50 protein-coding genes and 1 pseudogene (2 of these 51 cut by a window edge) are annotated in these 57,671 nt (G+C 37.6%); 10 read left to right on the forward strand and 41 right to left on the reverse strand.

The genetic code is table 11. The features are described 5' to 3' along the window. From ACFX4H_RS10360 to ACFX4H_RS10405, 10 genes are all read right to left on the reverse strand, one after another. A protein-coding gene (locus ACFX4H_RS10360; protein ID WP_283867223.1) for a transketolase family protein crosses the window boundary here: on the reverse strand, positions 1 to 190 show its 5' portion. It extends 758 nt beyond the left edge of the window; only the first 190 of its 948 coding nucleotides appear in the window; it begins with the start codon at positions 188 to 190; its stop codon lies off the left edge, out of view. A 1-nt stretch (position 191) separates the two neighbouring features. Continuing rightward, positions 192 to 1,016 (reverse strand): transketolase, encoded by an 825-nt coding sequence (locus ACFX4H_RS10365; protein ID WP_034314956.1) that lies wholly within the window; start codon positions 1,014 to 1,016, stop codon positions 192 to 194. Positions 1,017 to 1,964: 948 nt separating this feature from the next. Beyond that, the gene (locus tag ACFX4H_RS10370; RefSeq protein WP_034314964.1) at positions 1,965 to 2,720 is read right to left on the reverse strand and encodes an IclR family transcriptional regulator; all 756 of its coding nucleotides are present in this window, start codon (positions 2,718 to 2,720) and stop codon (positions 1,965 to 1,967) included. A 167-nt stretch (positions 2,721 to 2,887) separates the two neighbouring features. Further along, on the reverse strand, positions 2,888 to 4,270 hold the full coding sequence (gene allB / locus ACFX4H_RS10375; protein ID WP_034314966.1) for an allantoinase AllB: 1,383 nt from the start codon (positions 4,268 to 4,270) through the stop codon (positions 2,888 to 2,890). 132 nt (positions 4,271 to 4,402) lie between these two features. Then, the gene (locus ACFX4H_RS10380) at positions 4,403 to 5,800 is read right to left on the reverse strand and encodes an NCS1 family transporter (protein ID WP_249596949.1); all 1,398 of its coding nucleotides are present in this window, start codon (positions 5,798 to 5,800) and stop codon (positions 4,403 to 4,405) included. 345 nt (positions 5,801 to 6,145) lie between these two features. After that, positions 6,146 to 6,811 (reverse strand): GntR family transcriptional regulator, encoded by a 666-nt coding sequence (locus ACFX4H_RS10385; RefSeq protein ID WP_237752162.1) that lies wholly within the window; start codon positions 6,809 to 6,811, stop codon positions 6,146 to 6,148. A gap of 573 nt (positions 6,812 to 7,384) precedes the next feature. Next, positions 7,385 to 7,900, reverse strand: coding sequence for a thiol peroxidase (gene tpx / locus ACFX4H_RS10390; RefSeq protein ID WP_377435119.1), 516 nt, complete (start codon positions 7,898 to 7,900; stop codon positions 7,385 to 7,387). Between the two features lie 148 nt (positions 7,901 to 8,048). Next, a complete protein-coding gene (locus ACFX4H_RS10395; RefSeq protein WP_063591938.1) occupies positions 8,049 to 8,966 on the reverse strand; it encodes a class II fructose-bisphosphate aldolase in 918 nt (305 codons plus the stop codon). Between the two features lie 292 nt (positions 8,967 to 9,258). Continuing rightward, positions 9,259 to 10,563: an MFS transporter gene (locus ACFX4H_RS10400; protein ID WP_034314979.1), complete on the reverse strand. Its 1,305-nt coding sequence runs from the start codon at positions 10,561 to 10,563 to the stop codon at positions 9,259 to 9,261. 1,068 nt (positions 10,564 to 11,631) lie between these two features. After that, positions 11,632 to 11,772 (reverse strand): hypothetical protein, encoded by a 141-nt coding sequence (locus ACFX4H_RS10405; RefSeq protein ID WP_153246179.1) that lies wholly within the window; start codon positions 11,770 to 11,772, stop codon positions 11,632 to 11,634. 591 nt (positions 11,773 to 12,363) lie between these two features. On the opposite strand from ACFX4H_RS10405, the gene ACFX4H_RS10410 reads away from it, so the two are divergent. Continuing rightward, on the forward strand, positions 12,364 to 13,587 hold the full coding sequence (locus tag ACFX4H_RS10410) for a chromate transporter (protein WP_245405505.1): 1,224 nt from the start codon (positions 12,364 to 12,366) through the stop codon (positions 13,585 to 13,587). Positions 13,588 to 13,920: 333 nt separating this feature from the next. On the opposite strand, the gene ACFX4H_RS10415 is transcribed toward ACFX4H_RS10410, so the two are convergent. The 4 genes from ACFX4H_RS10415 to ACFX4H_RS10430 all read right to left on the reverse strand — a co-directional run bounded on the left by ACFX4H_RS10415 (position 13,921) and on the right by ACFX4H_RS10430 (position 20,135). After that, positions 13,921 to 15,279, reverse strand: a complete 1,359-nt coding sequence (locus tag ACFX4H_RS10415; protein ID WP_328138416.1) for a glycosyltransferase family 2 protein — start codon at positions 15,277 to 15,279, stop codon at positions 13,921 to 13,923. A 914-nt stretch (positions 15,280 to 16,193) separates the two neighbouring features. Beyond that, a complete protein-coding gene (locus tag ACFX4H_RS10420) occupies positions 16,194 to 17,093 on the reverse strand; it encodes a carbon-nitrogen hydrolase (RefSeq protein WP_377435120.1) in 900 nt (299 codons plus the stop codon). Between the two features lie 33 nt (positions 17,094 to 17,126). Continuing rightward, complete coding sequence (locus tag ACFX4H_RS10425) at positions 17,127 to 18,752, reverse strand: amidohydrolase (RefSeq protein ID WP_377435121.1); 1,626 nt, start codon at positions 18,750 to 18,752, stop codon at positions 17,127 to 17,129. Positions 18,753 to 18,779: 27 nt separating this feature from the next. Continuing rightward, positions 18,780 to 20,135 carry an APC family permease gene (locus ACFX4H_RS10430; protein ID WP_377435123.1) on the reverse strand — a complete coding sequence of 452 codons (1,356 nt, stop codon included), beginning with the start codon at positions 20,133 to 20,135 and terminating at the stop codon, positions 18,780 to 18,782. Positions 20,136 to 21,001: 866 nt separating this feature from the next. On the opposite strand from ACFX4H_RS10430, the gene ACFX4H_RS10435 reads away from it, so the two are divergent. Then, positions 21,002 to 21,790: a carbon-nitrogen family hydrolase gene (locus ACFX4H_RS10435; protein WP_241636913.1), complete on the forward strand. Its 789-nt coding sequence runs from the start codon at positions 21,002 to 21,004 to the stop codon at positions 21,788 to 21,790. A gap of 750 nt (positions 21,791 to 22,540) precedes the next feature. Here the strand turns inward: ACFX4H_RS10435 and ACFX4H_RS10440 are convergent. The 11 genes and pseudogenes from ACFX4H_RS10440 to ACFX4H_RS10490 all read right to left on the reverse strand — a co-directional run bounded on the left by ACFX4H_RS10440 (position 22,541) and on the right by ACFX4H_RS10490 (position 32,518). Then, positions 22,541 to 23,038 (reverse strand): PTS sugar transporter subunit IIA, encoded by a 498-nt coding sequence (locus ACFX4H_RS10440; RefSeq protein WP_034314990.1) that lies wholly within the window; start codon positions 23,036 to 23,038, stop codon positions 22,541 to 22,543. Positions 23,039 to 23,258: 220 nt separating this feature from the next. Then, the gene (locus tag ACFX4H_RS10445; RefSeq protein WP_377435124.1) at positions 23,259 to 24,233 is read right to left on the reverse strand and encodes a carbohydrate kinase family protein; all 975 of its coding nucleotides are present in this window, start codon (positions 24,231 to 24,233) and stop codon (positions 23,259 to 23,261) included. A 16-nt stretch (positions 24,234 to 24,249) separates the two neighbouring features. Next, the gene (locus tag ACFX4H_RS10450; RefSeq protein WP_377435125.1) at positions 24,250 to 25,722 is read right to left on the reverse strand and encodes a sucrose-6-phosphate hydrolase; all 1,473 of its coding nucleotides are present in this window, start codon (positions 25,720 to 25,722) and stop codon (positions 24,250 to 24,252) included. 69 nt (positions 25,723 to 25,791) lie between these two features. Further along, a complete protein-coding gene (locus ACFX4H_RS10455; RefSeq protein ID WP_034314997.1) occupies positions 25,792 to 27,240 on the reverse strand; it encodes a sucrose-specific PTS transporter subunit IIBC in 1,449 nt (482 codons plus the stop codon). Between the two features lie 192 nt (positions 27,241 to 27,432). Beyond that, complete coding sequence (locus ACFX4H_RS10460) at positions 27,433 to 28,428, reverse strand: LacI family DNA-binding transcriptional regulator (protein WP_237752163.1); 996 nt, start codon at positions 28,426 to 28,428, stop codon at positions 27,433 to 27,435. 355 nt (positions 28,429 to 28,783) lie between these two features. Further along, entirely contained in the window at positions 28,784 to 28,975 is a 192-nt protein-coding gene (locus ACFX4H_RS10465; RefSeq protein WP_034315000.1) for a hypothetical protein, read from the reverse strand. Between the two features lie 687 nt (positions 28,976 to 29,662). Beyond that, the gene (locus ACFX4H_RS10470) at positions 29,663 to 30,133 is read right to left on the reverse strand and encodes a UPF0158 family protein (protein ID WP_377435127.1); all 471 of its coding nucleotides are present in this window, start codon (positions 30,131 to 30,133) and stop codon (positions 29,663 to 29,665) included. Positions 30,134 to 30,488: 355 nt separating this feature from the next. Beyond that, positions 30,489 to 30,942: pseudogene (locus ACFX4H_RS10475) on the reverse strand (YoqH family protein). Between the two features lie 233 nt (positions 30,943 to 31,175). Beyond that, positions 31,176 to 31,379, reverse strand: a complete 204-nt coding sequence (locus ACFX4H_RS10480) for an alpha/beta-type small acid-soluble spore protein (RefSeq protein WP_034315006.1) — start codon at positions 31,377 to 31,379, stop codon at positions 31,176 to 31,178. Positions 31,380 to 31,775: 396 nt separating this feature from the next. Continuing rightward, the gene (locus tag ACFX4H_RS10485) at positions 31,776 to 32,036 is read right to left on the reverse strand and encodes a hypothetical protein (RefSeq protein WP_034315008.1); all 261 of its coding nucleotides are present in this window, start codon (positions 32,034 to 32,036) and stop codon (positions 31,776 to 31,778) included. A gap of 119 nt (positions 32,037 to 32,155) precedes the next feature. Continuing rightward, positions 32,156 to 32,518 carry a group I truncated hemoglobin gene (locus ACFX4H_RS10490; RefSeq protein WP_034315009.1) on the reverse strand — a complete coding sequence of 121 codons (363 nt, stop codon included), beginning with the start codon at positions 32,516 to 32,518 and terminating at the stop codon, positions 32,156 to 32,158. Positions 32,519 to 33,188: 670 nt separating this feature from the next. Here ACFX4H_RS10490 and ACFX4H_RS10495 point away from each other — a divergent pair. Both ACFX4H_RS10495 and ACFX4H_RS10500 read left to right on the forward strand, forming a co-directional pair. Next, on the forward strand, positions 33,189 to 33,398 hold the full coding sequence (locus ACFX4H_RS10495; RefSeq protein WP_377435129.1) for a hypothetical protein: 210 nt from the start codon (positions 33,189 to 33,191) through the stop codon (positions 33,396 to 33,398). A gap of 590 nt (positions 33,399 to 33,988) precedes the next feature. Continuing rightward, complete coding sequence (locus ACFX4H_RS10500) at positions 33,989 to 34,861, forward strand: DMT family transporter (protein WP_063591952.1); 873 nt, start codon at positions 33,989 to 33,991, stop codon at positions 34,859 to 34,861. Positions 34,862 to 35,293: 432 nt separating this feature from the next. On the opposite strand, the gene ACFX4H_RS10505 is transcribed toward ACFX4H_RS10500, so the two are convergent. From ACFX4H_RS10505 to ACFX4H_RS10560, 12 genes are all read right to left on the reverse strand, one after another. Further along, complete coding sequence (locus ACFX4H_RS10505; protein WP_377435130.1) at positions 35,294 to 36,616, reverse strand: MmgE/PrpD family protein; 1,323 nt, start codon at positions 36,614 to 36,616, stop codon at positions 35,294 to 35,296. A 1-nt stretch (position 36,617) separates the two neighbouring features. Beyond that, positions 36,618 to 37,538, reverse strand: a complete 921-nt coding sequence (locus ACFX4H_RS10510; protein WP_377435131.1) for a glycine betaine ABC transporter substrate-binding protein — start codon at positions 37,536 to 37,538, stop codon at positions 36,618 to 36,620. A gap of 21 nt (positions 37,539 to 37,559) precedes the next feature. Next, a complete protein-coding gene (locus tag ACFX4H_RS10515) occupies positions 37,560 to 38,300 on the reverse strand; it encodes an ABC transporter permease (RefSeq protein WP_377435133.1) in 741 nt (246 codons plus the stop codon). Positions 38,301 to 38,312: 12 nt separating this feature from the next. Then, complete coding sequence (locus tag ACFX4H_RS10520) at positions 38,313 to 39,317, reverse strand: ABC transporter ATP-binding protein (RefSeq protein WP_377435134.1); 1,005 nt, start codon at positions 39,315 to 39,317, stop codon at positions 38,313 to 38,315. Positions 39,318 to 39,332: 15 nt separating this feature from the next. After that, positions 39,333 to 39,986: an ABC transporter permease gene (locus ACFX4H_RS10525; RefSeq protein ID WP_459564513.1), complete on the reverse strand. Its 654-nt coding sequence runs from the start codon at positions 39,984 to 39,986 to the stop codon at positions 39,333 to 39,335. Positions 39,987 to 40,173: 187 nt separating this feature from the next. Continuing rightward, entirely contained in the window at positions 40,174 to 41,535 is a 1,362-nt protein-coding gene (locus ACFX4H_RS10530; RefSeq protein ID WP_377435136.1) for a (Fe-S)-binding protein, read from the reverse strand. After that, positions 41,532 to 42,935: an FAD-binding oxidoreductase gene (locus ACFX4H_RS10535; protein ID WP_377435138.1), complete on the reverse strand. Its 1,404-nt coding sequence runs from the start codon at positions 42,933 to 42,935 to the stop codon at positions 41,532 to 41,534. Before ACFX4H_RS10535 ends, ACFX4H_RS10530 begins: the two co-directional genes overlap by 4 nt. Positions 42,936 to 42,953: 18 nt before the next feature. Then, on the reverse strand, positions 42,954 to 43,832 hold the full coding sequence (locus ACFX4H_RS10540) for a DUF6282 family protein (RefSeq protein WP_377435140.1): 879 nt from the start codon (positions 43,830 to 43,832) through the stop codon (positions 42,954 to 42,956). Positions 43,833 to 44,006: 174 nt separating this feature from the next. Beyond that, positions 44,007 to 45,422, reverse strand: coding sequence for a sigma-54-dependent transcriptional regulator (locus ACFX4H_RS10545; RefSeq protein ID WP_377435141.1), 1,416 nt, complete (start codon positions 45,420 to 45,422; stop codon positions 44,007 to 44,009). Further along, on the reverse strand, positions 45,419 to 47,524 hold the full coding sequence (locus tag ACFX4H_RS10550) for an ATP-binding protein (RefSeq protein ID WP_377435143.1): 2,106 nt from the start codon (positions 47,522 to 47,524) through the stop codon (positions 45,419 to 45,421). Before ACFX4H_RS10550 ends, ACFX4H_RS10545 begins: the two co-directional genes overlap by 4 nt. A gap of 128 nt (positions 47,525 to 47,652) precedes the next feature. Next, on the reverse strand, positions 47,653 to 49,428 hold the full coding sequence (locus tag ACFX4H_RS10555; RefSeq protein ID WP_377435145.1) for a nitrilase-related carbon-nitrogen hydrolase: 1,776 nt from the start codon (positions 49,426 to 49,428) through the stop codon (positions 47,653 to 47,655). A 76-nt stretch (positions 49,429 to 49,504) separates the two neighbouring features. Beyond that, a complete protein-coding gene (locus ACFX4H_RS10560) occupies positions 49,505 to 50,491 on the reverse strand; it encodes an alpha/beta hydrolase (RefSeq protein WP_377435302.1) in 987 nt (328 codons plus the stop codon). Positions 50,492 to 51,164: 673 nt separating this feature from the next. On the opposite strand from ACFX4H_RS10560, the gene chrB reads away from it, so the two are divergent. Together chrB and chrA are read left to right on the forward strand one after the other, a co-directional pair. Beyond that, positions 51,165 to 51,752, forward strand: coding sequence for a chromate efflux transporter ChrB (gene chrB / locus ACFX4H_RS10565; protein ID WP_034315014.1), 588 nt, complete (start codon positions 51,165 to 51,167; stop codon positions 51,750 to 51,752). Further along, positions 51,752 to 52,303 (forward strand): chromate efflux transporter ChrA, encoded by a 552-nt coding sequence (chrA, locus tag ACFX4H_RS10570; RefSeq protein WP_034315016.1) that lies wholly within the window; start codon positions 51,752 to 51,754, stop codon positions 52,301 to 52,303. Before chrB ends, chrA begins: the two co-directional genes overlap by 1 nt. 34 nt (positions 52,304 to 52,337) lie before the next feature. On the opposite strand, the gene chrS is transcribed toward chrA, so the two are convergent. Further along, positions 52,338 to 52,814 (reverse strand): chromate efflux transcriptional regulator ChrS, encoded by a 477-nt coding sequence (gene chrS / locus ACFX4H_RS10575; RefSeq protein ID WP_034315019.1) that lies wholly within the window; start codon positions 52,812 to 52,814, stop codon positions 52,338 to 52,340. A gap of 1,023 nt (positions 52,815 to 53,837) precedes the next feature. Between chrS and ACFX4H_RS10580 the strand changes: the two genes are divergently transcribed. The 3 genes from ACFX4H_RS10580 to ACFX4H_RS10590 are packed head-to-tail and all read left to right on the forward strand — an operon-like array spanning position 53,838 to position 56,374. After that, positions 53,838 to 55,163, forward strand: a complete 1,326-nt coding sequence (locus ACFX4H_RS10580) for a HAMP domain-containing sensor histidine kinase (protein ID WP_377435147.1) — start codon at positions 53,838 to 53,840, stop codon at positions 55,161 to 55,163. Further along, positions 55,141 to 55,818, forward strand: a complete 678-nt coding sequence (locus ACFX4H_RS10585) for a response regulator transcription factor (protein ID WP_377435149.1) — start codon at positions 55,141 to 55,143, stop codon at positions 55,816 to 55,818. Before ACFX4H_RS10580 ends, ACFX4H_RS10585 begins: the two co-directional genes overlap by 23 nt. A gap of 1 nt (position 55,819) precedes the next feature. After that, on the forward strand, positions 55,820 to 56,374 hold the full coding sequence (locus ACFX4H_RS10590; protein ID WP_323602128.1) for a TVP38/TMEM64 family protein: 555 nt from the start codon (positions 55,820 to 55,822) through the stop codon (positions 56,372 to 56,374). Positions 56,375 to 56,511: 137 nt separating this feature from the next. Here the strand turns inward: ACFX4H_RS10590 and ACFX4H_RS10595 are convergent, their stop codons facing one another. From ACFX4H_RS10595 to ACFX4H_RS10605, 3 genes are all read right to left on the reverse strand, one after another. Next, a complete protein-coding gene (locus ACFX4H_RS10595) occupies positions 56,512 to 56,799 on the reverse strand; it encodes an HD-GYP domain-containing protein (protein ID WP_328138509.1) in 288 nt (95 codons plus the stop codon). Continuing rightward, a complete protein-coding gene (locus ACFX4H_RS10600; RefSeq protein WP_377435150.1) occupies positions 56,745 to 56,876 on the reverse strand; it encodes a hypothetical protein in 132 nt (43 codons plus the stop codon). Before ACFX4H_RS10600 ends, ACFX4H_RS10595 begins: the two co-directional genes overlap by 55 nt. 133 nt (positions 56,877 to 57,009) lie before the next feature. Then, the gene (locus tag ACFX4H_RS10605) at positions 57,010 to 57,192 is read right to left on the reverse strand and encodes a hypothetical protein (RefSeq protein ID WP_377435152.1); all 183 of its coding nucleotides are present in this window, start codon (positions 57,190 to 57,192) and stop codon (positions 57,010 to 57,012) included. Between the two features lie 387 nt (positions 57,193 to 57,579). On the opposite strand from ACFX4H_RS10605, the gene ACFX4H_RS10610 reads away from it, so the two are divergent. Continuing rightward, positions 57,580 to 57,671, forward strand: partial view of a SurA N-terminal domain-containing protein gene (locus tag ACFX4H_RS10610; RefSeq protein WP_034315033.1) — the beginning only. 685 nt of this gene lie beyond the right edge of the window; 92 of the gene's 777 nt are visible here — the first part of the coding sequence; the start codon lies at positions 57,580 to 57,582; the stop codon falls past the right edge of the window.

The raw sequence follows: 57,671 nt of genomic DNA on the forward strand, positions 1-57,671 counted from the left end.
CTGCGGTACCTACTAAATCACATTCAGAAATACCGATGTTGAAAAAGCGTTCTGGAAATCTATTTTTATATAGATTTGTCATATTCGATTTTGCGCAGTCCGCGTCAAGTACCACTAAATTGTCATGTTTTTCTCCAAGTCTAATTAGTGCATCAGCAAAACCTTTACGTGGTGCTTCTTGATTTGCCATCTTAAGCCAACTCCTTTAAAGCGATTTCTAATTGCTCATCATTCGGAGCCATTCCATGCCAATCATGGGTATCTTCCATAAATGAAACTCCCTTGCCTTTAACCGTATGAGCTAGAATTGCAGTAGGTCTGCCTTTAGTACGTTTAGCTTCTTTATACGCTTCATTAACTGCATGAATATCATGACCATCAATTTCAACAACGTGCCAACCGAAAGCTCTAAATTTATCACCAAGATTTTTTACACCTTTTACATTTTCAACAAAATCATCAAGTTGAATTTTGTTCCAGTCGATAATCGCACAAACGTTATCAAGATTGTAATGTGCAGTTGTCATTGCCGCTTCCCAAACTTGACCTTCTTGTAATTCTCCATCACCTATCATGCAATATGATCTTCTATTGCTGCCATCCAGTTTTGCAATTAATCCAACACCATTAGCTACCGATAATCCTTGACCAAGTGATCCTGAAGATATGTCTACACCTGGAATATGCTCTCCACATGGATGTCCATGTAACCTACCGTCAACATCCCTGAATGTCATTAATTCTTCAACCGGGAAGAAACCTTTTTCAGCTAATACTGAATAAAATACAGGTGTACAATGCCCCTTAGATAAGAAGAAACAATCTCGGTCTTGCCAATCTGGGTTGTCAGGATCAACATTCATGTGTTCAAAAAATAGGACGGACATTAATTCAGTTGCCGATAAAGAACCACCAGGATGACCACTTCCAGCATGGTTCGTCATTTTGACTATGTGCCGGCGAATCGTTTTCGTTAGATTATTATAAAATTCGCCTTTCTCTTTTGAAAAATCCACTATTTACTCCTCCTTATAGTCGCACAATAAGCAACGTCGTTTCATTAAATGATTAAAAAAATAAAAATAAGTAATTTGTTGCTTATTAACTAACCTTGTTTCTTATTTTGATATTATCACCGTTTTTTGAATATTTCAAGTATTTTACCATTAAATTTTTTATAAAAATTTTCGTAGGACAAAACACCAAAGTTCCTATTCAAGGATAAACTTGATTCAATAAATTTCCACAAAAAAAGAATTGGTCTTATACATTCTTTCAGACTGTAGACAATTTGAACGTTATCCTCTCCGGGCACTCGCTTTTCCAGCAGAAGTATCGCACCCTCCGTTCCAGAACCCCTTTTGTCTAAAAAAAAAGAATTGGTCTTAAACCAATTCTTTCAGACTGTAGACAAACTCGATGAAAATTGAGTTTGTCTATTTTTTTGGCTTGTACAATTTGACGTTTATTGGAACGTAAGGCTCGCTTTCCGCGGGCGGTCGGCCCTCGGCTTTCGCCTGCGGGGTCTCCCCTAGACGCGCTTTTCCCGCAGGAGTCTCGTACACCCGCTCCAATCAACTTTGTCTTACCTTTTAGATAGAACACTTTTGCCTAGAGTCATATTTGTTTTAAAATAGAAGTATTAATACTTGAGGTGATGAGGATGCTTTCCAAACATGATTCTATTCAGCGAGATCAACTTGAAATGATTATTTAGATCAACTGGTGCCACCGAACCATTAGTCGTAAAATGGAGGCTGCCATTGATTTCACTTTCATTTATGACTTGGTGAAAGGTTTGTATTAAGAGGTAGGATGCCTTCAAATGAATTAAATCAAGGATTGGACAAACCATGGAAAGAAGCCTTTTCCACCTGATAAATTTGATAAGGAAGGAAAAAATCCCGAACCCCTTTTGTTCACAAAAAAAGAATTGGCATTATACCAATTCTTTTTCACATTATTTAATTATCTGTGTAACCAAGCCTCTTGGAAATCTTTTTACCAATATCCATTATAATTGGTTTAATTTCAGTTAATCTTTCTTCAGTCATTCGGATGCTTGGTCCTGATATACTAACAGCAGCTGTAATTTTCTTACGATTATCAAAAATTGGCGCTGCAATACAGGTGATTCCTTGTTCATTTTCTTCAATTTCCCTACCAATACCTTCGTTCCTTATTTTCCCCAATTCTTTAAAAAAGGATTCTTTATCGGTAATCGTTTGTTCAGTATGTTTTGGTAAACCATGCTTGTCAATTATATCTACGATCTCATTTAATGGCAGATGGGCCAAGATTACCTTCCCAACTGCCGTACAATGCATTGGGGCACGTCTCCCTACTTGTGAATGTGTTCTAAGGGTTTCACTTCCCTCAAGTTTTTCAATATAGACTACCTCTCCTTGATCATATACGGTCAAGTGGATCACTTCATTAATATGTGATTCTAACTCTTCCAGAAATGGTTTAGCTTGAGTTCTCAAGTCAATAGATTCAAGCAGCATCGAACTTAATTCTAAATATTTATAGCCTAATCTATATTTTTTAGTTTCAGGATTTTGTTCGATGAATCCATGATCTACAAGAGTACTTAATAGTCTGAATATAGAGCTTTTATTTAAATCTAGGTTGGAGGCCAGCTCAGTAACCCCAATACCTTCTTTACGCTTGCTCACTAATGAAATAATTGTTAATGCCCTATCTACTGACTTAACCATTTATATTAACCTCCGATTAAATCCTATATTACTGATCCTGTTTCTTTATCTTACCACAAGAGCAATACCCAGACATAATACCAGTCAAAAAATAAACCAAAAAAGAAGGTATGACGCCATTAAGGGCAACTAAAGTGCCCTTTTGGGTCAACCTTCTTTACATAACTTTATGCTTGTACGAAACTATTTTTTGCCGAAATGAACTTCCCAATTGGATGACTTACAATCCCTTTCTCAAAATCAAATACTAGTTGTCCTCTTACAAACGTTTTCGTCACTCGACAGTTAATCTTTCTTCCAACATAAGGGCTTTGTTGGTGACGGTAATACAAATCTTCTGGCTGAATGGTGTATGATTTATTTGGATCAAGAAGAATGATATCAGCGTCATAGGAAACTTTAATGCTTCCTTTATTTCTTAAGTTAAATATTTCTGCAGGTTTAGTCGCAATCATCTTTGAAAAATCACTTACAGAAACCCCACGTTTCTTAACAGCCTCGTCAAACATTAAATCAACATTATTTTGGCAGCCACTAATCCCTCCCCACACATCAAACATATTATTGGTGTTGCTCTGCTTCATTTCTGGAGGACATGGGGAATGGTCTGAGGTCAGGATATCAATTTTCCCTTCCTTAAGAGCTTCCCATAATTTATCTTGTTCTGCTTTAGTACGAAGCGGCGGGGCGCATTTCGCAACAGGTCCTATCCTTTCAAAGGTTTCCATATCCAACGTGAAATAGTGAGGACACGATTCTATCGTAACCTCTTGGCCTAGTTTACGTGCTTTAAGAATTTCTTCAACAGCCTCTTCACTGCTAATATGAACAAAATGCAATTTGCATCCAGTCTCTTTCCCCAATAACAAAGCACGTTTTACAGCATCAACCTCAGTAAAAATGGGGCGGGACTCTACATAATCTCTTGCTGTTGTTTTCCCTTGTTTTTTCTTTTCAATTGCCAGTTTATCAGTAAGCTCTGCATTCTCAGCATGTATAGATAAAATATGCCCCAATTCCGATAGTTTTTTCATTCCTTGATATAAAGTAAAATCATCAACATTTTTAAAATCTCCAATTTCCTCACTGCCACATGTTGCCATAAAACATTTGAAAGCCACAACGCCTTCGTTAGAAAGGTCCTCTAAATCTTGGAGATTATCAGGAACTAATCCACCATACAAAGCATAATCAACATACGCCTTATTTTCAGCAGATCTTAATTTTAAATGCAGTGAACTCTTTGTAGTCGTTGCCGGCAAAGCGTTTAATGGCATATCTACAAATGATGTTGTTCCTCCTGCAGCCAGTGCTTGAGTTCCTGTTACAAACCCTTCCCACTCCGTTCTGCCTGGCTCGCAAATATGGACATGGGCATCTATCATCCCAGGCATGACATATTGATGAGCAGCATCTATGATTTCAGCAGATTCTCCGGTTATTTCTTTTGAAATTTCTGCAATCTTACCGTGAAGTATACCGATATCTAGTTGTTCCACTGTATTTTCAATTACTACATTTCCGTTCTTTATAACTAAATCAAACTTCATTCTCCCAACCCCTTTTTGCAATTTTCAGTATATTGACATTGTTCAATTGCCTTGTTTATTTCATCCTCAGATTGCATCGATCCATTATAAATAGACAGAGAGAATAACCCCCGGAAACATAGAAATACAGGTTTACTTTTCAAAAATAGTACCCTTTTTGAATTTTGAATCTTTAAATGCAAATTTCATCAAAAGCAAATATGCACTGCCTCCCACAACAACGCCGATAATCCATGCCAGCTCCACTTTCAAACAGGCTGCACCTGCGCCGATTAGCAATGCAAGCACCGCTGCTGGATTATACCCGGCAAATGGACCGTTTTCCTTATACAAATCTGCAACATTCACCTTTTGCTTTCTTAATATATAATATTCGACTAATAATATAGAAACAATCGGTCCTAAAAATGCGGAATATATAAGAATGAAGATTCCAAGCCCCTTTGCCGAAGAATCCTGCACAAGAACCCAAGGGAATGAACAAAATGCAAGCAGTCCGGTTATGGTAACTGCAGGTTTATATTTCATTTTTGTAAGCAATGTAATAACATAGGTTGGCGGAATGATATTGGCAACCATGTTTACTGCCACCGCACCCAAAACAATAAATGCGGATACAAAAAGGGTAATATACGAGTTATCCACCACGACCGCAAATGCTTTCACAGGATTGTTGATGCCGGTTGCGGAAGCAAGCATTCCACCGATTGTAAGTGTCAAGCCGTACGCTGTTAAAATAGGAAGAAAGTACAAAAACCCGCGTTTTTTGTCGCTAATACCGGTTTTTAGCTCTCTTGAATAGTCCGCTGCACTTAAAAAGATAGCCGCATAATTCCCCATAAACATCATGATCAATGCAAAGAAAGGTAAGCCCCATGATCCTTCTGCATGAACCCACTTTTCTGCAATAACATCGCTATAGGAGGTTAGTAGAACGCCAAATACATAGAGAAGCGCAAGTACAATAACAATGGACGCAAGCGTTTCCACCCATTTAATGGCATGGAATCCATACAGCGAAAGCCCAATTTGCACCAACTGCAGCACGATAAAGCAAATGGCAACATTATCAAAGGCGCCGCCCGTCATAATCTTCGCAATTTCATTTAAGGCAGTACCGCCAATCCAACTTTGAAAACCGTACCAAACGATGGCGGGAATACCACGCATCAGTGATGATATTACGGAACCTTTCAGGCCAAAGGACATTCTAAGCTGTACAACATATGGGATACCCGTTCTGTATCCGAGCCTATCATTTAAAGCAAAAACAGTTGAAATGATACCAATTGCCATGATAGCTGCGGCAAATGTCTGAAAGATGTTTAACGTAGCGATTCCCGCTACAATCATACTGGCTCCAAGCGTCATATTACCTAGATTAACACCGTCACCAACCCACATGAAAATATAGTCTACCGGACTTACCGTCCTACCTTCCTCGGTTTTCGGATTAAGTGATTCATCCACACCCGTATCATGTTGGATCTGCGTTTCTTGTGGAACGTAACTTTCTAAATTTGTAGACATGATACATCCAACCCCTTTTTTTATTGTTTGCCGCATTTTAATGCATTGGTTAACAAGTTAGGTCTTAGATGTTTGCCAAGGCTATGATATGTTACAAACTACCTTCTAAGTGGTCTTTTCCGTTCATCATTCACAGGAATTAAAATGCGAATTTGTTTTGTTAAAAGTACTATTTACCATCGATCACCCGATGTCTCGTCGCGCATTAAGCAACAGCGTTTCATTGAAATTGCAAAAAAAACCACATGACAACACTTTAAATTTGAAAATGCTTTCGAAGGACTGTATCACCTCCTTAAAAACCCTAATGGTAAGCGCTTTCAATAATTGTATATCAAATTACATTTAAAGAAATATATCTGACAAGGAAGAAGAAATCTGTAATTCCTCATTAAAATGCAGATTCGACTCAATTTCACTAAGATGAATGAGAGATAAGCGTTCTGCAAGATCACCGTCCCTTTGCTTAATGGCATTAAAAATTTGCAAATGATCGTGAGAACCACATGTTTCCATTTTACCTCTTCCATAGATTGCTATAATCACATAAGTTAGGGAAATCAAGTCTTCCAGATATTGATAAAAATACGAATTCCCTGCGATTTCAGCTATTTTCAAATGAAAATCCCCAGAGACTTTTAAAGATTCATAAAAATCCAGACTACCATAAATATGTCGTTCTTCTTCTACCAGAGTCTCTAGTTCTTTTAATTGTTCCTCATTATGGAGTCTGCATGCTCTTCGCACTGCTTCCCCTTCTAAGATTCTCCTCATTTCAAATACTTCTTTTGCTTCTTCAATTGTTGAACAGGAGACAAAGGTACCTTTATGCTCTTTAATTTTCACTAATTTTTCATATTCCAATCTGCGCAGAACATTTCGAACAGGGGTACGGCTTACGCCAAACGATTCAGCAAGATCCTTTTCTATGAGTTGCATATTTGGCCGAAGCTTTTGCTGGATAATAGCTTGCTTGATTTTTTTATAGATATCTATTTCTAAACTATTCAACACTTTATACCTCCCCTCAATGAAGAATTCAAAATTGAATGCAGTATTGTATACAATACTGGGTAAAAAAATTTAAACTGAATGATTGTACTAAATTTTATAAACCTGATCATTTAAATTAAGTTGTTTAAAATGCTTCAATCTGTCTGTTTTCAAAGAACATTGCCAAATCTCAAAAGATCTAGCCGCCCTCCCTGTCCCTCAATAAGCAACATTGTTTCAATAAGTGAGTAAAATATAACATTTTATTCTATATTTCGCATTTTTTATACTATCACCACTAATTTAATTTTTCAACAAAAAAATGCAAAATTCAGAATATTGCCATCTCCTTATTAACATAAAATAAATACTATTCTAGCAGGATGCAATTTTTTAACTTAAGCCTATTCCTTTAAGATAATAACAACTTTTGCACCTTACCACCCCATTATTAATAACCATATAGGAGAAGAGGCTGACCTTTTGAAAGGCAGCCTATCTACTGAGAAAAAAAGATTTTAATGCAGTAACATTTTACTTCTTAGGATCTTTAAACATGGTATATTGCTTACTTAAATCACTTTTTAACTTTTATAATGATTTAATTGCTTTTATAGCTGCTTCATAGTTCGGATGTTCCGTAATTTCCGGAACGTATTCAACATACTGTACGATATCATTTTCATCTACAACGAATACTGCACGGCATTCTAAACGATGTTCCTTTATATATGTGCCATAAGCTGTTCCAAATGACATCTTAAAATGATCTGAAAGGGTTTGGGCTTGTTCTATTCCTGCTGCTCCACACCATCTTTTTTGTGCAAATGGAAGATCTACACTAATTGTTAACACTTCTACATCATTTCCTAGATTGCTTACTGATTGGTTAAATTGCCGCGTTTGTGCGTCGCATACTCCTGTATCAAGAGAGGGAACACATGAGATAAGGCGGACTTTCCCTTTTGAATCTTCAAGTGTAACTTTTGATAGATCGTTTGCTAACACTTCAAAATTTGGCGCTTTATCCCCAACGCGAATTTCACTCCCAATCAGCGTAACTGGATTGCCAGCAAATGTTACTATACTTGATCTTTCTATAGACATATTATTTTTCCTCCTATTACCTTAGCAATTCTTCTAAAAAAGTTATCTTCAACGATAAGCAGTATAGCCATAAATTATGTGGTTAAAGGGTTTATCCATGTGTCTAAAAATATGGGGTACTGTTCAAAGGTTCGTATCATATTACTCCTTAAACATAGTAAGAAGCACTATCACTACTTATTAAAAAGTTTTCAATTTTTTCTTTTACTACGTTCTGAACTGCGTTTTGGACTAAAGTCAATGTTTCAGTCGGTAGTTCCGACCACTCTTTTTCTGTAACATGAATTTCTCGATTAAGGGTTTTTATCATCATATGTTCTAAATCTGTTGCAATATTCACTTTACTGATTCCACCATTAGGAATTTGAATTGCATTCTTTATCATCTCTGAAGGAGTGCCTGAACCGCCATGTAACACTAAAGGTACAGATGTTAATGCACGAATTTCCATTAAACGATCAATATCAATTTTTGGATCTTTAACGAGATAAACCCCATGTGAAGTTCCGACAGAAATCGCTAATGCATCAATACAGGTCTCTTCAACAAACTGTTTTGCTTCTTCAGGCTCTGTAAATAGTTCTTCATCAACGTCGGTTTCAATAAAGTCGGTTGTCCCTATCTTGCCTAATTCAGCTTCTACAGTTACGCCTTTTGAATGTGCATACTCAACAACCTTTTTTGTTATCTCAATATTTTTATTGAATGGTTGCTCTGATGCATCAATCATAACGGATGTAAAACCAACTTCGATGGCTTCTGCAATTACATTGAAATCCTTCGTATGGTCTAAATGTAACACAGCAGGGATCGTAATATTCTCCTCTTGGATCACACGATAAAACTCTCGGCTAAATTCCGCTAAATTAATTCCATATCGTTCCTGCTCCCTCTCAGAAGTTTGAACAATAACCGCAGATTTCTTTTCTTGGGCAGCTCTAAGTATAGGAGCTACCATCTTTGTAGCTCTAGGAGTAAACGAACCGACAGCAAATTGATTTTGCGTAGCTACTGCAAGTACCTTTGTTAATGAACTAACATTGTTTGGTTTTAAATTTACTTTCATTCATTCAAACTCCCTTAAAGATGATTTAACTTATTTCGTTCATTCGCGCCCTTTATGTTACCTAATAAGCAACAGTGTTCCCTTTTAATTTTAAATACTTTTCTGAAAGCCAACATTTCCCCCTCTTTCTTACCCACTATCTGAAAAAAAGCGTCTGTATTTCAATGTACAGGATTCGGCATCTGACAGCCTCTTTTCAACAAGGGTATTCTAAATATAATGCTATTACCACGTAAAAAAACATTTAACAAAGATAAATGAATTCATTTACTTACTAAATTGAAAATTCAAATTAGGCTTCCACTATTGTTTCTGACTTTAATGAATTTTCTTTTTCGGTATTATTGCCAATCGTAAGGGCAATAATTGCTGCTACAATGATGGCTGCAATCATTAATATGAAAGTTGAATTGTACGAACCACCGCTGCTTTCAATCATATAACCCATTAATAACGGGGAGATAAATCCTGCAATTGATCCGAAACAGTTAACAGTAGATGAACCTGCAGCCATTATTTTCGCAGGAAGCGTGTCAACAACCAGTCCCCAGAATGCTCCTTGAGCTAAGAACATGAAGAATGCAGCAACACATTGATACGTAATGACCACTGCAGTGGAAGTAGATTGAAGCATTAATAATAATGCCAGCCCACTAATTACAGCATTAGGGATAAACACCCATTTCCTCTTTCCTTTTACTTTATCTGACAAGTACCCACCAAGAATAATGGAGACTGTACCTACTAAATACGGTAAGGCACTGAAAATGCCAGTATCCATTAAAGAAAGCCCTCTAACATTTATCAGATAAGATGGAAGCCAAGAAGTGAAGCCCCAGAAAGTAATATCAAAGAAGAACCAAATGAACGCCATTTGCCATAAAATCGGTTTTTTAAATAGTTCCTTAAAGGAAACTCCTGAGTTTTTTTCTTCATTCGATTTTTCATTCTCAATGTCTTCCTCTAATTCTGCAAGCTCTTCTTTCGTCATTTTAGGATGATCTTTCGGATTATCTTTGAATTTAAACCAGATATACAGACCGAGTATAATGCCCGGAATACCCATTACGATAAAAACGGTACGCCATCCAAATGCCCCAATAATTGCTGCAGCAGCAATAGCAGCAATAGCCGGTCCTAAAGTATTAACTGTTGACTGAATTCCAGTAGCTGTTCCTCGTTGTTTACTGGGAAAGTAATTAGCTATTCCTTTATAAGCAGCACCTGGTAAACATGCCTCACCTAAACCGAAAACGAATCGAATAAGTAACATAAGTGGATAAGAAAAAATAAAACCAGTCAATGATGTGAAAATTGACCACCAAACAATCGCAATGCTCATCACACGACGAAAGCCAAATTTATCTGATAACATCCCGCCCGGAATTTGGAACAGTGCATACCCCGCAAAGAAAATACTTAACAGTAACCCTTGAGCTGTTGCCGTAAGATTAAGATCTTCACCAATATATGGCAATGCAATAGTGATTACCATTCGGTCCAGAAAAGAAAACAGCCAACATAACCATAATACGAATAAGACAGTATAACGAACTTTCCATTTAGATTTCTTTTTCAGCTGCAGTTGTTTGTTCATTAAACAAAAACCTCCTGAATGATTTCATTTCCATCATGTAAAGTTGTGCCTTTTCTAAACTAGTTACGGTGTTACAGTAAAAACACGGTACATTACCAACTGATAACCTTTATACAAGCGCTTACATTTCTTCCATTCCACAAAATAAATCATTAACATACATCGCCATAACTTTTATCGGTGCTGTAAACTAATTTTATTACCTATTATTTCCTGTCCAATGAAGCACTTCAAATCATCTTTCTCCCCCCTTATAAATAGATTTGAAGAATATTAAAACTGAAGATGTTTAATCAACACTTCTAGTTTCCTAATAAGCAACACTGTTCCTTTCTATAACCAAAAAATTTTGTATAAAAAGAATGATTAGTTATGTCGAACTGTATAACAATCATTGTACTGATTTTTTGTTTTAAGGTACTAGGCAAGAAGGCGTCGCCATAGACTTTATTTCCTAGATAGATTCTTTAGTCCCTTCATTATCGGTTTTCGTTGCTTATTAAGAAACCTAGTTTCAACGAGAAATCAAAATCATCTTATTTATAATATTCCTATCTGAAATGAATTCTAACATGTGCATGAATCACTTTCAAGAAAATTCTGAATTTTACATCCTTCCCCCCCTAAAGTTTATGACACAGCCTTTCTCTTTTACTAGTAATGTAATAGTAATTGATATTTTATTGCTTTGATTTTTATAAGATCAGATGAACTAATAAAACACCAGCAATTGCAAGCTACCTATTAATCATACCGGCTTTACCCTATACACGTCCTCGAACAATAGAAGGTTCTTTCGCAAACATGACCATGAATACGATGAACATATTGATAGTTACCTTTGTCATCGGGCGAGCCATTAAAGTGCTCAACAACAAATAAAGAGGGCCATCGTGAGTATAAATTGCCAACAACATCTGTGTAACATGCCGAGTTATCCTATTAAAAATAAGATCTTAAAACATATGACAAAACCCCACCTGTTCCCATAGCAACTGGTGGGGTTTCTAACTGGCTTCTACATCTACATCAACCGGGAGGTCCATCTTTGCAATCACTTCCTTTCGTTTAAACGGCTAATTTACTGTATTCATCCAACTGATCTTTAGTTAAATTTTTGATGAAATGGTCAATGTTTATCGACTCGATTTCATACCTTTCACAAATCTTTAAATAACTTTCATAAGCTTTATCATAAATGTTCATCATCTAGATTCCTCCTTCTGTTATATAACAATAAATTTAACTTATTAATAATATATAACAACCTTAATTTCCCGTCAATGTATTTTTCTGAAAATTCGGTAAGAATTTCATTCTCTTAGTATTTCCCATATTGATCTTAGCTAACCGTCTCACTTAAAAAAAGTAGTACGCTAAGTGTTAAATACCTCATCTTTTTAAATACTGCTTTTTTTCTCCAAAAGAAAAGAAGCTGCTGATCAGCTTCCGGTAATGAACTTCATTATGGATTTACCTAAACATTAAGGTCGATAAATGTTTCCATTTTTTGATAAATAATGTTAGGTTGAGCAAATATTAAGTGTGTGTAAATTAATTGTTGGAATTAGAAACTAAATATTTATAAATAGTATACTTCATTATAGATAATCGATTTTGGTCTTTGGATGTTCTAAGAACTGAAATGACATGGATAAACCGTCAATTCAGGTACTTTATACACAATGGAACCTGATGGACTTTTAATAAATGAGGAACGAAACGTCGATGGGAAAATAAGAAAATTATTTATTCGACCACTGAAAAAGGAAATATTTATGGAAGCCGGAAAGAAAGCTTATGAACTTAAATAATAGGAGGAATACTTTAGTGGATCAAAACAAAACAAACAGAAGTTTAAAGTCACTGATTGAAATACTATTAGTTTCTACAAGGCTTGGTTTAACATCATTTGGTGGGCCAATAGCACATTTAGGTTACTTTCATGATGAGTATGTTAAACGACGAAAATGGATGGATGAAAAAAGCTATGCTGATTTAGTTGCTTTGTGTCAATTCTTGCCTGGTCCAGCTAGCAGTCAGGTTGGAATTGGAGTCGGAGTTATGCGGGGAGGTTTCTTCGGTGGAATTTTAGCTTTCCTTGGTTTTACACTGCCTTCGGTGATAGCGTTAGTAATATTAGCATCATTTTTCAAAGGAATGGAAGTTTCAAATGCAGGCTGGATCCACGGATTAAAAATAGTAGCTGTAGCAGTAGTTGCACACGCCATTTTGGGGATGTCAAAAAATTTAACTCCAGATATAAAGAGAAAGACAATTGCATTAATAGCCTTGGTTGGGACCTTGATTTGGCAGACTGCCTATGTGCAAGTTGGTATTATAATACTGGCCGCATTTATTGGTTTTCTTATTTATAAACGACACGACGAAAGTTATGAATCTAACGTTCATTTTCCGATTTCGCGTGGTGTCGGTTTTGTTAGTTTAGTTTTATTTTTCGGATTACTGTTTCTACTTCCAATTTTACGAGAGGTTACTTCATCAAATTGGATTGCTCTGTTTGATGGCTTTTATCGGTCTGGTTCTTTAGTGTTTGGTGGTGGACATGTAGTCTTGCCATTGCTTGAACGTGAATTTGTCCCTACTGGATGGCTAGACAAAGAGGCATTTCTTGCTGGATATGGTGCAACACAAGCTGTACCGGGACCATTATTTACGTTTGCAGCGTACATAGGTGCCGTGATAAATGGATGGCAAGGTGGCTTATTAGCAACAATTGCTATTTTCTTACCTGCATTTCTTCTTATTTTAGGGACATTGCCATTTTGGGACACATTACGCCGTAATCCTAAAGTAAAAGGGGCATTAATGGGAGTAAATGCAGCAGTTGTAGGCATCTTGATTGCGGCTTTTTATAATCCCATTTGGACCAGCTCCATCTCAGCTCCTATAGACTTTGCTTTTGCTGCCATCTTATTTAGTATGCTTGTGTACTGGAAATTGCCTGCTTGGTTTATAGTGATAATCGGTGCTACTGGAGGCTCACTTATGACGTTAATATGAATCTATATTCATTTATCGTTTCACCTTTTCACCTTGTTCATTCTATATTTCCTATGGAACTAACCTGCACCGTTAGTTCCAAGGCTCCCCTAGTACAACCCTATTATTGAAATAAAATCCCCATTAGTTGCATTAGAAAAAGCTGCGACAATGAAAGCTACAATCTGCATTTAAAGCTACAGCTGAACAAAATAACCGCCCCCTTTAAAGGGCGGTCTTCGAGAATTTTGCTAAATTAATCTTTCTATAAACGCAATAATTGGCATTTAGATGCCTAATTTGACATTTTAAAAAAGCAGTATGTTGAAACAGAACATCAGGCGAGATTTCAAACTATGCTGCAGATTTCGAATCAGTTTGATAATTTCTTCCTGTTCGAGCAACTTTATTCCAGTCTTTGTTAAAGAAATAAGCAATGCTCCCATACATAACAATATACAAAGTTACAAATCGATAGACAAATATATCAAAAATAATTGTAATAAATAATCGATATCTATCCTTCTTCTGAAACGTAAACCCGTAATGCTTACCCATACCAATTGCCACCAAGTCATACGTTAAACTAAATAAAAAAATGTAAGACAAATAGGTAAATATATAATAAGGAGAGAAAGTAGGAGGGTTTAAGGTACTATTTATCACAAAAATACCTGTCGTAACATAAGTACCGATGGTCCCTACTAGAAAAGATTCTGCTATGTAGAAAAAGGAAACCGGCTTAGTTAAAAACGTTTTCCAAAAAAAGAATCTAAAATGGATAAAACAATCAATAAATGCTTTTTGCCATCGTATGCGTTGCTTGATAAAATCCTTCCAGTTCTCAGGTAATTCTGTATAACAAACAGCTTCCGGTACAAAAACAATCTTCTTTTTTTTCTGTCCCGATATGTACCTATGAATGCGCAGTGTTATATCAATATCTTCTCCTATTGTTGTACGATATCCTCCTACATCAACAAGAGCTTGTTTTGTAAAAATACCAAATGCTCCGGATATGATAGCTAATGCACGAAAGCGTGCAAGAGATACTTTAGTAATATAGAATGCTTTTAGGAAATCCAACATTTGGACACGAACTAGCATATTTGTATGAAGTAAAGACAAGTCTCTCAAAGGATTAGATGTTTTTGTTTGCAAAACGTGCACCATACCACCTGCAGCAACTACATCCTTATCCTCAAATGTGCTGTTAACAATTGATAAGGCCTGTTCTGTCAATATGGTGTCAGCATCTAATGTTACAATCAAACTTTGGCTAGAATATTCAATACCTGCATTTAAGGAATCAGCTTTTCCCCCATTCTTTTTATCTATAACGTAGATATTAGGATAAAGTTTGGATTGATAAAAATTTTCTACTTTCATATGGGAAAGCTTTCTAAGTGCAGATTTTGAACATGGTTTTAACTTTAGAAATTTATGAAAGAGATTCATAGTCTTATCATTTGAACCGTCATTGATATAAATGACCTCAAACTGTGAATAAGATAATGATTTCATACTCTTAATGGAGGTTTCTATAATTCCCTGTTCATTGTAACAAGGGACTAGAATACTAATTCCTTTTTCCTTTTCAAGATTTTGTTTTATCCCTTCGTTTTGTTCACGAAACCAAGGTAAACAATGGAACAAATGAAGTAAAGAAAAAACAATAGATAAACAGAACAAAAATACGATAAAAATACCCAATAAAACAATCCTCCTTAAAAAAGAATAGCAAAATAATATTGCTTTCTCTCAATATAATTCAAGAGGAATCTTGCTTTTTTGAGGGTAAATAAGAAAAACGTATTTCAGGGAAATCTAAAAACACGTAATGGATTCTTTTTTGATACTAAGAGACCTTTTAGCGGTACTCCTATAAAAAAATCCCTGTTCGGGAATTATCTTAAAATATAAAAAAAGTACACCTAACTAATAACTCCACCTAAAATTTTTATTTCCTCAGAATTTTTTCTTTGTTTTTATACTTATAAACCTGTTTATTTTAAACTTTGATAAAACTGCTTGTATTAACAAAAACGCTATACCTTTTAAGGCATAGCTATCAGTAGCAAAAAAGAAATGACAGGTAGTCCCACCTGCTATTTCTTTTATATATATTTTGCTATAATCGACTGAACCCTATTATACCTCCATTGTATAATTTATTACGCATTTAAGCAGATTTGTGTTATTCAGGAGCAGTGAGAATGATTTTACCGTCCATGATGGTCATTTCACTTTCGTTTCAGGTATCTCCTCAAGCGGAACCCCAATAGGATCACGGTCGAGGACAACGATATCGGCAAGCTTCCCCACTTCCAATGTCCCTTATTCATGCTCTTAAAATTACCTTTATAAAGTAAACATTAGATTGCAAAGTTAGCAGAAACGGTTATTTTTTTACTAATGTATTCGCCTGAACATAAACAACGTGTCCACCAACAATCGTTCGTTTAAATTTCAGGCGAAGTATACCAAATTTTGAGAAGAAGGATTGCACAGCCTTAATTACGATGTGGTAAGCGTAAAATAAGACAGCAAGCCCTACTTTTAAAAAACAGAATTAGCTTAATGGGTACGGACCTCCCAAGAGAAAACACATGCATTATTTTTACTGATTAACTAAACAGCGCTTTGTTTGTTCCCTTTTTTGAAGGGGATGGGGTCGGGAGAATTTCTTTTTGCAATATAGGGCCGTATGTATCGACACGACGGTCTCTAAAGAATTGCAGAATTTTTCTAGTCTCTTCTATTTCTTTTAAATCAATTTCTTGGACAATAATTCCTTCTTCCTCATCAAGTGAAGCTAAAATATTCCCGAATGTATCGCTAATGAATGAACCGCCGTAAAAATTCATGTCCTTTTCCTGGCCCACTCGATTTGTCGCAGCAACGAATACACCATTAGAAATGCCATGAGCGGAAATTGCCTTTTCCCAGGATGATCTTGTTGATATCTCGGGATGATCTGGCTCTGAACCAATAGCAGAAGGATAGAATAATATTTCTGCACCCTGTAAGCTCAAAATTCGGGCAACTTCTGGATACCACTCATCCCAGCAAATCCCGACTCCTATTTTTCCATAAGCCGTTTCATAGACAGGATATCCAGTATTGCCTGGAACGAAATAATATTTTTCATGATACTGGGGACCATCCGGAATATGACTTTTTCTTGTACTCCCTAAACATTCCCCATCAGCATCAAATACAGCTGCACTATTAAAATAAATACCAGCACCTGCTCTTTCGTAAAAAGGGACAATCAAGACAATGGCCAATTCCTTAGCCAATTCACCCATTGCGGCCAATGTACCGCTATCTACATCTTCTGCTAAATCATAATTTTTCACACTAACCGTTTGCGGAAAATATTGCGAAGAAAATAATTCCTGCAAGCAAACGATTTGTGCGCCTTTATTTACTGTTTCTTTTATTTTCCCTATCGTTTTTTGAATATTTTCCGCAATGAATTCCCCGCAATGAATTTGAATAAGCCCAACTTTCACTTTTGACATTTTCTCACTACCTACCTTTTATCATTTTTTATCTTATACGGTTGTGACGACCTGGTTTTCATATACGATCTTTCCATCCATGATCGTCATCTTTACTTCTGTTTCAAGAATTTCCTCTGTTGATATGCTAAATAAATTTTTATTTAATACTGCGATATCCGCTATCTTCCCTGCTTCCAATGTGCCTAATTCCTTTTCTCTGAAAGACCCGAATGCCGGTGTAGCCGTGTAATACTTTAACGCTTCTGCTAATGTTACTCCTTCCGACTCTTGCCACGCCTTCCCGGTTAAATCTTTTCTCGTGATTGCCTGATAAATGCCCATCATGGGATTTAAGGGCACTACAGGAAAATCTGTACCAAAGGCAATTTTTGCACCAGTATCCATGAGTGTTTTGATAGGATAATAGAGTGGTTGTTGTTTTTCACTGATTCTGGCCGTATATGCCTCACTTTCCATTAATTCAATATGTTTAGGTTGAAATGAGGCGATTACATTTAATTCCTTAAAGCGATGAACATCGTCTGGATGCAATACCTCCACATGTTCAATGACATGTCTGGCATCTCTTTCCCCATTTACGTTTCTCGCTTCTTCAAATGCATCCAATGCTAAGCGGACAGCACCGTTGCCAATAGCATGGAAACGAATTTGAAATTTTTCCTTATCTGCCTTTTTTACTAATTGTTTAATTGTTTCAGCTGGAAAAGTGGTCCCGCCTTTTGTTTCAGGACGGTCTTTGTAATGATCCAATAAAAAAGCAGTATGACTAGTCACGACACCATCTATAAATTGTTTTAATCCAGAAAAGGTAAGCTTGTCTGACTGATAATTTTTTTGTAATTCCTTGGCGGCAGCTACATCCATTTTTAACTCCGGCGAAAAGTGAATTCTGGTTGTTAGTAACCCTTCTCTCTCAAATTCCTTAAAAATTTCAAGGTCGTCTAATGGATTCGGAGCAATTTTAGCTCCGTATAAATCATTTACGGATGTGATTCCCAACCTTTTTGTTTCATTAAGAAAATCTTGGAATAGGCTTACACGTTTTTCTTTCGGTAATTTGTATGCATGTTCTGATGCATACCCAATTGCCTGTTCAAATAGAAGGCCTGTCAGTTCCCCATTTTCATCTTTTCCAATTTCCCCATATTCCGGATTTGGGGTATCCTTCGTTATTTGGATCATTTCCATCGCTTTACTATTGATCCATGCGTAATGCACTTCCGCATTGAATAATAAAACGGGACGATCACAAATATATTTATCCAGTGTCGTTCTATGCGGCAGCACTTTATTCTTCCAATTGGTATGATCCCAGCCAACACCGAATATCCACTCATCATTTGGTCTCGTTTCTGCAAATTCGGCTACTATTTTGGCTGCATCTTCTTCTGAAGCTGCATCAAATAATTTGGCACTATCCTTCTGTAAAATGCTTCCCATCATAATGTGCATATGAAAATCATGAAATCCCGGAATGATCAGCCCTTCTTCGAAGTCATACACCTTTGTTTGATCTCCAAGGAATGACATTATATCTTCTTTAGAACCGATTTTAATCATTTTATTATCTTTAATAGCGATAGCTGCCTGTATAGGCTCATCTTGTAATCCAGTAAAAACATGTTGACCAGAAAGAATGATATCTGCATTTACCATTATTATCCTCCTTGATGCATAAAGCTTTTATGCTTGAATTTCTTTTTCAATCGCACTATCAATAGAAAGCTCTGGCGGCCGCTTACTAAACATTTTCGTATTTGAAAGCAGCATGATGACACCAATTCCGAACCATCCTAGTCCGAGTAAAAGTGCCTTTGAATCAAGACTGGTCCATAACCAAATTGTGAAACTCGTACCAATCATTGGAAGTATTAAATATTTAAGTGCATTAATTCCTTTTCGCTGTTTTTCTCTAATAAAATAATGGGAGATAACCGAAAGATTGACAAAAGTAAATGCAACAAGCGCCCCAAAGTTAATAAAGGATGAGGCTGTCACTAAATCAACAAATAATGCAGATAAAGCAAAAATACCCACTAAGATGATGTTGTGTGTTGGAGTTTGAAATTTCGGATGAATATGACCAAATATTTTCTTTGGAAGAACTCCATCTCTTCCCATCGCATACAAAAGCCGCGAAACACTTGCATGAGCTGATAAACCGGAAGCCAGCCCCCCGGTAATGTATCCTGCTAGAAAAATAGATTGAAATAAATGACCCCCAATGTACATGGCAATTTCCAAGGAAGCGGAATCTGGATCTTTAAAGGCTTGGAAATTCGGGTAAACAAGGTGACTGATGTATGAGATGGCGACAAACAGACCTCCTCCTATTAATGCGACGAGGAAAATGGCCTTTGGTATCATTTTTTTCGGATTAATGGTCTCCTCCGAAAATGTGGTTACAGCGTCAAATCCTAAAAAAGATAAACATAAAATGGAGGATCCTGCCAATACTAAAGATAGCGGTATATCGCCATTCACGAATGGAGAACCCATGAATAATGTTCCTGAACCCATTCCGTTCAGTAACCCTTTAATCGAGAGGAATGTAAATATAACGATTATTAAGAATTGAAAGGCAACTAATAATAGATTTATTTTTGTTGCTATTTTCACTCCAATTATATTTACAATGGTGATTAAAATGACAAAGGCAATTAACCAGACGGAAAATGGGACGGATGGAAAATAAGCGTTTAAGTAAATGGCGATCAATAATCCATTGATCATTGGCAAAAATAAATAGTCCAATAGGATGACCCATCCCACTAAGAATCCAAGGTGAGGATTAAGGGCCTTTTGAGTAAATGTATAAGCAGAACCGGCAACAGGGTAGGCTTTGACCATTTGACCATAACTATAGGCTGTAAACAACATACCTACCAAAGCTATGATATAAGCAGCCGGCACCATCCCTTTCGTTATTTCCGCAACAACCCCATAAGTTGAAAAAACTGTTGTAGGTGCCATATAAGCCAATCCAAATAGCACTAAGGGAAATACTGTTAACGAACGTCTTAATTTTGCATTCTCCATGTATCACTCCACCCTTATTCGTGATTAATTAATTTATATGCAAATACCATACCAAGTGGGGATTAATGGTATTTTTCCAACATTTTCAATATGCAGATCATTCAGTTAATTAAAAGGTTTATGCAATTCTACATCAATTATTTAATATTGCATAATCAGTCGTCCAGTGACGGGATATGGCAACCCATTTATTCAATACTTTTCTTCTTCAGCTAGCCGTCCTCGGCGCTCATTATTCGGATATGTAAGAAATAACTATTCATTAAGTCATATATTAAGGGGAAATTAGATAGCAGGGCCGTCGAAAACCCAGCTGCTAATAAAGATACCATCGCTAAAACAAATCCAATAATCAAATATATCTTTAAGTGCCATACCGCCTGCAATAGATGCAGTAGATGTGCATAACAATGAAACATAATCTTTTCATATTTTTTACACCCTTTTTTAGTGGGTAATATCCTCAATCCTTAATAATAGGAATAATCATTGCGGAAATATGGTTCGTTTTAGCCCGAGACTATCCTGAAATTCACAAATTAGTGAATAAACGAGAAAAAGAATATACTTGAAGACAGAGATATTGTTGATACTGCCAAAGTTAGAGCACCTTGAAATACATTTCTGAAAAGCTATAGATTTTGGGCGTTAGGATTGCAATATTTTGTTGTTTCATATTACTTTCTTTTTAGTTTGGTTACCTACCTATCTACTCGAGATAGAGGATTTTCATTAAGTAAAACGGGATTTTCTCCATTCCTACCTTAGTTATCAATACTCATATAATCCCTGTGTTTATTGCAGCTATATTATGGTTGTTTGTAAAACGGATACTTCATTACTAAATAATATTAAGGAGTGATATTGTGAATTATTTGGTATTTCAAATGGATTTAGAAGTTGGAAATCCAGAAGAGAATAGGAAAATCATTGAACGCTGGTTAGAAGCTAACTACAGTGATGATTTGGACGTTGTAGTATTTCCTGAAATGTGGTCTACGGGTTATGCGTTAGAAGAATTGAAAGAAATCTGCAAAGTGGATGGTAATCAATCAATTGAATTTTTACAATCACTAGCTAAGAAGTTTACTGTAAACTTGGTGGGTGGCTCAATTGCCGTACTAGAAGGTCAAGATATCTTTAATCGTGCAGTTATTGTAAATCGAATGGGTGAGATTGTTCATACATATGACAAGATGCACCTTGTTCCGATGTTAGATGAACCCAAGTTTTTAACAGGCGGTCATAATCAAGTGGAAGTATTTGAACTTGAAGGTGTGAAAATGGGGATTATTATTTGTTACGATTTACGATTCCCTGAAATTATTCGTGACTTAGCATTACAAGGTATTCAAGTGTTACATATCGTAGCAGAATGGCCACTCGCAAGGGAGAAACATTGGAATACGTTACTTCGTGCGCGCGCAATTGAGAACCAAATGTATGTTGTTGCATCAAATGTAACGGGAACAAAGTTAGGAGTGGAATTCGCAGGCTGCTCACAAATTGTAGATCCATGGGGAGATATTGTTCAAAAATTAGATCAAGAAGTTGGTGAATTAAAGGCAACTTTAGAATTAGAAAAAGTACCTCAAATAAGAAAAGATGTTCCCATATTCGATTCCAGAGTACCAGAAAAGTATAGAAAGTTATAAAGTAGAAGCTACTCCAGAGATACAATCTGGAGTAGCTTTTTAGGTTTAATTCTTTTAGTATAACAAAGCATAAGTTTAACATGGAAAATTCATATAAGGATATAATTAGATAATTTCTTATACAACTATACTGCCCCGTTAGCCATTCATGAAGCGCAAAAATCAGCGCTTCACCACAGAGAATGAAAATCAGCCTCTATGTCGATAATGTTTTAATGGCTGGCGAAGAAGGTCGTTGAACTATGGTGCCTTTGAGCCCATCCGTTAGTCTGACTCCGACGCCCACGGTGTACCACCGACTGTCGCGCCTTTTATGGGTAGCACTCATGGGAGATTAATCCTTTTTTGGTCGTCGCGCTAGCCTCTACTTAACTTGCTATAATTGGAGGTTTTTGTATAACGATTTATCAAACTCAATCAGATCACTCATAAGGCTCAGCCTTTTTTTAAAAGCGCTTTTACTGAGTCTATTTTGTTGTGGTTTTTTCCGGATTTTGAGCTTTTTTAATTTTCATGGGAGTTCATTAAGCAAAAAGGTCACCAAATGGCAGCCCCGGAAAACTGCAGTAATAATATACGTGCAAAATAGCACTTAAAATAAGTGCAAATTATCACCCTAAAGTAACACAATTCCGTTTAGTTATGATATCAACTTTAGTTAAAATAAAAACACCCCATTTCTGGGGTGGACATCTCTTGGTCATATGTTCTTTAGTTCTTTAACGAGTTTCTTCTATTTTACTCATTCTCCTATTTTAAGGTAACTACCAGAACGGTCGTTTTACCGGCTACAGATTGTCCACTATAGTGGTACTCTAAATGTGTCACAATGTCTCCATTGGTAATGATCATCGGTGTAATAGTACTTGATGCTTTTTCCTTTACTAGTTCAAGGCTGTAGGTGACCAATATGTCTCCTGCTGTAACCTGGTCACCTTCTGCCACACAAACGGAAAACCCTTCTCCTTTCATATTAACCGTGTCCAATCCAATATGAATCAATATTTCCAGCCCTTCTGCCGTTTCCAATGCAATGGCATGCTTCGTCGGGAAGACATTGATGACTTTTGCATCAGCCGGCGCCACTACCTTCCCTTCGATAGGAAAGAAAGCAATACCATCTCCCATCATTTTCTGTGAAAAAACTGGATCCGGTACATCTTCAAGCTTTAAAATTTCTCCTTCAATTGGCGATACTAATTTTATTTCTGAAATTTTTGTTTTTTTTCCAAATAAGTTTTTTAACAAGGTAATACCTCCAATTATTTTTAATATTCTGGCTGAACAGCAAATTTCTTAAGCAACCACTTTTTTGATTTATTCTTTTAGCTAGTCTGATTTCGGTCCAAAAATTGCCTAGATGTTATTTCCTACCTCCAAAACGCCTGCAGCTCCAAGGCCTTTTAATAGGTCCTTATCAACTTAGCAAGCCAATCGGTCGGTACTTTTCCGTTTAGGGCAGGCGCCATTATTGATCGATTTGCTGCAGTTGATAAATCGCTTCTTTGGCCGGAATGGAAGAGATTGCTCCTTTTCCAGTCGTAGTAAGAGCGCCACTAGCGTTTGCAAAGCTTAGGATTTCTTGGTGATGAAGTTCAAGAACTTCTTCCAGATTTCCTTGCCGAACGTCTTTTTCTAACAACTGATACAGCAAGCCTCCGATAAATGCATCCCCAGCCCCTGTTGTATCCTGTACGCCTACGCGATACCCGGTTGATTCGTATTTTTTACCTCTTACATATAATTCGGCACCTTGAGCTCCTTTTGTATAAATTACTGCTTTAACAGCACCAGTAAATAACGAAGAAACTGCTTTTTCTTTGTCAGTAATCCCGGTAATAAACTCAAGCTCTTCATCAGAAATTTTCACAATATGAACCATTGGAACAAACTCTAAAATCGTTTTTCGGCATTCTTCAGGATCAGTCCAAAGCGGAAGGCGGACATTTGGGTCAAAGCTGATGATTCCGCCTTTTGCTTTTACGGAAGTAATGGCTTTCACATGTGCATGCTTCATAGGACTTTCCACTAAATCGACTGAACAGAAGTGGAGGAGGTCGCCGTTTGCAAACCAGCTATCGTTAATTTCAGTCTCATGAAGCAGCAAATCTGCAGAAGGATTGCGGTAGAAAGAGAAATCACGTTCACCATCTTCAAGTAAAGATACAAAAGCAAGGCCTGTGTTGGCTTCATTCGTTCTCGTAATTTTATCTATTTTCACGCCGGCTTGCTGCAATTGTTCTAAAAGAAAGTCCCCAAATGAATCCATTCCGAGTTTAGTAATTATCGATGCATTGCCGCCATTTCTGGCAACTGATACAGCAACATTCGCTGGAGCGCCTCCTGGAGCACGCTCGAATTCCATTACATCTTTTAGTGCGATTCCTTTTTGAAGGGGGATAAAATCAATTAATACTTCACCGATTGCATATAAATTTCTCATACCTTACCTCTCGCTTTCATACATAACTCCATTTTTTTGCTTGAAAAGTGGTGCTTCCAGATAATGCAAAGAAACGAATTTCATTTCTGTTTTCACGAGGAAAGATCCGGCTCGTGAATACTTCTTCACCGTCATTGATGAAAATCTCAACAGAAGAGGTATCTACAAATAAATGAAACTTAATTTTTTTGGTATTCACAAAGCATTTTCGGATTGTTCCATAAGCTTCTCCAACGGTCTCACCTGAAGAAGAACGGTCAAGAATGACTTTTTTCTCTACAGTATCATATTTAATGACCGTTTTTTCATCATCACCGGCCCTGAATTCAATACCAAATTCAACGGCATCGTTGTTTTCAAATTCACATACCATTTCATAGGATACTCCTTTGAATTCTTCATACATGTTCTTGGTGTTCTTCAAAACACCTTTTACTTCAGTTTCCTGCCTGCGTAGCGCTTGAAGTTCCTGCACTGGCCGCTGAATCAGTTTGCCGTTTCGAACAGATAATTCTCTTGGCAGTGTTAAACAATGCGCCCAGCCATTTTTGTCTGTGGGTAGGTCGATTTCAGGCAAGCCCATCCATCCGACAAGGATACGCCTTCCGTCAGGATTAACCATTGTTTGCGGCGCATAAAAATCAAAGCCTCTGTCAAGCTCCTGAAAAGAGCCATGTGATAGTGAGTGGGTTATTGTATCTAGCTTGCTGCCAATAACATAACCGGATTGATAAATATTGTGGTAAAGGTCTCCCTTGGGCTCCAAACCTTGTGGAGAAAACATCAGTACACCATAGTTTTGCAGTTCAAAATAATCCGGACATTCCCACATATATCCAAAGGTTCCAAGGTCAGTTTGTAACTCTCCTTCAAAGGTCCAGTTTACTAGATTGGAGGAACGATAAAGGACGACACATCCTGTTTTGTCTTTCCGCTGTGCACCGATTACTGCATAAAAGGTATCATTTTCTCTCCAAACTTTCGGGTCGCGGAAATGATTAGTATATCCTTCTGGTACGTCCCGAATGAATGGATGGGTCAATTTTTCAATTTGTCCCGTTTTCTCCATGATGGCGATACATTGATAGGGATGTCTTTGCCAATTCTCATTACGGGTGTTGCCGGTATAAAATAAATATAGTTTTCCTTCATATTCAATAGCACTTCCGGAATAGGCTCCATGGCTGTCATAATAATCATCCGGTGCGATCCCGATGCCGGCATTTTCCCAAGAAACGAGATCTTTTGATTTCGTATGATACCAATACTTCAACCCATGTACAGGACCAAGTGGAAACCATTGGTAGAATAAATGGTACTCGCCATGATAAAAAGAGAAGCCATTAGGGTCATTAAGTAGGCCGGATAAAGGCTGTATATGAAAGGTTTGTCGCCATGTGCATTCATTTACTCTTGTTTGCAAATTTTGTAGCTCTACCTGATTAACATCTTCAACGCGGCGATAACGCTGTTCTTTTGTCCATCCCATGTGATCAGACTCCTTTAAAAAATCAGAGGGCTGTTCCTTGTTTCGAACAGCCCTTTTCATATTAATAAATTAGGCTGCTTCTTTTCGAGAAAGGGCAGCAACTTTTTTATCTGTCCGTTTTGCTAAACTGAATGTTGCGATAAAGGCAACAGCAAATGAAATGGCCATACCAATTATATAAAAGATAATTGTATCTGTTTTGATGGAAATAATCCCTGGTAAACCTGCAGCGCCAAGTGCAATCGCCTTTACTTTGAAGAAGGTGACGAAAGCAGAAGCCACTCCTGAACCTATAATTGCTCCAATAAATGGATACTTCAGTTTTAAGTTAACACCGAACATTGCAGGTTCTGAAATCCCTAAAAGAGCCGAAATACCCGCTGCAGATGCCGTACCTTTTGTTTTTTTATCTTTCGTAATGAAAGTAACTGCAAGGGTTGCTGCACCTTGAGCAATATTGGACATTGCTGCAATTGCGAAAATAAAAGAGCCCCCAGTTTTTGAAATATCAGAAAGTAATTGTGTTTCTACAGCAATAAAGCTATGATGCATACCTGTGATAACGATTGGTGCGTAAAAAAGTCCAAATATAGCTCCTCCGATAAAACCAGTTCCATCATATAAGAAAATGAGACCGTCTGTTAATAAGTTCCCTGTAGCACGAGTAATCGGTCCTACTACTGTGAACGTTAAGATACCAGTAATAAAAATTGTCAATAATGGTGTTAGAATATTGTCTAGTGTGGAAGGAATGACTTTTCGCAAATACGTTTCTATTTTTGCTAAAATAAAGGAAGCAACAAGTACCGGCAACACAGTGCCTTGATATCCGATTTTTTCAATTTCAAATCCGAGAATATTCCAGACCTGAATTTCACCGCTTACTAAGGCTCCTCCGTATCCCCAACCATTCAATAAGTCAGGGTGAACCATTAGCATTCCAAGTGTAGCACCCAGATAAGGATTTCCGCCAAACCGCTGTGTGGCAGAGAAACCGATTAAGATTGGAAGGAATACGAATGCTGCGTTGGCAAATGTATTAATTAGAGCTGCTAAATCTGCGAATCCCGGGTTAGCTTCGACAATGGATTGCCCTGCGATAAATAAGTCAGGTGCTGTGAGCAAGTTGTTAATCCCCATCAATAGACCGCCGGCAACAATTGCAGGAATAATAGGAACAAAAATATCAGAAAGCATTTTTACAAAGCGCTGAAGCGGATTCATTTTCTTCGAACCAGCATCTTTTACATCTTTCGTCGACATTTCAGTAAGTCCAGTTAGCTTTGAAAACTCTTTGTATACTTCATTAACAGTTCCCGCACCGATAATAATCTGGTATTGTCCTCCAGTTGAATATGTTCCCTTTACTGCATCCATCTCATCTAGTTTTGCTTGATCGACTTTATCTTCATCATGTAAAGCTAAGCGGAGCCGAGTCGCACAGTGTGCTGCAGCTGCCACATTTTCTTTCCCGCCGATTGCCTCCAATATTTCCTGGGATACTTCTTTATAATTCATAATGATCCTCCTTTTAAACGTTTATAAGCGCTGGATTGGAACCGGTTCCGTTTGAATCCAAAAAAATATATGAATATATCAAGCGACGGAACCGGTTCCAGCGTAAACCAAAAAAATATAATATCAACAAGTTGATTTACAGAAACCGGTTACATTTTAGAGAGAAATATTTGGTAACCGATTTCATTTTGATTATAATCGGTGTAGTAAACGATTGTCAACGCTTTCTCTTTCAATAATTTTATATTTTGATAGAGATAATTTTGGTAATTCTTCCCCGTTAACAAGCTTTACGATACTTTTAGCTGCCATTTGTCCTGCTTCTTTGTAATAAAATTTCGCTGTAGTTATGCCTGGGTGTATCATCTCTGTTACTTCATAACCTCCAAATCCAGTGATTGACAAGTCTTCTGGAACTTTTAAACCTCTTAAATAAGCTGCTTTCAAAGCACCAATCGCTATATTATCAGTTGCACATACGATAATAGAGGGAGTGAATTCCTCAATAATAGAGGGGACATTGATTAATGCATCTGTTATGCTGAAGCTTGTTTCATAATACCTTACTTCACAGTCTGATTTTTCATCTATCGCCCGCTGAAATCCTTTTTTTCGCATGACTCCTACAGCAATATCTTTTCCTGTTACGCCCAAATAAGCAATCTTACGGTGACCTTTTTCCAGCACATGTTTTCCGAGATCATATGCTGCTTCATAATCATTGTGTATGATGCTGTGAATAGTTTCATGCTGCTGACCAACCAGTAAAACGGGCAAGTGCAGCTCTTTGAAGGCCTCTAAATGGGCGTCTGTAACTTGGGATGGAAGCAAAATCATTCCCGCAACCTTTTGCTTAGCCAGTGTGTAAATATTTTCAATTTCCCGATCTAAATCCTGACCGGTATTTGAGATCAGCATTTGATAATTTAGTTCTCTTAATTGTTCATCAATACCAATTAACGTATGAGAAGAAGCATACGAATCAAGTCTCGGTACGATGGTACCGATTATATTAGTTTTCTTTGCTTTTAAACTTTGAGCGAAGGCATTAGGAGCATAGCTGGTTTCATTTATCACACGTTCGATTTTATTTTTCGTTGCCTCACTAACAGAACCATTATTTAGATAACGTGAAACTGTACTCTTAGCAACTCCGGCAAGCTTCGCGATATCAGTAATTGTAACCAAAGCATTCATCTCCGTCTTTATATGGATTTATTTATTATACACCAATATGTTTAGTAAATTAAGAGGTGAATATAGTTGAATTTAAACAGGAAATTTTACAACCTTATCATTGCAAATTTAAATGTAAACGCATTCACCCCCAAGCAGGAGGTGTAAAATATGGAAATTAGTAAAGAGGTTACATTTATACAATGATAAATAGAACTAACCATTAAGAGAGAAAAAAACCTTTCTTTTCTATTTAGCTCTCTTCCTAAATGGGTATAGCACTCCATCAACCCAATTGAATCATTTCGTATACTTCCTGATTCGTTTTAACATTACCAAGAAATACACCCATAAGTTCATTATAATATTATTCTTTATCACTAAATAACGCTTGAAACTCATTATCATCTGCGAAATCATAAAAAAACAAGTCCATTGAACTGTCTTTTCTTACCCAAGCAATTGCTTCTATATATGGAGTGAACTCATATTTCCATTTATCTACATGAAGGTGATTACCAGTATAGTTTTCATCATTAAAATAATCATGATTATTCATTGACTTACCCCCGAAAACTCACTATTAGCAGAATTATACCATAGGACTTATTGTTCTAATTTGCTCCGATAGTTTTAATAAAATCGAGTAGGAGGAGGAGCCTAGCTATTTGTGCCTTTATCTGCTCCGCCCTTTTGAAGTTCCCCGTGTATTCACCACTTCTTCCTTCAAATAAGTTCCGTTAGGAATTGTTTGCTTCTTCGCAGATAACGAACGCCTAGTATTCATCCTCTTTAATCTGTTCGGTCCTTCCTTATCTTCTCGAGTAGACAAGTCCTATGACCTCTGCTGACTTCTGATGATTCAGCTGTCCATCACTGGACAGGTTACCAAGTGTACTTGGCTGTCATCAGACCTCCCCGGGTAAGAGAGGAATCTTTCCCTCCATCTATCTGCTTCATTTACTCTGTACAACCTTCGGCAGTAAGGACTTTGTTTTGTTTCGCAAACTCTTCCAATGATACCTAGCCTTATATGAAGTTCGTGTTCCTCAGACCGGAGGTTTGCCGCTTGCTTCCTTCAGATTCCACGTCACCGAGGACACCCTTGCATTAAGCTAACCACTACTACTGCCTTCATGGTTCGACTTTCACCCTATAGATTGCACCCATGCCGGGCGCACGAAAAAGCTGCCTTAAAGACAGCTCTTTGTTCAGCCATATGTCTCGTGCCATACATTTTTAAATGCTAATTATCAATAAAGTTTAGGTTATTGTCTAGACACCATTTGATCGCAATTTGTTTATATCGTTCGTCACGATAAGAATACCATTGGTCCTCCATTTCAAAGTCAATAATTTTGTCCTTAAACCTTATAAAGGCACCCTTCCCCTTAATTGAACTTAATAATTTATCTTGCTTTCTTTCATCACTAACAGTAAAGCAAAAGTCTTCTATAATCTCATATTCATTTACTTCATATTTTGTTGGGAGTTCCTTGTAATTCTCAAAGTTTTCAAATACATCACGAGCAACTTTTCTATCTTCTTGTTCCCACTCAGGTAAATGCCCAAATTCTTCTTCATCTTCAACTGCTCTCAAGTCATCCAAAGTTACTGAAATGATTTCACCAGTTTTTACATTTAAAAATGTCCGAGACTCATCAAACTGCATTTCCAATTCTTCAATAATGGCCTGAATCTTTACTGGATTTCTCAATTATTGATCACCCTTCAATTTTTTATTAATGCATCCGTTAGCTTAACAAACGATTTAATTATCTGAATTATTTTTCCCAAGCGAAAACCTAGTAGCTAATAAGGAAACCATCTAAACCAACTCCAATAATCATATAATAATCAAAAATATCTTAGTGCCATACCGGCTGCAATAGAAGCAGTAGATAAGCATAACAATGAAACAGTATTTATATCATAATACTCGCCATCCCTTTATAGATATTACCAAAAAATCAAATGAATTATTGAACTAACCTGCCCCTTTAGTTCCATAAAGAAAAAGCTGCCTTAAAGACAGCTCCGATCTTCAGCTAACGCACCCGTTAGTTCTATAGCTACTTACAGTATTTGATATTGCTTCTTAATATACTGGGTCCCAATTTTTCAGTCTTTGAATTAGAAAGACGCACCTGCACTTCTACATTTTCCATTTTTGCTGTAATTTCATCAAATTTCCCAGCCCAAGTTGGAACTATCTTTTTCTGGAGAAGGATAAAGCCTGAAACGCCAACTAATTTCGTCTGGTATAAAAGCAAAACCTTCATAGCTATCATAATTCCCATAAGAAGATGGTTCTGGCAGGTGTACCCCCAGAATACTTACATTAGTTCGTACAAAACTTTGCGGGCGTAACTGCACTTTATAAACCAATGCTGTTCCCTTTGCATTTGTAAGCTTTTTATCAATTGGTTCCAATACCATACTACAAGGCATAGTTGTTGCACTTGTTTGTAAAGGAGAAATAACAAAAGTTGAGATAATAAATATACCCAAAACAAATCGTTTCATATAACACCTCTTTTACCCTCATTATGTTCTAAATATAGATAGTCCTTTTACAACCAACTGCCCCTTTAGTTCTACAAGCTAATGAAAATGATTAAGCTTTTGTTTCCATGTAGTTTATTCGTACTGCGACATAGCAAAATAACAGCAACTGATGTTTCTGTTTCTTTTTTGATTTGGAGAATTATAAATAGGGATAGTACAATCACTATCCCTAACAATACATATGATTTCGATTAACGAGTTCTTCCGCCTAATTGTTGTTCAGCCATTTGCACTAAACGTTTTGTAATTTCTCCACCAACAGATCCGTTTGCACGAGATGTTGTATCAGCGCCAAGTGTAACACCGAATTCACTAGCGATTTCGTATTTCATTTGTTCTAGAGCTTGCTCTGCACCATTAACTACTAATTGATTATTGTTGTTATTTCTAGCCATGTTGTCAGCTCCTATGAATGTAATGTGTTGCTAGTCATAGGTTTTGATATTGTTAAGAGTTATATACATAGATTCCAAAATAAATTAAGGCAATGATTAAGTGAAATTAAAACTCATCGTGGCCCTAGAAGGGAGAGCATAGGAAAACATTGAAGCCACCGGTTCGCAAGGAAGGGTTTCAGAAAGAAAGGCAAATAATCTGAGGGAGAGACTTTCTCCTCCTTATAGATAAAGAATTGCTACACCATATTTTTTCAATCTAAAGTCACCTCAAAAATATTATTCTCCCTAAAGCTAATTGTTTCCTTCCCTATCCTGCCCCGAAAGTGCCATAAGAAAAAGGCTGCCTCAGCAACCTTCCTTAGTAAAGCACCCATTAGTTCGATTCATTTATTTCTAGTATTTTCTGGGGTGATCTTCTTGATATTTCTTTTCCTTTGCTATGATAAAGTAAACCCCAAGAATAAAAGTAATTATTAAAATGACACAAATTTCCCAATACATCAAAGGATATTGATATAGTACTGTTGTTGTTGTAACTACTGAATTCATATCTGTTGTTGTTATTTTATTCTTAACAGGATCATAAAGCATGTCCACAATTAAGAATGTTAGTAAAGATGAAAGGGTAAGAAATATTCCTATCGCACGTTTCATCTTTTTCACCTCCTAAAACCGTTAACGTAAAAACGAAATCCTTGTTGAACTCCCTATACATACAATAAGAAAAGGAGTTGCCAAAGCAACTCCTGGTAAAGCATCTGTTAACTCACTATTTATTTATACAATATATCATCTTTTAGTGAAGCAACTTTAGTTAAAGCTGTATCTATGTCAGCTTCATTCACTCCAAAGTGAGCAAGTGCATCGTTAAGATGCTTTACAATGGCATTAAAATGGGCAGGTTGTAGATTCAATCCTTGGTGCGCCTTTGCCATGGATTGTCCAGAATATTGTTTTGGGCCGCCTAATGCAAAACTAATAAATTTTGTCTGATGACTTCGTTGCTTTTCCATATCCGTTTTTTCAAAAAAATGATTAACTGTCTCATCTTTAAGGACCAATTCGGAGTAAAAATAGTCCACAACTTTTGCTATCGCTTCTTCTCCGCCGACTTTTTCATAAAGTGTTTGTTCCATATCCACACTCCTAATTTGTAATTAATAGAAGTATTCTTTGTAGAAAATTTGATTTTATTCCTTATCTTTCAATAATATCTCCTTCTGCTCTAGTACCCTTGCAACTAACCTGTCCCCTTAAGGCGTGTAATTACTGGAATTGGATTAGAAGATCGAATTTGGACTCTGCTTGCTGCTAGGTATGAAAGAAAGCCAGATTACTCGAATGGTTTTCGTTGAAAATCTGCTCATGAATCGATAAAGGTTTACATGTTCTTTAATATCATTATGCTAATTATTCCAAACTCCTGTCATTTGTACAATACATCACTCAAGAATATGGCTCAATTAAAGTAACTATAGAGAAGGAATGCGATAGTGACACCCTGCCCCCCTTTTAGGGAATGTACAATTTGAACGTTGAATCCAGGCACTCGCTTTCCGCGGGCGGTCCACCATCCGTTCCAAGCAACTTTTTTACTTTTAGATAGAGCCCTTTTGTCTAAAAACTGAGCGAAGCGTTCCTTTTGGGTGATGACCTCTCCTATTTTTCGGGTTTGCACTCAAACAGAAGGATACCCAAAAAAACTGAATACATTAATTTTAAGATAAAAAATTTACCAGCTTGGCCAAAAAATAAGTATAAGAATGTAATAGATTGGATAAACTAATAAAAAAGGAGTGGGAGATTATGGAGACTAAACTTAAAGAAGGAACGAAAGATATGTGGAGCGAAATTAATGAATGTATAACTCGGAAAATCAATGAAAAACATGATTTATCTTTTCAAAAGAAAAGCAATGATAATTATATGAATCTATATATTCAAACAGCCGTCTTACACACGTTATTTGAACTATCAGATGAGTTCAGGAAAATCGAAAGAAAATATAACGGATAGTGGTGCTTCCGGAAAGGACATGCACTAAATTCACCTTAGCGGTGGATTAGGATTATACTCTTTAAGGGAGCCCATTAATCCTAATCCATTTTTTCTTTCCAGCTTTATTATTTACATCATTACCGCTGCCGGCAATTTGACCAGCATTATTACTGTACCATTTGTTTCCCTTCCCTATAAATCCCTCTTTCTATTCCAACTAGAATCCATGAACCAAATAGAAACCCGACCAGTTTTTAAGGTTGGGGTTTTTCCTGTGTTTTAAGTTTTAGTATAATGCGAATGATCTTAATGGTACGCTAGGTTAAATACTATAATTTGTTGTTTTATTAATCTAAAATCTTGTATATTTAAATGAGTATGTTTTATAACTTGCTGAAGTTTGAAACGAATGATCAGTAGCAGCTCCGAATAGCTTTTTAATTAGCTAAAATCATTGAAAATAAATATTTTTTGAAAGTGAGCTGAAAGCTGATGTTGTGGTCACCACTATTCGAAAATGATGTACCTGCAGTTATTCTTCCTTAACGGCAGAAAACTTGCATCTCCGTTAGGGACTGGAATGTTTAGTTAAAACGGAGGGTACAAAAATGAAAAACACTATATTAGGTTCTTTATATTTATCACTCGCTGCCAGCATTTGGGGCGGGATGTATGTTGTGGTAAAAGTTGTGGTAGACGTTGTTCCGCCACTTGAATTAGTATTTTTACGATATGTAATTGCGATTTTAGCATTGCTGACAATTGGTTTTATAACAAAACAATCTTGGCGGATCGACAAACGGGACTGGCTTTTGGTTTTCATTATAGGACTTGTTGGAAACACCATTTCCATCGTAACCCAGGAAGTTGGCACGCTACTTTCTTCTGCGCAAATGGGAGCCATCATTACTTCAACAACACCTGCGTTCATGGTGATATTTGCACGGATCATTTTAAAAGAAAAGATCACTTTTAAAAAATCAATTTCTGTTATTTTAGCGACAATCGGTGTCGGTATCATTGTCGGAAATGCCCATATTGGCTCATCTCACCAACTTGGGGGCGTATCACTGCTTATTGCTGCGTTAACTTGGGCCCTTATGTCTGTTCTAATCAAACGTGTACCTGGGCAATATTCACAAATTGTTTTAACGACCTATGCCGTGCTTGTGGCAATTGTCCTTTTAACCCCTTTTACGATTAGTCGATTGGATGAGCTTGACTTTCAAGCCATCATGCATCCATCCATATGGGGCGGCCTTCTATACTTGGGCGTTATTTCAACAGCATGTGCCTTTTTACTGTGGAATCGCGGACTGCAAATGCTTACCGCTTCAAGTGGCGGACTATTTTTCTTTTTACAGCCTATAGTCGGTACTTTTTTAGGTTGGTTAATACTAGGTGAACAAATCGGCTTGTCCTTTTGGATCGGTACAATCTTAATTTTCATCGGTGTGCTATTAGTCATTCGGGAAGAATGACCGTAATAAAAACGTTGAATGGTGTTTTATATTAAAAAGTACCCTATAGAGACTTTTAAAAAAGTCTGCCTATAGGGTACTTTTTGTAATAAAAAAGCGGATTGGAAAAAGTTGTGCTACTATAGCAGGCCCGGCAGTATTCTCCTCTGTGGAGCCTTGAGAAGGAATTCATACATTTTTCCATCATTTTATTAACCTATTGAACGAAAACAACCAAAGTCTCTGGGTACAAGTGCAATAAAAAGTCAAGAAATGATTATTAGTTTTCTTAAGAACAGACGCTCATTTCCCCATATACATTTGTAATTTTCAGCTCCGGTTTTTAGAGATCGGAATCACTACACAGGCAGCTACAACAAGTACCTAAAATTCTACCTCTTATAGTTAAAGAACAGTACTACTTACCAGTGCAATTAGGTGTTCATATTTTTTTTATGTTGCCGATGCCTCTATAGCAATCATAAGCTCCCGGATACTTTTCATATGTTCAAGGTTTTGAATGGTTTCTGATAACCTCTGCGCAGGTTCTTTTCCTAGAAATGGCGTGGTCAGCCTGAAAAACTTGTCTTTTTTTTCTTCAGCCTTTAAGGGGTAATTATAATCTCCACGAGCTTGCATAATTTCTGATTGATAATTGCATCCATCCTGCATTAATATTTTAACCATACCTAATGCTTTTTCAGGGAATGCTTCGTTAAGTTGTTGATCGATTACCACTGAAATCTTGTCCATAATGCTCAAAATTTTTGGATCATCCAGATGGTCTAGTATTTGTTTTGGACCCACTTCACCGTAAGAAATAAATGCTGCAACAGGAAAAAACAGATTGTACTGTGCTTCCTCTGTAGTTTCTGGATAACCTTTCGATAATGCTGCCGATTCTGTAAATGTATGAATTACTATTTTATTAATATTTGTGGATATTAGTATATTTTTAGTTTGTATTTCCCTAATTGCCTCAATAGCTGGCTGTGCCCACCGGCAGCATGCATACGGCTTATAATACAGTTCATTTACACGATAGTTTTTTCCTAAATCGTGTGTAAGCCCTTCTGCTTCTTTTTGTGTAAATAATGATGGAATACCTGTATAGCCAGCTTTTGCTAAATGAGCTGCACTAACCCCGGCCATACATCCCCAATTAATTCCATCTTTTAACATAGACGGGTGTTCGATGCAGCGCATCATTGGAGAATAAGCACCAAAGTATTCTGCATTGCCCAGTGCGTTCCCAATCGTATTCCCTTTTAGTCCTAAAATGTACGAAACACCAGCTGCAGCACCAACTGCTCCCCAAGAGCCTGTGCAATGATAATCTGGCCGGCTCAGGTGTGCTGCAATTCCAGCACGGATACCCACTTCATAGCCTATAAGGAGTGCCGTCAAAAACTCTTCTCCGCTTATATTATTTTCTTCTGCAACGGCGAGTACCGCGGGAAAAACAACCGCGCCGGGATGCCCTTTTGTGAGGCGATGGCCATCATCTAAATCTAGGGCATTTGCCATTGTCGCATTGACAAAAGCTGCCCCGGCAGTCGTTAATCTTTCACGGTACAGTATGAGCGAACTGTTTCCCGTCCCCCACTGCGATACAGCAAATTCTTTTGAAATCTCTGCTGCATTCGTATTTCGACCTGCAATAGTACAAGCGATAATGTCTGCTAGAGCTTCTTTGAGTGAAGTAAATGTGCCTCCGTCCAAACATTTTATCGACTCAGATTCTATGTAGGTGATAAGTGAGTTATTTGCTTTCATCTCAATCTAGCATTCCCTGTTCAACCAGCCATGTTTTAGCAACTTCATTAATATCTTCATGTTTAATATCAACACGATAATTTAAATCCTTCATTGTATCTGCATCTAAATGTTCTGACAGTTCATTAAGAAGATCTCCTAATTCTGGATACTCCTCTAATACTTCTTGACGAATGACAGGTGCTCCATTATATGCTGGAAAAAACTTACTATCATCTTCCAACACAAGAAGTTTAAACCCTTTAATGCGACCATCTGTAGCAAAACCAACTGCTACATCAACCTGGCCTTCTTTTAAAGAATTATATAGAAGTCCTGTATCCATTTTGACGACATTTTTAGCTGGTAAAGAGAAATTATATTTTTTCTCTAAACCTTTCATTCCATCTTTTCGTGCATAGAACTCAGAGTTTGATCCAAATTTTAATTTACTAGAATTTTTCTTTATAAAATCTGCAAGATCGGATATTGATTTGATTCCTAATTCTTTTGCATAATCTTCCCGCATTAAAATAGCATATGTGTTATTAAACTCGGATTTATTTAACCATTCAAGTCCATTCTTTCTGTCCAGTTCTTTTACTTTTTCATATGCCTTATCTGGATCAGTTTCAACAGGTTCCTTTAAATAGACCATTAATGCCGTACCCGTATATTCCCAGTACAAATCGAGCTGGCCATTTTCAAGCGCGGACCGGGCCACTGTGCTCCCCATACTACTTGCTTCATCGACTTTATATCCTTTTTCTTTTAAATAAATAGAAGTAATTTGCGTTAAAATGTGCTGTTCAGTAAAATCTTTTCCGCCTACCGTTATTTTCCCTTTACTTGCATTTGAACCGGCATTGGACTCCGAAGAACTGCATGCTGTAAGCATACAGGCAAGAAGCGCGACACAAAATAATAGGCTAAACTTTTTCATTTTACATCCCCCTTTATTGTCTTATATAAAATCAGCTTTTCTTTGTAATCCTTTCGGAGTAGTGACTTCTTCAACTTTCCCTAATAGAAAATCAATTGCAACGGCCAAAAAGATTACAGGAATGGCACCTGCGAGCATAATGCCTGGATCGTAAAGTGAAATTCCGGTAAATATAAGGTCACCTAACCCACCTCCTCCAATTAAGAAGGCAAGTGCAGCTGATCCAACATTAATAACTGTTGCGGTACGAATGCCAGCAAGAATCGCATATGACGCATTCGGGAGTTCAAGCTTGAAAAGAATGAGCTTTTGCGTCATCCCCATTCCTTTTCCAGCATCAATAATTGATGGAGGAACCGATTGAATTCCAGCGATTGTATTACGTAAAATTGGGAGAAGTGAGCTGAACCACAACGCAAATACCGCTGTTTGCCACCCTAAACCTAAATAACTCATTACAAGTGCTAAAATTGCTATACTCGGGACCGTTTGCCCGATATTCGCAAAATTCACTACTATAAATTCAAATTTTCTAAACTGAGGTCTCGTAATAAAAACCCCCAGCGGCACAGCCACAAGAATGGCTGCCACCGATGAAAGCGCCACCAATTTCATGTGCTGTCCGGCTAAGTATAGAAGTTCACCAGAGTTTTCTTTTATATATTGAAACGCACCTGATTGGAAAGTATAAACGAGTAGGGCAACAATAATTAACACTAACAACGCGCGAATCATTATTTCTATCTTGTTAATTTCCTTCATCAAAACCCCTCCTTATTGAACTTTTGACTTTAACTTCGAAGGGTGTACACCTGTCAAAACTTCAAAGTCACCAATACCTAGTACTCCGCTTGGCTGTCCTTTATGATCCATAATCACGGCTTCCCCTTTTGGGGATGATAATAATAGAGAAAGTGCTGTTCGAAGATCTGTATCAATATTAACGACATATTCGCTAGATTCAATTTTCATATTCATTTTACGATTCACCTTTTTCGCTTTATTTAATAGATCCCTAACCGTTAATAGCTGTAACCGTTTAATTTCACGATCATTCCCAATGAAATTCTTCACGAAATCATTTTGGGGATTAGACAAAATCTCATCCGGTTTTCCATATTGCATGATTTGGCCATCGTTAAATATAGCGATTTTATCCCCAAGGCACAAAGCCTCATCGATATCGTGACTAATAAACAAGATTGTTTTCTTTACATCTTTTTGAATTCGTAAAAATTCATTTTGTAACTTATCACGAATAACCGGATCAAGTGCTCCAAATGGTTCATCCATCAACATGACGGGCGGGTCTGCCGCCAGCGCTCTTGCCACTCCAATACGCTGTTGCTGTCCTCCGGATAGTTCCCAGGGATAACGCTTTCGGTATTCCTCATGGTTCAATCCCATCATTTCCATTAATTCTTTGTAACGTTTTTTCATTTCCCCTTCGTTCCAATTCAACATCTTTGGAACCACATTAATGTTTTCTTCAATCGTCATATTCGGAAACAAACCATTTTGTTGAATCACATAGCCGATTGAGCGTCTTAATTCGATTGGGTCCAATGAGTAAATATCTTTGCCTCCGACTTCAATAGTCCCATCTGTAATCGATACCAGACGATTAACCATTCGTAAAAGTGTTGTTTTCCCACAACCTGAGGGGCCAAGGAATACACAAATCTCGCCTTTTTCTATTGTCATATTTACATTATCCACTGCTTTCACCGATTTGCCAGAGCTTTTATATACCTTCGAAACATTTTTAAATGTAATCATAAGACATCCCCTTCCCTATCCTATATGAACTTTTTTGGGCGAAACCCGTTTTTGTACCTGACCTAGTAAATAGTCAGCCGCGATCGCTAATATTGAAACAGCAACGGCTCCAGCTTGAACCATCTCTGTGTAACTTGTGGATATCCCTCTTGCGATATATACACCAAGTCCACCCGCACCGATATAGGCTGCAATGGCCCCAATTCCAATCGTTAACACAACGGCCATTCTAATTCCTGCCATAATGACTGGAAGGGCAATTGGGATTTCAACTTTTAGAAGACGCTGCCATGTTGTCATTCCCATTCCTATAGCCGCGTCACGCATATTGGGATCCACATTTTTAACAGCGATGAATGTATTACGGATTATTGGAAGCTGCGAGTATAAGACCAAGGCGATAAACGCTGGTAAAAAACCAATTCCCTGATTAATAATAGATAAAATCGGAATCATGATACCGAACAGTGCAATACTTGGTATCGTCATAATAATACCTGTGACTGTCAGTACAAGGTTAGACAACTTATCGTGCTGTGAAATATAAACTCCAAATGGAACACCGAGTAAGATGGCTACCCCAACCGCTAATCCAACTAATTGGATGTGTTCCCATGTCATTGCTAAAAGGTCCCCCCAGTTCGAACCGATAAAGTCTAATAGTTCCACTTCGTTCTCCCTCCTTTAATTTTAATGACGAGCTGCTGACTTATAGTTATACAAGTATTAGGCCACATTAAAAGCCTTATTTCAGGCACTTTTTAATTAAGTTGTAAAAAAATGTTATTTTCAACATGTGTCAATCTTTATATATATAGAAATACTACGGTCTAGTGTCACTTCCATAAGCGTTTGCCTACTTAATTAAACAAGCATCCGCTAATATTTCTACAATGTGTTTAGCATCCACATCACCTCTAGTTCCGCTTCTCTCTACACCTAGTTTCATTTGGATCAGGCACCCCGGATTAGTTGTAACGATTGTTTTAGCTTTGGTTTCTCCAGCTTTACGCATTTTTTCATCTAATATTTTCATCGATTCATCAAAATTGATTAAATTATAAATACCGCCAGAAGCACAGCAACGGTCACTACCCTCCATCTCCAAATAACTTGCACCTGGTATAGACCTAAGAAGTTGCCTAGGTTCTTGAAATACTCCCTGGACATTTCTCAAATGGCAAGAATCTTGATACGTTATAATACCATTCCATTCTTTTTTAAATGGGAGAGGGCCAAACTTCACCAGAATTTCGGTAATATCTTTTGATTTCACTACAAATGCTTCACTGCGCTTTTTCCATTCTGATTCTTGGCCCAAAAGGTGATTATACTCACTAAGCATCGCTCCGCAGCCTCCTGCGTTATTGACATAATAATCAGCACCGGACGCTTCAAATGCTTCTATATTTGCTTTTGCAAGTTTTACTGCCTCTTCTTTAAAGCCTTGATGGGAATGAAGTGCACCGCAACAATTTTGATTTTTCGGAATAATCACTTCACAGCCAATTACCCGGAGCAGTTCAATTGTAAGTCTATTAATCTTATACATGATAGCGTCCATGATGCACCCCGGGAAGAAGGCAATTACTGCTTTAGTCTCACCTTTTGCAGGAAATTTTTGACCGTATTTATAACGTTTATAGGGGGCTTCTAGCTCCGGCAAGACCTTTTCAAACTGTGCCATGGACTCCGACACTTTATTAATCATTTTTGTTTTTTGCACCACTTTATTTAAATTCGTTTTTTGATACAGCCAGGTTAGGTTGCCTAATGTACGAAGACGCTTTCGGTGCGGAAATAAATTTGTCAACGTAAACTTGACCGCTTTTGTTTGAATCTTCGGTTTACTATTTTGCTTTTTATGATGTTCGTGCTTTTGATTTTCAGTAATGACTTCTTTGGCTGCCTCATAAATTTGTCCATATGGTACATTAACCGGACACGCTACTTCACAAGCTCTGCAACCGAGACAAAGGTCAATTGGTTCAGCTAGATCTTTTTGAAGATCGATTTTTCCCTCTGCCGCCATTTTGACCAGGTTAATTCGTCCGCGAGGTGATTGCGATTCCTTCCCCATAGATTCATAGGTTGGACAAGCAGGGAGACAGTATCCGCACTGCACACATTGATTGGTTGCCTCATATGAAAGATCATGCAATTTTTGGGTAAACTTATCTGTAAGCGCTAGTTCCTTTTCAAGAGGAGCTTCATTCATGTTAGTTCCACCTTTAACTTTCCAGGCTGTGGAAATATTTTTCCTGGGTTTAATATAAAATTTGGATCCCATGCATCTTTAATTTTTTTCATCATGAGCAGACCATCAGGTCCAAGCTCCAATTCCATATATGGAGATTTTAATAGCCCAATCCCATGTTCCCCTGAAAGCGTCCCGCCAAGTTCTATAGCAGCTTCAAAAATTTCACTGACTGCATCCTCGACACGTTTCATTTCTTCTATATTTCTCTTGTCGGTAATAATATTGGGATGGAGATTACCGTCCCCCGCGTGACCAAAAACTACTAAGTTCAGCTGATATTTCTTACGAATTTGATAAAGCTTTTCAATCATCGCGGGAATTTGACTTCTTGGTACTGTCGCATCTTCAGAAATTTTCGTTGGTCCCATTTGTGTAATAGCTGGAGAGACCATTTTACGCGCTTTCCATATCTCATCACGTTCAGCATCTGTTTTTGCCACTTTGACATTTGTTGCGCCTTGTAAGAGACAAATATCTTCACACTTTTTTATTTCTGCATCGATTGCCGCCGGATGACCGTCTACTTCAATGATGACAATCGCTTCCGCCTCAATTGGCAAACCTGCTGGTGAGTAATTTTCAACCGCACGAATACATGCATTATCCATTAATTCCATCGCACATGGTAAAATACCATTTGATAATATTTTTGTTATGGCGTGCCCCGAATCAGCAATTCGTACAAATGAAGCTAAAAGAGTTTTTCTTGCAATCGGTTTTGGAATAAGACGTAAGATGGTTTCTGTTACAATTCCCAGTGTGCCTTCCGATCCAACTATGAGTCTTGTTAAATCGTAGCCTGTCACATTTTTAACCGTTCGCCCCCCCGTCCGAATAATTTCCCCGGTTGGCGTAACAACTTCCAAACCAATCACATACTCCTTCGTAGTACCATATTTTAAGCCTTTTGGACCACTTGAATTTTCCAGCAAGTTTCCTCCAATTGTTGAGACATGGGAGCTGCTTGGATCGGGAGGATAAAATAAGCCCACCTCTTCTGCCTTTTGTTGTATGTCACCTGTAATTACACTTGGTGAGGCGATTGCCAGTAAATTTTCACGGTCAATAACAAGTTTTTTCTCAAATTGTGACATATCTAGAATCATGCCCCCTTCAACAGCAAGGGAACCTCCGCTTAAAGAGGTAGCTGCCCCTCTTGGGTAAACAGGAATTTTAAATTCGTTCGCTAGCTTGACTAAGTCTGCCACTTCTTCTTTATTTTTTGGTTGAACAACGATTTCCGGCAAGTATTCACCGAATGAAGCATCAAAACTGTAAGAATATAGCTCTGCTAAATCCGTCAGTACCCTATCTTTTGGAACGATGGTATATATAAGTCTAATCAGTTGCTCTTCCATCACACGCCACCACCTTCACTATTCAATATCTAAAAGCTGCTTTGGATTATGAACAATCATCCTTTCAATCTCGGTTTCCGTTATACCTTCTTCAATCAATTCACCGACAAAACGACTTAATGCTTCTATTGGCGGAATATTGTGTTCTTGGCCATAATCAGTTACAAGCACACAGGACATTGGCCCGATTTCACGTATAGACTTAGCCATTTGAGCTACCGTTAAGTCTTGAAAGTCCTCACCACAGGCTAAATAGCATTTCTCGATGATAGCGCCTTTTTTGGCAAACTCTTTTTGCATTTCAATTGAGACAGGGGCAATGCCTAGATCTGCATGCTGAATTAGAATTTTATCGATATGACGTTCTTTGGCTGCATCAATTAAAACAGCCACTTCTTCTTCCGATAAATGACCTGTTGCAAGGGTTATATCTGCCTCACTAATAAGTTCCAGAATTTCAATGACTTCAGGTTTTAACTGTTTATTCTCATTTAAAATGGTTAAACCGTCTTCAATGGGAAGGCTCCGTTCACTATTGAAAAAACGGGTTTTCTTCTTGGCAAAATTACAACAATGCTGATTTGCTGAAATAGTAGGCATCCAAATTATTTTGGCACCCTGCCTAATTGCAGCATCAACAGCTTTGGGTGATAAGCCACCTGTAAATTCATTTAACACAAGTCCACCGTAAACATGAAGATCAGGCTCTTTTAAGCGTATTAATGTAGTGCGGTCTACAGTTGATGCCTCATGTGCCTTTAACACGGCCCCCGCCATTTTAGCCTTTTTTAGGTCTTCTATAAATTCCCAATCAGTTTGCTTTCTTGGGAAAATACTGGGATACGTATGGCAATGCAACTCAATAGCACCTTCTAATAAAGGATGAAAACCCATCATGCCACTCCTTTTTTGAATTTATTCCTTTAATAGAAATGAATGCAAGAACTATGCCACGCAATAATATAGGTTTTTTAAAAAAATCTTCTTTTTTTTGTAAAAAAATTTTTCTCTTTGAAAAAATCCTTTTACAAAAAAGTGAAAATTACAAATATTGAACAAAAAAAAGAAGAATTAATAAAACTCTTCTTTTTTTTGCTTAATTTCTTCAGATGACTTATTCATTTGTTCATGATATTTATTTATCTTGTAAAATAGCCGCTGCCTTGAAATACCTAGTTCTCTAGCTGCTGCTGCAATTTGGCCATTGTTCTCCTCAACTGCAGACAAAATAAATTGTCGCTCAATGTCTTCCATTTGTTCAGGAAGCGTTCTCTTCTTATTAAAAGAAACGATGGTCGGTAACTCTGAACTCAGTTCAATAGATCCCTTAATTTCGCAAGGGAAATCTTGTAACGACAAATCTTCCTCCTTACACAAAACAACTGCTCGCTCTACAGCATTTTGAAGCTCCCGAACATTACCTGGCCATTCATAAGCTGTCAAAATATTCATAAGCTGAGGTGATACACGATAATTTTTCTTCATTTTTTTACGGTGCCTCTCCAAAAATTCCCCAACCAAAAGGGTAATATCTTCTTTTCTTTCTCGAAGTGAAGGAATATGTATATCTATAATATTCAAGCGGTAATACAAATCTTCGCGGAAAGTTCCTTCTTGTACCATTTGTTTCAAATTACGATTTGTTGCAGAAATAATTCGAACGTCCACTTGTTTTAATTGATTGCTTCCCAGACGCATAAATGATTTCTCCTGAACGATTTGAAGAAGCTTAGCTTGAAGCGTAAGTGGCACCTCACCAATTTCATCCAAAAAAATAGTACCGTTTTGGGCAGCTTCAAATTTTCCCGCTCGACTGGCTGCAGCTCCGGTAAAAGCACCTTTTTCATAACCGAAAAGCTCACTTTCCAATAAATTTTCAGGGATAGCTGCACAGTTTACAGAAATAAAATGACTTTGGTTTCGATCACTTAAGCTATGGATCATTTTGGCGATCATGCTTTTTCCTGTTCCGCTTTCTCCATGAAGAAGAACCGTTGCATCTGTGGCTGAGACACGTCCAATTAATTCATAAATCTGTTTCATTTGTTTGCTTATACTAATAAAGCCCTCTAACGATTCAAGCTTGTTTAACTGATTTTTCAATTGGATGTTCTCTTGTTTAACTTCAAGTAGTGTATATGCCCTATTAATCACAAGCTCTATTTCTTCTAGTTTTGCTGGTTTTACTAAATAATCAAATGCTCCTGCCCTTATTGCGGATACAGCACTTTCTATATCGCCATAAGCTGTCATAATGACGAACACTTTTTGAGGATAAAGTGCAATGAACTCCTCTAAGAGTTCCAAACCATTTGCATCAGGAAGGTTCAAATCCAGAAAAATAAGATTGGGATCGTCCTCTTTCATTCTTCTTCGTGCTTCTTGTCCATTTGCTGCTAGAATTACGTCATATCCCTTCTTTCGAAATGACAGTGATAGAACGCGTAAAAGTCTAATTTCATCATCCACAAACAGAATGCTCTTCATATTGAATTCTCCTCATATTTTAGTATCTCAATATGTATTGTGGTACCTTGAGAGTCTACGCTTTCCGCCCAGATTTCCCCACCGTGTTGAGCTATTATTTCGTGGGCAATAGATAACCCTAGACCAGTCCCCTCAGGTTTCGTGGAATAAAATGGATTGAAAACCCAATTTAGTTTATCTTCTTTAATGCCTTCTCCCGTATCCGAAATTGAAAGTTTCCAATATGCCCCTTTCTCATTAAGCGAAATATGAATATTGCCCTCATCTTTTATCGCTTGTATACTGTTCAAAAAAATATTCAAAAGCAATTGAGTCAATTTATGCCGGTCCCCTAAAACTGGGGCTTTACTAAAATTGTATTCGGTTGTGACCATTATGTTTGCATCATTAAATTTTCTTCTTAATAAATTTAGCAATTCATTTGTAATAACAACCAAATCCGTTAGAACATGCTTGTTATATTCATCATCTTTGGTAAGCTTCAGAAAATCCGTTAATAGTCTGTTCATGCGATCAGATGCTGTTAAAATATCTCCTGTCAATTCATCAATAACTTCATTTTCTTCAAATTCATCTTCAATTTGAAGTCGAATCGTTTCAGCTGCAACCTGAATAATACTTAAAGGATTTTTTATTTCATGGGCTATCCCAGCAGTCAACTCACCCAGTGATGCCAGCCGTTCACTTTGTTTTAAGTATTCTTCAAGCTTTTTAACATCACTTACATCACGAATGACAAGAATGGAGCCGATGTACTCACCTTGTTCCCCTTTAAGTAGAGAGGCATAAATACGAACATCATGGAACCCCTTTTCTTTATCAATAATATAGCTTTCGACTTCTTCAAAAGACTTCCCTGCATTAAACGTTTTAAACAGAACAAACTCTTGTATATCATGTTTTATCGGCAAATTAAAAATAAGCTGATTTAATACTTCTTCGCGTCTATATAGCATTAAATCTTCAGCGCCTTTATTAAAGGTCATGATTCTACCATCTTTGTCTGTAGTAATAACACAATATGGAATGGACTCTAGGATATAAAACATACTTCTTTCCTTTTCCCTCAATTCCGTAGCCATTTCTGATAAAACAATCGATAGATCCTCTATTTCATCATTTGTTTTCATTTTAACAAATGCATTTCGCTTACCTTCTTTATATTCTTGCACATGCCTAATAAGCGTCGTGACAGGGCGAATCACCCTTGATGCACTGAACATAGCAAGTCCTATTGCTATAATAAAAACGATAGAAAAACCTTGGAATAGTAAAAATTTCACCAATCTAGCTGGAATTAGTGCTTGTTTAATCGGTTCTCCCACAATCAGACTAATATCTCCCAAAAGAATGGGGCGATAGGCAATGACCATTTCTTTGCTGAAAATCTCTCCATTCCATATATCAAAATCTTCTTTTTGAAGATGAATTCCAACTTCATGACTCTGAATGGATTTGCCAATATAACTTTGTTCGGTATGTGCGATAATTGTTCCATTGCGGTCAATCATCGCATTCACTCCTTCTTTTCCTATTGCAAACCTTTGAAGGTGATCTGATAAAACGTGTAGATTCAAATAAGCGACTACACTCCCCTTAAATTCTCCCTGTTCATTAATGAATGGATAGGCAATTGCAATGGTCTTCCGCCCGTCCGGAAGTTCAATCATATTTGAAATATAGCTTGTCTGACTCCAGGAAAGTCTTTTTATAATAGAACCATTTTCTACAAAATAAGAAAAGGGAACATCCGGAAGACGGAGGGCCAACTGATCTTCTTTATATACTTCAATAAACAGGTACAGTGGATCGTGTGACAGGATTGTTTCCATTTCTACTCGATAAGCATTCTCTGCATCATTATCAAAATTTTTAACAATGGGTGATATCTGGCGCATATCAGAAACTGAATTTTCGAATATATTTTCAATTTGGTTCCCTAGGGTTTTTGCTATAAGTTCATCTCGATGCTCCATTTGAGACCGAACAGATCCATTTATTACATTTACAGCAATCATATAAAGCGAGGCCAGTACAAATAGAATGACAACTAAAACAATAGTTACATAACGTTTCATTAGCTTTGATTGAAATACTTTCATTTACAAAACCTCGATATGGGAGAAATGAAACAATACTTTACACATGTAATCAAAGTACTTTATATGTTTGTTTCATATTTACTCCCACTTTTAATGAGTTACAATTATCAAATTCGAATTTGAAGCGTTTACATTTTTATTTTTTTTACCAACGGCCTGTAAAAGATAGTCCTTCTTGATAGTAAAAGCTTATGTTGATCAAACCACCGATCTTGTTCCATTTTAGAATTAACCACTATCAATACTTCTTCATTTTGAGAAGAGGCAACTACAGGCATATCACTTCCATAGATTGGATCAGGCGTATAAAGAGCACTCCCACCTTTAAAACCCATATCAGTACCAATAAAATTTGCAATGAGTGTTTTCGTTTGCGAAAATCTTGCAGTGGCATCCCAAGTCGTCATTGAATTAAACGGAAACTTATTCTCCATGATTTTCTCAGGAAGTGCCAATATTTCTCCAAATTCACCATGCCAGCATGAGGGGATAATAATAACATCAGCACGCTTTACGGCAATAATGCCGGCTACCTCAGGAAATGTAGCATCAGAACCGACTATTAGGCCCACACGACCAATATCTGTTACATTTGCAACAACAATTTCCCAACCTCCAGAGGCCCAGCGTTCGTCCGATTCTGACAAATGAATTTTACGGGCTTTAGTTACTATATCATCCTCTGGCGTCAGTAGAACAACTGTATTATAAAGGTGATTCTCTTCTCTCTCTATCATACCAAATATAATATTAATTTGATATTCAGCTGAGAGCCTTCTCATATCTCTTACAGTTACCCCATGTATGGGTTCACTGAGTTTCCGGATTTCCTCAGGACTAAGTGAATTAACAGGACCTGTTAAAGAAAGCTCTGGGCAAATAACTAGTGATAATTCGCTCTTTTGTTCTTTTGCTTTTACGGCAGCATCCGCTAAGAGCCTTTTTATTTTCTTTAGATTTTCTTTTTTATCTCCTATAACCGGTTCATACTGCAATAAAGCAGTAGAAATCTTTTTTTCATAATTCTCCGTACTAATTTGCTCTAATGTGTTTAGCGATTTTTTATACTCCCATGGTCCGACATGCAACATTAGATCAGAGTAAAGGTCTGGCTTTCGTTTTTCCATTCTTTTCTTTGCAGGATTCTCAAATAATGCAGGGTCAATATCGGCATATAAAATGACGGTCTCATCTCTTGCTTGACTTTCTTCCACGTATGGAGTTTCAGCAAGTTTCCTACCTAAAGGCGACCAAACGGCACTTGCACCGACCATATGATAATTGGTTTCTGTATTTGAACGATTCGCACCTATGACATACAGACCGTTCATTTCAGCCCATGCCTGCAGCATCGAAAGCGATCCACCTGTTGAATTCGTCGGAAAGCAAAGAATATCAGCTCCCTTCACTGCAACGATCCTGGCTGATTCAAAATAGCTTGAATCCATACAAATAATTATTGCAATCCTCCCAATAGACGTTTCGTAAACTGGTATACCTAAGTCCCCCCAATGAGCCCAGTTATCTTCTGTTGCCCATTGATGAACTTTCCTGTATTTTCCGATATATCCCGTAGGACCCACAAGCGCAGCGGAATTATAGCAAAGTCCGTCCTCTACATCCACTTCCGCCATTCCTATGACAATATGTGTATCGTATAATTTTGCGACTTCTTCAAAACGTTTGGTCGTTTTACCAGGGATGGTATCTGTAAATGGCAGGATAGACTGACGATTCTCATAATGATAGCCTGTTGTAGCCATTTCCGGAGTGACAATTAATTTTGCTCCATTTTTTGCTGCCTCTGTTACCGCTTCCAGCAAATTATCCATATTGTTGTCCAATTGATTTAATTGTGGATTAAATTCAATAACGGCTGTTTTGAAAGGATGCTTAATTCCCATAAAGTTGCTCCTTTTGATAAATTATATGAAAAGACAGATGACAAATAATTTGCCACCTGCCAAGCTATTATCTAATTCACCTTTGCAATTGGGTGACTTTACTATCTTCTTCCTTTTTCGTTAGAATTCCATTAAAGAATGCTTTTAGCTGCTCATTCAAATCTTGGAAAACTTCATGCTCATGATACATGAAATCATTATGCTTACCATTTATTATATAAAGTTCCTTGGGTTCATTTGCTGCTTCGTACAGCCCATTTGCCTCATCCAGTGGATGTAATAAGTTATCTTTCCCATGAGCAATGAAAAGTGGCACAGTTACATTTTTCACTTCTTCTTCTGCGTTCATGCTTATTATTGAATCTGTAAACTGCAACACTGTTTGCTTACCAAATGGGGATAGAATGGCCAATTCCTTTTCAACATAATCCGCTGTTTCCGGATCAAGTGGATAATGAATAAACGTATTGGCAAGTTGCGACTTCCCAGTTAATACTCGTTGTTCTCGATCTTTTTTAACTGTCTTTAAGATTTCATTCCATTCAACATAGGAATGAATGGAGCGTAACCATCTTTGGCCATTATAAAAACCATTCAGTGCTGCCACTGCCTTGACCCGGTTGTCTCTTGCAGTCACACGGACAACATTCGAACCACCCATACCCCAACCTATCAATCCTATTCTATCTGAATCTACTTCTTCTTGGAGGGAGAGAAATGTTATCGCATTTTGAATATCTTCTACCTGCTCATCCAAAATAACTCGACCTTCTTCCCCTTCACTTTTCGCAAAGCTCCGATAATCGAATCCTAAGCAGACATAACCTGCCGCTGTTAAATTTCGTGCAAATAACTTTGGATAAAATTCATTAAATCCTTGATATCCAGAGTTCGGAATGATCACTGGTCTTTTTTCTCCCTTTTTATAATCGTCTGGAAGATATACCGTGCCGTCTAATTTGTAACCTTCACTATAAAATTCAATGTGACGCTCTATCATTTCCATTACCTCCAATACTGTTTTAAAAGCTTTCATGTTTAGATATTGCAAGCAGCGTGCCAGTTTTGAACTTGGACATTGGAATCAGGAATTGTAGTAAATAAAAGGGAAATCTAAAAATAGTCATAGTAAAAATCTATTAAAATCGAAAATGCGTTAAATTTTTTTTACATGGAAAATTAATTTTATGACAATTAGAGTAAAGGGAGTATATACATTCTATAGTTGAAGAGGACAATGAAATTGAAAAATCAAAAGTACTGTTACTTTTTGGTTTGTTCAATTGGTGAGATCCATTTGCCTCAGAACTGACTTTTTTTAGGTACTCATTCTAGAAGAGTCTGATTCCTATATTTTGGATGTATTTTATTCTCCCGTTTTCCCTGAAATCTTTGCCGTACTTTACTTCACCTGCAACCGATGCTAAATAGTGTGGGCTTACAACCAATTATCGATTGGGTCATAAATCTACTCCTTTTAATTATTTGATTTTTCAAAAAAAAGATGGTTGTATTATAACTTGTATGTTTTTCTTACGTAATCCAAATTTCATTCCCCAAAACAAAAAGTTGTTTTTCATCACTTTTATAAGCCTATTTTATTTAAAAATACCAATTATTCGTTCATTACGTAATAATCATTATAATTTTATGTACATTTCGAAAGAATTTTTGTTATCATTAATTCATAATCTTGGAAATGAATGCTGAATTTTATAACAAAGGAGGGGTCGTTTTTGAAAAATCCATATACGGAATTGACGATTGGAATGATGAGAACGGGGATATTAGGATTCGGCGGCGGGCCGTCTGTCATCCCGCTCATCCGCCACGAAGCAGTTTCCCGTTATCACTGGCTTGACGATGATGAATTCGGGGACACATTGGCGATTGCCAATACACTCCCTGGACCGATTGCCACGAAGATGGCAGCATATCTTGGTTATAAATTAAAAGGCTGGCCGGGAGCCATCGTAAGTGTGGCGGCTCACGTATTACCTTCATGCATTGCAATGGTTTTCTTGATTGCGTTCATTAATGTTCTAAGTAATTCGGCAATGATCAGTAATATGATCGCTGCTGTCATGCCGGTTGTCGCTGTCATGCTTGGTCAAATGGCTTATGAGTTTGGCGAAAAGGCGGTAAAAGGGTTAGGAAAGGTGCTCGGAATCACCTTTTTTGCGATTTCCTTTTTGCTTCTGCAGGTCATTTCCCTGCATCCGGGTATCGTCATTATGATGTTTCTTTTATATGGGGCGTTTCATTATAAATTAAAGGATAGATTGAAAAATAAAAAGACTGATAGGAAGGAGGAATCCGCTTAATGGGTATTATTATCCCAATAGGAGTTGCTGTTTTTCTAGCGTTTTTCATTGCCAATATTCTTGGTTACGGCGGAGGTCCAGCTTCGATTCCGCTTATGTATGATCAAATCGTCACCCGTTATGGCTGGCTTGATAATACCGAGTTCTCACAAATGCTCGCGTTAGGAAATTCACTCCCTGGACCCATCGCCACGAAAATAGCCGCATATGTCGGATATGATGTATATGGCTGGCCAGGATTTCTAGCTGCATTGGCAGGCACGATCATCCCCTCAGCTGTGGCTTTGATATATCTATTAAAGATCCTGCGAAAATACAAGCAATCGCCTATCGTAAAAGGCATGTCACTACTTGTACAGCCAGTGATCGCGATCATGATGTTATTGCTCACCTGGAATATGGCCGCGGACGCGGTCGGGTCCATCGGCTACATCCATTCAATCTTCATCGCTGGATTGGCCTTCTTGGCTTTAGGTAAATTCAAGATCCACCCTGCATTCGTAATCATTCTTGCCTTTGCGTATGGCGGCTTTATCATCCCGCTCACATAAATAAAAAATCCGCCTGTATAGGGGGATTTTTTTATTAAAGCTTCATGCCCATCCGGCTTTTATAACGTTTAATGAGAATTTGGCAATCAACGCTGACAACACCGACGACCGCATACAGTTTCTCATTAAGAAAGCGTTCCATCTCTTGATTATCAGTAAAGATTCCGTGCATATGGAGTTTACTCGGACCGGTCATATGATATAAACTCGTAACAGCCGGTTCACTTTCTAATTGCTGCGCGACCGATTCTAGATATTTTGGCTCAACCTCCACGTTAAAGAATGCCGAAACATGGATGCCGACCTTAGCTGGATTTATGACCGCAGTGAACCTCTCGATCACACCGTTTTCAACTAGATGATTAATTCTCATCTGAACCGCAACTCTGGAAAGCTCCACTTTCTTCGCTAAGTCGGTATATGAAATTCGTGCATCTTCATGTAAAACCGATATGATTTTCTTATCGATCTCATCAACTTTCAAGCTGGGAATCTTAAAGTCCTCCGCCATCTTACGTAACTCCTTTTCAATTTCTTTACTCCATTATCGCAGAGAACACCATCGGATCACAACAATCTTCCTACTCACTTCTTATAACGAAGAAAGAAATTTTTTAGTATCCCTTTTCAATGAACTCCCTCCTACTTGCCAAGAAATGTCCATCGTTTATGTAGTTTTCAAACTTAAGGTGCATCAATTCAACCAGCTGGGTGCAGCCGCCAAAAAGATCGATAGACTTAGAGCCCGACAAATTGACAACATCGCCCACACTTCCTTGATATCCTAATAGTCTGCAGTCCCCCTCCTTTTCTAAGATTGAAAGGCGGGGGTTTTACAGACCGTATACTGCAGGATAAAAGTTTATGCATATCCAAGGGGCACTTCCTCAACCCTTTGATTGAAAGGTCTTTGCGATATTTTTGTATTCCTCATCATTGATAATGCCCATTTTTTTGAATAATGCGGAATATGCCATTATTTTTTTCTGCGTACGGTTTGTACAATTCATATGGATCAGCTCCTTTTTTACATAGTATTCATTCACGACAAAATGTTTCCTTAACACAAAACATTTTGTATAAACTAAATAAAGAAACGGTCCATTTTCACGGCAGTTTCCATTCGTTAGAGGTGTAATTAAAATAAGTTCTATATGAATAATCAGTAACAACTTCGAAAAGTGTTATGTTTAATGATTTCCGCGTGGAAAATTATGTTTTTCCACGGTTGCCGCATAGCAATCCTACGTATACGTTTTTAGAGGAATGGATAAATACAACCTGATTCCCCCCTGCACAGGACTTAAAAAAGTGACAGTTTTGGCCCATTAAACGGATTGTCTCTCTTGCAACAATTCATCATTCGGATTATCGTTGTTTAATAGATGCGAAGAATTTGAAAAAAACTGCATACTTTCTTCATACTTTTTCGCTAAACTGACTTTATTCTATAAGAAGGTGAATAATCCTGAAAATCTCCTTTAAACTCGGACTATCTATATTTATTTGCATTTTTTTAATGGAAACAGTCTCCATGATTTACTTGCATAATAAAGTGATCCATTCCCGTATCAATCAAGAATTGGAATCACTGAAGGCCCGTGGCAATAGTCATCGTGATGTGTTGGAAATCACGTATTCCGACTCTACCCTTAAGCATATCGGACTGATGGAATACCATACCGATACAGATGTCGTGATTACGAACACTAGAGGAGATATTCTGATATCTTCCGCAAAGGTAAATGGGGGAATGAACAAAATCTTGGCAAAAAAGATCCCGCAAGTACCCCGAAAAGGTATGGTCCTCCAATCAAGTTGGAAGGATGAAAGATATATAGCCACCGTTACGCCATTTATCAGTGATAAAGAAAGTAAAGGCTATGTTTATATGTTCAAAGATACTAGAGATGTTGAGGATTTAATCGCACAATTGAATAGGCATTTCCTTTTTGCGACTGCATTGCTCCTTTTATTCATGCTTATCACCATCTATTTTCTATCAAAGGCTTTGACTAGACCGCTTATTTCGATGAAGGAAGCGACAACCAAACTCAGCAAAGGGAATTTTTCAGTGGCTGTGCCGGTACGATCTCATGATGAACTCGGGGAGCTTGCCCAATCCATTCAAAGCTTGGCTAATGAATTGAACTATTTAAAGAAGGAACGCAATGAATTTTTGGCAAGTATCTCCCATGAACTGCGCACGCCGCTAACTTATATCAAGGGATACGCTGATATAACCCGCCGGAAAGATTTGGATGCATCAGAACGAACAAGATACTTAGAGATCATCCATGATGAATCCGAACGATTAAACAAATTATTGGACGAACTATTCAATATGGCTAGAATGGATGTAAATACATTCACCATATCAAAAGAAATCGTTCAGCTCTCTTCATTCCTGCAAAACATTCATGAAAAAGTGTTACCGGCTTTTGCAAATGAAAGAATTCAATTGAATCTGGAATGCAAGGATGATTTATTTATAGATATAGATCCCTCACGGTTTGAGCAAGTCATTCTTAACCTGTTGGATAATGCGTTGAAGTACTCGAACGAATATACAGTCACCACCATCAATGCCACTGAATGCAATGGCTGGATTTCCATCTCCATAATCGATCAAGGGGTTGGCATTCCACCTGAAGATGTCCCCCATATCTTTGATCGTTTATATCGTGTCGAGAAATCACGCGCCAGAGATACCGGCGGTTTCGGATTGGGGCTCTCCATCGTCAAGCAATTAGTGGAGATACAAGGTGGAACCATTTCGGTTAAAAGCAACTTGGAGCAAGGAACGTGCTTCACTATCACATTTAAGGAGATAACAAATGAAGACAGTAGTTCTGGTTGATGATGAACAGAGAATGCTTGATCTATTGGAGCTATACATTAAACCTCACGGATATACATGCCTGAAGATGAAATCTGGACTTGAAGCCTTACAGTTCTTGGCGCATGAACATGCGGACATAGTACTTCTTGATGTAATGATGCCTGAGATGGATGGGTGGGAAACGTGCGAAAGGATCCGTGCATTTTCCAGCATTCCCATAATCATGCTCACCGCTCGGGATGCTGCACAAGAAATGGTGAAAGGGTTGAAAAAGGGTGCAGATGATTATATTACGAAACCCTTTCATGAAGATGTTTTACTTGCCAGAATCGAAGCAGTGACGCGGCGGGTGTATAATCAGGATGATTCTTTGACCTTTAGGGGGCTAAAATTAAATGAATCCGCTTATGAAGCACAATATGATACCAAAACAATTCCATTTACACCGAAAGAGTTCTCACTGCTGTGCTTGTTTTTAAAATCCCCAGACCAAGTGTATTCCAGAGACCACCTGCTTTCGACCATATGGGGATTTAAAACGGATACCGAAGATCGGACAATCGATTCCCATATTCGAAATATTAGAGAGAAATTGCGTCATGCCGGTTTTCCAGCAGATCAACATTTGAAAACGGTCTGGGGCATCGGGTATAAATGGAGTTCTGGGGATTGATATGGATTTCATTTCTGAGGCATTACTATCCAGCGGCCCTTTCTCCATTGCTGTAAGTTTAGTATTCAATATATTGATCAGCGTGCTTGGTTTTATTCCAAGTGTATTCATCACAGCCGCCAATATCAGCGTATTTGGATTTGAAAAGGGATTGATCCTTTCTTACATAGGGGAAATTGCCGGTGCAGTGGTCAGCTTTTGGTTATATCGAAAGGGCTTTCAAACATTCAAACCCAAGTTCATGAAGAACCGGTGGGTCAAGAAGCTGCAAAAGTCACAAGGGTTTCATGCATTTTGGGTGATCCTGATGCTTAGGCTCCTTCCCTTTATACCATCCGGCGCAATCAACCTTACAGCAGCTTTAAGCAGGACGGGAATGATGATTTTCTTCCTCGCGACATCCATCGGAAAACTGCCCGCCCTCCTTGTCGAGGCATATTCGGTAACACAGGTATTGAAGGCATCGGACGATTTAAGGATTGTTTTGATACTGTTGATTCTCGTAATCTCAGTCGTTTATTATCTTAATAGAAATAAGAAAAAAGAAAGGGAGTAAAGAGCTTCACTATTTTTTTGGTAAATTGAATCGATTCATTTACCATTTTACAAACTCCTTATTTTTTTCAAGAATCGTTAACCCTTTATCTCCAAGGGTTAACGACCAGATCCAGAAGGCGACGAGTTCGCAATTTACTATATCCCTGTGCTGCGAACGGTATCGCAGCCTTTTTTCTGCGCCGCCTTTTCATCAAAATGGCAAAAGAAAGACATCACGATGGGGTCGAAATGCTTTCCTTTTTGTTCGTTTATGAAAGATAATGCCCGCTCCACTGACCAGGAATCTTTATACGGCCTTCTGCTGGTTAATGCATCAAACACATCCACAATGGCTACGATTCGAGCTTCCAAATGGAGTTCCTCCCCTTTCAAACGGTGGGGATATCCCGTTCCATCCCATTTTTCATGATGATGGAGGATGATGTTTCAGCTACTTCCAGGCTGCTGATCACATCATTGTTTATTTCCCTTGAAATCTTATTCAAAATATCGGATTCCATTAACGGATGCATCTCGGTGATTTTTCGTTCATATGGGGATAATGGGCCAGGTTTTATAAAATCCCCTCAGGAATCTCCGCTTTCCCGATATCATGCACAACACTTGAATGGACGATATGATTCATATAGCTTTTTAGTTCAGCTGGCATCTTCGATTATGAACGATAACAAGCTGCTCGGTCAGGTTTTGAACCCTCAATAAATGCGCTTCACTTTGAACCCAATGATGCTGTCCCTGGAATACCCTGCCAATTCGCATGGCAGCCTTGATTTCCCTTTCAAAATCTATACCTCCAGTAATCTGCTGGATTTCCAACTCTGTCTCTTAGTCACTATTCTCATTGTCACGGCTCACTCCGTTCACGATTTGAAAGATAGGTTAAATGAACTATATCCGGATGATAAGGTATATAATACCATACAAGTTTTATATACAATGGTTACTAAGCATCGTTTTGTGAGTAAGAGATGGATTAGTTTCTGACTGTAACAGGATCAGCCTTCGCATTCCTTTAAGCATATTGCATGACGAAGGGTAAATGGGTTCATTTCCGCGAATGTTACACTTATATAATGAGATGATGCCTATACTATCTTCCTGTTTTCTGGAAAAAAGAATGAATTTATTGTGTTTTAATGGGAAATTCCTTTATAATGCGCATTAGATGATTTTTTAGCATTGAATACGAGAGGAGACTGAAATATGAAGAAACTATTGTACCCAATCATCATTGGATTATTGGCAGTTGTTCTAACGGCTTGTGGTTCGAACGATGAAGCTGATAAGAAAAATGA

Origin of the sequence: Peribacillus sp. YIM B13477 (genome assembly GCF_042787955.1) — a bacterium.
Lineage (GTDB): Bacteria > Bacillota > Bacilli > Bacillales > DSM-1321 > Peribacillus > Peribacillus frigoritolerans.

Coding starts and splice junctions, on each gene's coding strand:
- ACFX4H_RS10540 (WP_377435140.1), bottom strand. CDS start 43,832: ATGATGGGTTTTCATCCTTTATTAGAAGGTGCTATTGAGTTGCATTGC.
- ACFX4H_RS10535 (WP_377435138.1), bottom strand. CDS start 42,935: ATGGAAGAGCAACTGATTAGACTTATATATACCATCGTTCCAAAAGAT.
- ACFX4H_RS10585 (WP_377435149.1), top strand. CDS start 55,141: ATGAAGACAGTAGTTCTGGTTGATGATGAACAGAGAATGCTTGATCTA.
- ACFX4H_RS10420 (WP_377435120.1), bottom strand. CDS start 17,093: ATGTCAAAAGTGAAAGTTGGGCTTATTCAAATTCATTGCGGGGAATTC.
- ACFX4H_RS10515 (WP_377435133.1), bottom strand. CDS start 38,300: ATGAAGGAAATTAACAAGATAGAAATAATGATTCGCGCGTTGTTAGTG.
- ACFX4H_RS10395 (WP_063591938.1), bottom strand. CDS start 8,966: ATGAAAGTAAATTTAAAACCAAACAATGTTAGTTCATTAACAAAGGTA.
- ACFX4H_RS10545 (WP_377435141.1), bottom strand. CDS start 45,422: ATGAAGAGCATTCTGTTTGTGGATGATGAAATTAGACTTTTACGCGTT.
- ACFX4H_RS10425 (WP_377435121.1), bottom strand. CDS start 18,752: ATGGTAAATGCAGATATCATTCTTTCTGGTCAACATGTTTTTACTGGA.
- chrA (WP_034315016.1), top strand. CDS start 51,752: ATGGGTATTATTATCCCAATAGGAGTTGCTGTTTTTCTAGCGTTTTTC.
- ACFX4H_RS10465 (WP_034315000.1), bottom strand. CDS start 28,975: ATGAATAATCATGATTATTTTAATGATGAAAACTATACTGGTAATCAC.
- ACFX4H_RS10495 (WP_377435129.1), top strand. CDS start 33,189: ATGGAGACTAAACTTAAAGAAGGAACGAAAGATATGTGGAGCGAAATT.
- ACFX4H_RS10405 (WP_153246179.1), bottom strand. CDS start 11,772: ATGATGAACATTTATGATAAAGCTTATGAAAGTTATTTAAAGATTTGT.
- ACFX4H_RS10580 (WP_377435147.1), top strand. CDS start 53,838: ATGATTTACTTGCATAATAAAGTGATCCATTCCCGTATCAATCAAGAA.
- ACFX4H_RS10600 (WP_377435150.1), bottom strand. CDS start 56,876: ATGGAATCCGATATTTTGAATAAGATTTCAAGGGAAATAAACAATGAT.
- ACFX4H_RS10430 (WP_377435123.1), bottom strand. CDS start 20,135: ATGGAGAATGCAAAATTAAGACGTTCGTTAACAGTATTTCCCTTAGTG.
- ACFX4H_RS10380 (WP_249596949.1), bottom strand. CDS start 5,800: ATGTCTACAAATTTAGAAAGTTACGTTCCACAAGAAACGCAGATCCAA.
- ACFX4H_RS10480 (WP_034315006.1), bottom strand. CDS start 31,379: ATGGCTAGAAATAACAACAATAATCAATTAGTAGTTAATGGTGCAGAG.
- chrS (WP_034315019.1), bottom strand. CDS start 52,814: ATGGCGGAGGACTTTAAGATTCCCAGCTTGAAAGTTGATGAGATCGAT.
- ACFX4H_RS10505 (WP_377435130.1), bottom strand. CDS start 36,616: ATGAAAGCAAATAACTCACTTATCACCTACATAGAATCTGAGTCGATA.
- ACFX4H_RS10510 (WP_377435131.1), bottom strand. CDS start 37,538: ATGAAAAAGTTTAGCCTATTATTTTGTGTCGCGCTTCTTGCCTGTATG.
- ACFX4H_RS10555 (WP_377435145.1), bottom strand. CDS start 49,428: ATGGGAATTAAGCATCCTTTCAAAACAGCCGTTATTGAATTTAATCCA.
- ACFX4H_RS10550 (WP_377435143.1), bottom strand. CDS start 47,524: ATGAAAGTATTTCAATCAAAGCTAATGAAACGTTATGTAACTATTGTT.
- ACFX4H_RS10445 (WP_377435124.1), bottom strand. CDS start 24,233: ATGAGAAATTTATATGCAATCGGTGAAGTATTAATTGATTTTATCCCC.
- ACFX4H_RS10500 (WP_063591952.1), top strand. CDS start 33,989: ATGAAAAACACTATATTAGGTTCTTTATATTTATCACTCGCTGCCAGC.
- ACFX4H_RS10400 (WP_034314979.1), bottom strand. CDS start 10,563: ATGAACAAACAACTGCAGCTGAAAAAGAAATCTAAATGGAAAGTTCGT.
- ACFX4H_RS10590 (WP_323602128.1), top strand. CDS start 55,820: ATGGATTTCATTTCTGAGGCATTACTATCCAGCGGCCCTTTCTCCATT.
- ACFX4H_RS10370 (WP_034314964.1), bottom strand. CDS start 2,720: ATGGTTAAGTCAGTAGATAGGGCATTAACAATTATTTCATTAGTGAGC.
- ACFX4H_RS10455 (WP_034314997.1), bottom strand. CDS start 27,240: ATGAATTATAAAGAAGTATCCCAGGAAATATTGGAGGCAATCGGCGGG.
- allB (WP_034314966.1), bottom strand. CDS start 4,270: ATGAAGTTTGATTTAGTTATAAAGAACGGAAATGTAGTAATTGAAAAT.
- ACFX4H_RS10450 (WP_377435125.1), bottom strand. CDS start 25,722: ATGGGATGGACAAAAGAACAGCGTTATCGCCGCGTTGAAGATGTTAAT.
- ACFX4H_RS10520 (WP_377435134.1), bottom strand. CDS start 39,317: ATGATTACATTTAAAAATGTTTCGAAGGTATATAAAAGCTCTGGCAAA.
- ACFX4H_RS10530 (WP_377435136.1), bottom strand. CDS start 41,535: ATGAATGAAGCTCCTCTTGAAAAGGAACTAGCGCTTACAGATAAGTTT.
- ACFX4H_RS10485 (WP_034315008.1), bottom strand. CDS start 32,036: ATGAAACGTGCGATAGGAATATTTCTTACCCTTTCATCTTTACTAACA.
- ACFX4H_RS10410 (WP_245405505.1), top strand. CDS start 12,364: ATGAACTTAAATAATAGGAGGAATACTTTAGTGGATCAAAACAAAACA.
- ACFX4H_RS10490 (WP_034315009.1), bottom strand. CDS start 32,518: ATGGAACAAACACTTTATGAAAAAGTCGGCGGAGAAGAAGCGATAGCA.
- tpx (WP_377435119.1), bottom strand. CDS start 7,900: ATGTCTATAGAAAGATCAAGTATAGTAACATTTGCTGGCAATCCAGTT.